General features: G+C 72.3%; 47 protein-coding genes and 2 pseudogenes (1 of these 49 running past the window's edge). 26 read left to right on the plus strand and 23 right to left on the minus strand.

Features of this window, described 5'->3' with window-relative positions:
- The 15 genes and pseudogenes from ABZ471_RS14890 to ABZ471_RS14960 form a co-directional block, all read left to right on the plus strand.
- Positions 1 to 165, plus strand: a pseudogene (locus ABZ471_RS14890) (sulfate adenylyltransferase small subunit); the annotation flags it as partial.
- A 2-nt stretch (positions 166 to 167) separates the two neighbouring features.
- Entirely contained in the window at positions 168 to 1,502 is a 1,335-nt protein-coding gene (locus tag ABZ471_RS14895; protein ID WP_359066326.1) for a GTP-binding protein, read from the plus strand.
- A gap of 222 nt (positions 1,503 to 1,724) precedes the next feature.
- On the plus strand, positions 1,725 to 2,825 hold the full coding sequence (locus tag ABZ471_RS14900) for an aliphatic sulfonate ABC transporter substrate-binding protein (protein WP_359066328.1): 1,101 nt from the start codon (positions 1,725 to 1,727) through the stop codon (positions 2,823 to 2,825).
- Between the two features lie 35 nt (positions 2,826 to 2,860).
- Complete coding sequence (locus ABZ471_RS14905) at positions 2,861 to 3,646, plus strand: ABC transporter ATP-binding protein (protein ID WP_359066330.1); 786 nt, start codon at positions 2,861 to 2,863, stop codon at positions 3,644 to 3,646.
- Positions 3,633 to 4,511, plus strand: a complete 879-nt coding sequence (locus ABZ471_RS14910; RefSeq protein WP_359066332.1) for an ABC transporter permease — start codon at positions 3,633 to 3,635, stop codon at positions 4,509 to 4,511. Before ABZ471_RS14905 ends, ABZ471_RS14910 begins: the two co-directional genes overlap by 14 nt.
- A 5-nt stretch (positions 4,512 to 4,516) precedes the next feature.
- On the plus strand, positions 4,517 to 5,257 hold the full coding sequence (locus ABZ471_RS14915) for a sirohydrochlorin chelatase (protein ID WP_359066334.1): 741 nt from the start codon (positions 4,517 to 4,519) through the stop codon (positions 5,255 to 5,257).
- A gap of 110 nt (positions 5,258 to 5,367) precedes the next feature.
- The gene (locus ABZ471_RS14920; protein ID WP_359066336.1) at positions 5,368 to 5,850 is read left to right on the plus strand and encodes a hypothetical protein; all 483 of its coding nucleotides are present in this window, start codon (positions 5,368 to 5,370) and stop codon (positions 5,848 to 5,850) included.
- 195 nt (positions 5,851 to 6,045) lie between these two features.
- Complete coding sequence (locus tag ABZ471_RS14925) at positions 6,046 to 7,005, plus strand: hypothetical protein (RefSeq protein WP_359066339.1); 960 nt, start codon at positions 6,046 to 6,048, stop codon at positions 7,003 to 7,005.
- Between the two features lie 142 nt (positions 7,006 to 7,147).
- Positions 7,148 to 9,358 (plus strand): hypothetical protein, encoded by a 2,211-nt coding sequence (locus ABZ471_RS14930; RefSeq protein ID WP_359066341.1) that lies wholly within the window; start codon positions 7,148 to 7,150, stop codon positions 9,356 to 9,358.
- A 3-nt stretch (positions 9,359 to 9,361) separates the two neighbouring features.
- On the plus strand, positions 9,362 to 10,603 hold the full coding sequence (locus ABZ471_RS14935; RefSeq protein WP_359066343.1) for a hypothetical protein: 1,242 nt from the start codon (positions 9,362 to 9,364) through the stop codon (positions 10,601 to 10,603).
- On the plus strand, positions 10,600 to 13,158 hold the full coding sequence (locus ABZ471_RS14940; RefSeq protein WP_359066345.1) for a GTPase-associated protein 1-related protein: 2,559 nt from the start codon (positions 10,600 to 10,602) through the stop codon (positions 13,156 to 13,158). Before ABZ471_RS14935 ends, ABZ471_RS14940 begins: the two co-directional genes overlap by 4 nt.
- Positions 13,155 to 14,828 (plus strand): hypothetical protein, encoded by a 1,674-nt coding sequence (locus ABZ471_RS14945; protein ID WP_359066347.1) that lies wholly within the window; start codon positions 13,155 to 13,157, stop codon positions 14,826 to 14,828. Before ABZ471_RS14940 ends, ABZ471_RS14945 begins: the two co-directional genes overlap by 4 nt.
- 185 nt (positions 14,829 to 15,013) lie before the next feature.
- Positions 15,014 to 15,688, plus strand: coding sequence for a tellurium resistance protein (locus ABZ471_RS14950; RefSeq protein ID WP_359066540.1), 675 nt, complete (start codon positions 15,014 to 15,016; stop codon positions 15,686 to 15,688).
- Positions 15,682 to 16,563: a protein phosphatase 2C domain-containing protein gene (locus ABZ471_RS14955; RefSeq protein ID WP_359066348.1), complete on the plus strand. Its 882-nt coding sequence runs from the start codon at positions 15,682 to 15,684 to the stop codon at positions 16,561 to 16,563. Before ABZ471_RS14950 ends, ABZ471_RS14955 begins: the two co-directional genes overlap by 7 nt.
- Positions 16,564 to 17,901: a protein kinase gene (locus tag ABZ471_RS14960; RefSeq protein WP_359066350.1), complete on the plus strand. Its 1,338-nt coding sequence runs from the start codon at positions 16,564 to 16,566 to the stop codon at positions 17,899 to 17,901.
- 36 nt (positions 17,902 to 17,937) lie between these two features.
- On the opposite strand, the gene ABZ471_RS14965 is transcribed toward ABZ471_RS14960, so the two are convergent.
- From ABZ471_RS14965 to ABZ471_RS14985, 5 genes are all read right to left on the minus strand, one after another.
- Positions 17,938 to 18,261: a hypothetical protein gene (locus ABZ471_RS14965; RefSeq protein ID WP_359066352.1), complete on the minus strand. Its 324-nt coding sequence runs from the start codon at positions 18,259 to 18,261 to the stop codon at positions 17,938 to 17,940.
- A 45-nt stretch (positions 18,262 to 18,306) separates the two neighbouring features.
- Positions 18,307 to 19,827, minus strand: a complete 1,521-nt coding sequence (locus ABZ471_RS14970; protein WP_359066354.1) for a hypothetical protein — start codon at positions 19,825 to 19,827, stop codon at positions 18,307 to 18,309.
- Positions 19,828 to 20,133: 306 nt separating this feature from the next.
- Positions 20,134 to 20,775, minus strand: a complete 642-nt coding sequence (locus ABZ471_RS14975; protein WP_359066356.1) for a DsbA family protein — start codon at positions 20,773 to 20,775, stop codon at positions 20,134 to 20,136.
- Positions 20,776 to 20,830: 55 nt separating this feature from the next.
- Positions 20,831 to 21,865 carry a 2-dehydropantoate 2-reductase N-terminal domain-containing protein gene (locus ABZ471_RS14980; protein ID WP_359066358.1) on the minus strand — a complete coding sequence of 345 codons (1,035 nt, stop codon included), beginning with the start codon at positions 21,863 to 21,865 and terminating at the stop codon, positions 20,831 to 20,833.
- A gap of 48 nt (positions 21,866 to 21,913) precedes the next feature.
- Positions 21,914 to 22,465, minus strand: a complete 552-nt coding sequence (locus ABZ471_RS14985; RefSeq protein WP_359066360.1) for a DUF1697 domain-containing protein — start codon at positions 22,463 to 22,465, stop codon at positions 21,914 to 21,916.
- 358 nt (positions 22,466 to 22,823) lie between these two features.
- On the opposite strand from ABZ471_RS14985, the gene ABZ471_RS14990 reads away from it, so the two are divergent.
- A complete protein-coding gene (locus ABZ471_RS14990; RefSeq protein WP_359066362.1) occupies positions 22,824 to 25,070 on the plus strand; it encodes an MMPL family transporter in 2,247 nt (748 codons plus the stop codon).
- Positions 25,071 to 25,180: 110 nt separating this feature from the next.
- On the plus strand, positions 25,181 to 26,128 hold the full coding sequence (locus ABZ471_RS14995) for a DUF6528 family protein (RefSeq protein ID WP_359066364.1): 948 nt from the start codon (positions 25,181 to 25,183) through the stop codon (positions 26,126 to 26,128).
- Between the two features lie 274 nt (positions 26,129 to 26,402).
- Here ABZ471_RS14995 and mgt read toward each other — a convergent pair.
- The 4 genes and pseudogenes from mgt to ABZ471_RS15015 all read right to left on the minus strand — a co-directional run bounded on the left by mgt (position 26,403) and on the right by ABZ471_RS15015 (position 30,702).
- Positions 26,403 to 27,684 (minus strand): annotated as a pseudogene (gene mgt / locus ABZ471_RS15000) (macrolide-inactivating glycosyltransferase).
- Positions 27,681 to 28,964 (minus strand): sugar ABC transporter substrate-binding protein, encoded by a 1,284-nt coding sequence (locus ABZ471_RS15005; RefSeq protein WP_359066365.1) that lies wholly within the window; start codon positions 28,962 to 28,964, stop codon positions 27,681 to 27,683. Before ABZ471_RS15005 ends, mgt begins: the two are co-directional and overlap by 4 nt.
- Positions 28,964 to 29,797, minus strand: coding sequence for a carbohydrate ABC transporter permease (locus ABZ471_RS15010; protein ID WP_359066367.1), 834 nt, complete (start codon positions 29,795 to 29,797; stop codon positions 28,964 to 28,966). Before ABZ471_RS15010 ends, ABZ471_RS15005 begins: the two co-directional genes overlap by 1 nt.
- Positions 29,794 to 30,702 (minus strand): sugar ABC transporter permease, encoded by a 909-nt coding sequence (locus ABZ471_RS15015; protein WP_359066369.1) that lies wholly within the window; start codon positions 30,700 to 30,702, stop codon positions 29,794 to 29,796. Before ABZ471_RS15015 ends, ABZ471_RS15010 begins: the two co-directional genes overlap by 4 nt.
- Before the next feature lie 157 nt (positions 30,703 to 30,859).
- Here ABZ471_RS15015 and ABZ471_RS15020 point away from each other — a divergent pair, with 157 nt between their 5' ends.
- Positions 30,860 to 31,723: an aminoglycoside phosphotransferase family protein gene (locus tag ABZ471_RS15020; protein ID WP_359066371.1), complete on the plus strand. Its 864-nt coding sequence runs from the start codon at positions 30,860 to 30,862 to the stop codon at positions 31,721 to 31,723.
- Positions 31,724 to 31,750: 27 nt separating this feature from the next.
- Here ABZ471_RS15020 and ABZ471_RS15025 read toward each other — a convergent pair whose 3' ends face one another.
- The 4 genes from ABZ471_RS15025 to ABZ471_RS15040 all read right to left on the minus strand — a co-directional run bounded on the left by ABZ471_RS15025 (position 31,751) and on the right by ABZ471_RS15040 (position 36,114).
- Positions 31,751 to 32,473, minus strand: coding sequence for a 3'-5' exonuclease (locus tag ABZ471_RS15025; RefSeq protein WP_359066373.1), 723 nt, complete (start codon positions 32,471 to 32,473; stop codon positions 31,751 to 31,753).
- Positions 32,474 to 32,575: 102 nt separating this feature from the next.
- Positions 32,576 to 33,817 (minus strand): SAV2148 family HEPN domain-containing protein, encoded by a 1,242-nt coding sequence (locus ABZ471_RS15030; RefSeq protein ID WP_359066542.1) that lies wholly within the window; start codon positions 33,815 to 33,817, stop codon positions 32,576 to 32,578.
- 103 nt (positions 33,818 to 33,920) lie between these two features.
- A complete protein-coding gene (locus ABZ471_RS15035; protein ID WP_359066375.1) occupies positions 33,921 to 35,240 on the minus strand; it encodes a copper amine oxidase in 1,320 nt (439 codons plus the stop codon).
- A 61-nt stretch (positions 35,241 to 35,301) separates the two neighbouring features.
- Positions 35,302 to 36,114 carry a Tat pathway signal sequence domain protein gene (locus ABZ471_RS15040; protein WP_359066377.1) on the minus strand — a complete coding sequence of 271 codons (813 nt, stop codon included), beginning with the start codon at positions 36,112 to 36,114 and terminating at the stop codon, positions 35,302 to 35,304.
- A gap of 196 nt (positions 36,115 to 36,310) precedes the next feature.
- Between ABZ471_RS15040 and glgX the strand changes: the two genes are divergently transcribed.
- Both glgX and treY read left to right on the plus strand, forming a co-directional pair.
- Complete coding sequence (glgX, locus tag ABZ471_RS15045; RefSeq protein ID WP_359066379.1) at positions 36,311 to 38,419, plus strand: glycogen debranching protein GlgX; 2,109 nt, start codon at positions 36,311 to 36,313, stop codon at positions 38,417 to 38,419.
- A 138-nt stretch (positions 38,420 to 38,557) separates the two neighbouring features.
- Entirely contained in the window at positions 38,558 to 40,927 is a 2,370-nt protein-coding gene (treY, locus tag ABZ471_RS15050; protein ID WP_359066381.1) for a malto-oligosyltrehalose synthase, read from the plus strand.
- A gap of 23 nt (positions 40,928 to 40,950) precedes the next feature.
- Here the strand turns inward: treY and ABZ471_RS15055 are convergent, their stop codons facing one another.
- Positions 40,951 to 41,139 carry a hypothetical protein gene (locus ABZ471_RS15055; protein ID WP_359066385.1) on the minus strand — a complete coding sequence of 63 codons (189 nt, stop codon included), beginning with the start codon at positions 41,137 to 41,139 and terminating at the stop codon, positions 40,951 to 40,953.
- Between the two features lie 235 nt (positions 41,140 to 41,374).
- Between ABZ471_RS15055 and ABZ471_RS15060 the strand changes: the two genes are divergently transcribed.
- Positions 41,375 to 42,625: a M14 family zinc carboxypeptidase gene (locus tag ABZ471_RS15060; RefSeq protein WP_359066387.1), complete on the plus strand. Its 1,251-nt coding sequence runs from the start codon at positions 41,375 to 41,377 to the stop codon at positions 42,623 to 42,625.
- A gap of 82 nt (positions 42,626 to 42,707) precedes the next feature.
- Here the strand turns inward: ABZ471_RS15060 and ABZ471_RS15065 are convergent, their stop codons facing one another.
- Together ABZ471_RS15065 and ABZ471_RS15070 are read right to left on the minus strand one after the other, a co-directional pair.
- Positions 42,708 to 43,130, minus strand: coding sequence for an SSI family serine proteinase inhibitor (locus tag ABZ471_RS15065; RefSeq protein WP_359066389.1), 423 nt, complete (start codon positions 43,128 to 43,130; stop codon positions 42,708 to 42,710).
- Positions 43,131 to 43,209: 79 nt separating this feature from the next.
- Entirely contained in the window at positions 43,210 to 43,785 is a 576-nt protein-coding gene (locus ABZ471_RS15070) for a DUF1707 and FHA domain-containing protein (RefSeq protein WP_359066391.1), read from the minus strand.
- 174 nt (positions 43,786 to 43,959) lie between these two features.
- Between ABZ471_RS15070 and treZ the strand changes: the two genes are divergently transcribed.
- Positions 43,960 to 45,705 carry a malto-oligosyltrehalose trehalohydrolase gene (gene treZ, locus ABZ471_RS15075; RefSeq protein WP_359066393.1) on the plus strand — a complete coding sequence of 582 codons (1,746 nt, stop codon included), beginning with the start codon at positions 43,960 to 43,962 and terminating at the stop codon, positions 45,703 to 45,705.
- A 54-nt stretch (positions 45,706 to 45,759) separates the two neighbouring features.
- On the opposite strand, the gene ABZ471_RS15080 is transcribed toward treZ, so the two are convergent.
- The 4 genes from ABZ471_RS15080 to ABZ471_RS15095 all read right to left on the minus strand — a co-directional run bounded on the left by ABZ471_RS15080 (position 45,760) and on the right by ABZ471_RS15095 (position 49,690).
- Positions 45,760 to 46,704, minus strand: a complete 945-nt coding sequence (locus ABZ471_RS15080) for an aminoglycoside phosphotransferase family protein (protein ID WP_359066395.1) — start codon at positions 46,702 to 46,704, stop codon at positions 45,760 to 45,762.
- 53 nt (positions 46,705 to 46,757) lie between these two features.
- Positions 46,758 to 47,885, minus strand: a complete 1,128-nt coding sequence (locus ABZ471_RS15085) for an aminopeptidase P family protein (RefSeq protein WP_359066397.1) — start codon at positions 47,883 to 47,885, stop codon at positions 46,758 to 46,760.
- A gap of 140 nt (positions 47,886 to 48,025) precedes the next feature.
- A complete protein-coding gene (locus ABZ471_RS15090; protein WP_359066399.1) occupies positions 48,026 to 48,589 on the minus strand; it encodes a PDZ domain-containing protein in 564 nt (187 codons plus the stop codon).
- Between the two features lie 234 nt (positions 48,590 to 48,823).
- Positions 48,824 to 49,690, minus strand: a complete 867-nt coding sequence (locus ABZ471_RS15095; protein ID WP_359066401.1) for a LysR family transcriptional regulator — start codon at positions 49,688 to 49,690, stop codon at positions 48,824 to 48,826.
- Between the two features lie 92 nt (positions 49,691 to 49,782).
- Between ABZ471_RS15095 and ABZ471_RS15100 the strand changes: the two genes are divergently transcribed.
- Both ABZ471_RS15100 and ABZ471_RS15105 read left to right on the plus strand, forming a co-directional pair.
- Positions 49,783 to 50,514, plus strand: a complete 732-nt coding sequence (locus ABZ471_RS15100; RefSeq protein ID WP_359066403.1) for a hypothetical protein — start codon at positions 49,783 to 49,785, stop codon at positions 50,512 to 50,514.
- A gap of 60 nt (positions 50,515 to 50,574) precedes the next feature.
- Positions 50,575 to 52,092, plus strand: a complete 1,518-nt coding sequence (locus ABZ471_RS15105; RefSeq protein ID WP_359066405.1) for a hypothetical protein — start codon at positions 50,575 to 50,577, stop codon at positions 52,090 to 52,092.
- Here the strand turns inward: ABZ471_RS15105 and cyc2 are convergent.
- Together cyc2 and ABZ471_RS15115 are read right to left on the minus strand one after the other, a co-directional pair.
- Entirely contained in the window at positions 52,085 to 54,247 is a 2,163-nt protein-coding gene (gene cyc2, locus ABZ471_RS15110; RefSeq protein ID WP_359066407.1) for a germacradienol/geosmin synthase Cyc2, read from the minus strand. The genes ABZ471_RS15105 and cyc2 overlap by 8 nt on opposite strands.
- A 120-nt stretch (positions 54,248 to 54,367) precedes the next feature.
- Positions 54,368 to 55,225 carry an LLM class flavin-dependent oxidoreductase gene (locus tag ABZ471_RS15115; RefSeq protein WP_359066409.1) on the minus strand — a complete coding sequence of 286 codons (858 nt, stop codon included), beginning with the start codon at positions 55,223 to 55,225 and terminating at the stop codon, positions 54,368 to 54,370.
- 115 nt (positions 55,226 to 55,340) lie between these two features.
- On the opposite strand from ABZ471_RS15115, the gene ABZ471_RS15120 reads away from it, so the two are divergent.
- Entirely contained in the window at positions 55,341 to 56,123 is a 783-nt protein-coding gene (locus ABZ471_RS15120; RefSeq protein ID WP_359066411.1) for an alpha/beta hydrolase, read from the plus strand.
- Entirely contained in the window at positions 56,120 to 57,382 is a 1,263-nt protein-coding gene (locus tag ABZ471_RS15125; RefSeq protein ID WP_359066413.1) for a cytochrome P450, read from the plus strand. Before ABZ471_RS15120 ends, ABZ471_RS15125 begins: the two co-directional genes overlap by 4 nt.
- Here the strand turns inward: ABZ471_RS15125 and ABZ471_RS15130 are convergent.
- Positions 57,359 to 57,671 carry the final stretch of a damage-control phosphatase ARMT1 family protein gene (locus ABZ471_RS15130; protein WP_359066415.1) on the minus strand. Its footprint extends 887 nt past the window's final position, so only the last 313 of its 1,200 coding nucleotides appear in the window; its start codon lies off the right edge, out of view — the gene reads right to left on this strand; it ends in the stop codon at positions 57,359 to 57,361. The genes ABZ471_RS15125 and ABZ471_RS15130 overlap by 24 nt on opposite strands.

Here is a 57,671-nt window from a genome sequence, read left to right on the forward strand (position 1 = left end):
GGTGACATGTCCTGCACGGGCGCCGTCGACTCCGATGCGACCACGCTGGACGCCGTCATCGCCGAGATCGCCGCCTCACGGCTGACCGAGCGCGGTGCCACCCGCGCCGACGACAAGCTCTCCGAGGCCGCGATGGAAGACCGCAAGCGCGAGGGGTACTTCTAAGCATGAGCACGACCACGACCGGGGAACTCTCGGCCACCACCCTGCTGCGGTTCGCCACCGCCGGCTCCGTCGACGACGGCAAGTCCACCCTCGTCGGCCGGCTGCTGCACGACTCCAAGTCGATCCTCACCGACCAGCTGGAGGCCGTGGAGCGCGCCTCCGCGAGCCGCGGGCAGGAGGGTCCGGACCTCGCGCTGCTCACCGACGGCCTGCGTGCCGAGCGGGAGCAGGGCATCACCATCGACGTGGCGTACCGCTACTTCGCCACGCCCCGCCGCCGTTTCATCCTGGCCGACACACCGGGCCATGTGCAGTACACCCGCAACATGGTCACCGGCGCCTCCACGGCCGAGCTGACGGTGATCCTGGTCGACGCCCGCAACGGCGTGGTCGAGCAGACCCGTCGGCACGCGGCGATCGCCGCGCTGCTGCGCGTGCCGCACGTGGTCCTCGCCGTCAACAAGATGGACCTCGTCGACTACCAGGAGTCCGTCTTCGCGGCGATCGCCGAGGAGTTCACGGCGTACGCGACCGAGCTGGGCGTTCCCGAGGTCACCGCGATCCCGATCTCGGCGCTCGCCGGTGACAACGTGGTGGAGCCGTCCGCGAACATGGACTGGTACGGCGGCCCGACCGTCCTGGAGCACCTGGAGACCGTCCCGGTCAGCCACGACCTGGCGCACTGCCACGCCCGGCTGCCCGTCCAGTACGTGATCCGGCCGCAGACCGCCGAGCACCCGGACTACCGGGGCTACGCGGGCCAGATCGCGGCCGGTACGTTCCGGGTCGGCGACCCGGTCACGATCCTGCCGTCCGGCCGTACGACGACGATCTCCGGCATCGACCTGCTCGGCGAGCCGGTCGACGTGGCCTGGACGACGCAGTCGGTGACCGTCCTGCTCACGGACGACATCGACGTCTCGCGCGGCGACCTGATCGTGCCGACCAAGGACGCGCCGGCCACCACGCAGGACGTGGAGGCGACCGTCTGCCACGTCGCCGACCAGCCGCTGACCGTCGGTCACCGGGTGCTGCTCAAGCACGGCACCCGCACGGTCAAGGCGATCGTCAGGGACATCCCGTCCCGTCTCACGCTCGACGACCTGTCCCTGCACCCGCACCCGGGGCAGCTCGTCGCCAACGACATCGGTCGCGTGAAGATCCGCACCGCCGAGCCGCTGCCGGTCGACTCCTACGCCGACTCGCGCCGCACGGGCTCCTTCATCCTGATCGACCCGAGCGACGGCACCACGCTCACCGCGGGCATGGTCGGCGAGTCGTTCGCGTCCCCGGAGCCGGTCAAGGACGAGTCCGAGGACGACGGGTGGGACTTCTGACATGAACCCGTACGACATCTACTCCACGTTCGCGAAGGAGGGCGGCCGCGTCGGCAGCGGCGCCCTCGGCAGCGGGCAGGGCGGAGTGGCGCGATGTGTGTGCTGACGTACGCGCACCGCTTGCGCGCCCTCACCCCCCACCGCCGTAAACGCAGACCTGCCGACCTCCCGGCCACGACCTGAGAGACCGTGACCGCCGGGCCTCCGAGAGGAACACCTCCCGTGCCTGCTACATCTGCTCTTCGCCGCACCTTCGCGGTCATAGCCGCGCTCCCTCTTCTCACTCTCGCCGCCTGCGGCTACGGCTCCCAGGCCGAAAAGGACGACACGGCCAAGGTCGCCGCCGGGGCCAAGAAGACCGACGGACTCGACACCGTCAGGATCGGGTACTTCGGGAACCTGACCCACGGCACCGCGCTGGTCGGCTTCCAGAAGGGCTTCTTCCAGAAGGAGCTGGGGGCCACCCAGGTCAAGCCGGCGATCTTCAACGCCGGCCCGTCCGAGATCGAGGCCCTCAACTCGGGCTCCATCGACATCGGCTGGATCGGCCCCTCCCCGGCGATCAACGGCTACACCAAGTCCGACGGCAAGAGCCTGAAGATCATCGGCGGTTCGGCGTCCGGCGGCGTGAAGCTGGTCGTCAACCCGGAGAAGATCAAGTCCCTCAAGGACGTCAAGGGCAAGAAGATCGCGACGCCGCAGCTGGGCAACACGCAGGACGTGGCGTTTCTCAACTGGGCCTCCGACCAGGGCTGGAAGGTCGACGCGCAGAGCGGCAAGGGTGACGTCACGGTCGTCCGCACGGACAACAAGATCACCCCGGACGCCTACAAGTCCGGCTCCGTCGACGGTGCCTGGGTGCCGGAGCCGACCGCGTCGAAGCTGGTCGCCGCGGGCGCCAAGGTCCTGCTCGACGAGGCGTCGCTGTGGCCCGACAAGAAGTTCGTGATCACGAACATCATCGTGCGGCAGGGCTTCCTCAAGGAGCACCCGAAGGCCGTCGAGGCGGTCCTGAAGGCTGCGGTCGAGAGCAACAAGTGGATCAACGCCAACCCGGACGAGGCGAAGGCAGCGGCGAACAAGCAGCTGGAGACGGACTCGGGCAAGGCGCTGCCGGCCGCCGTCATCGACCCGGCGTGGAAGTCGATCCAGTTCACCGACGACCCGCTGGCCGCCACCCTCAACACCGAGGCGGAGCACGCGGTCAAGGCCGGTCTGCTCGAGAAGCCGAACCTGAAGGGCATCTACGACCTCACGCTCCTCAACGAGGTCCTCAAGGCCGAGGGCGCGAGCGCGGTCGGCGACGCCGGTCTCGGCAGCTGACGTAGAACCCGACGAGTTCCCAGGAGGTGACGACCATGGCCACGACCACAACGCTTGCCAAGGCCGACGAGTCCGTCGAGTACGCGGCACGCATCGAGCACGTCTCGAAGTCCTTCGCGACACCCGGTGGGCAGCAGCTCGTCCTGGACGACATCAGCATCGATGTCGCTCCGGGCGAGTTCGTCACCCTCCTGGGGGCCTCGGGCTGCGGCAAGTCCACGCTGCTGAACCTGGTGGCGGGGCTCGACCGGCCCACCGCGGGCGCCATCGTGACGGACGGGCGCCCGGCCCTGATGTTCCAGGAGCACGCCCTCTTCCCGTGGCTGACCGCGGGCAAGAACATCGAGCTCGCCCTGAAGCTCAGGGGGGTTCCGAAGACCGAGCGGCGCGACAAGGCCCAGGAACTGCTCGAACTGGTCCGGCTGAAGGGCGCGTACGGCAAGCGCGTCCACGAACTGTCGGGCGGTATGCGCCAGCGCGTGGCGCTGGCCCGGGCGCTCGGCCAGGAGAGCAACCTGCTGCTGATGGACGAGCCGTTCGCGGCCCTCGACGCCATCACACGGGACCTGCTGCACGACGAGCTGACCCGCATCTGGGAGGAGACCGGGCTCTCCGTCCTGTTCGTCACGCACAATGTGCGCGAGGCGGTGCGGCTCGCGCAGCGGGTGGTCCTGCTGTCCTCGCGTCCGGGCCGGATCGCGCGCGAGTGGACGGTCGACATCCCGCAGCCGCGCCGCATCGAGGACGCCCCCGTGGCCGAACTGTCCCTTGAGATCACCGATGTACTGCGTGGGGAGATCCGCCGTCATGGCCAGCACTGAGACGACGCCGGCCCAGGATGCCGGGAGTGTCGAGGCCGGCCTCGACGCGCTGGAGACCACGGCCACCGGCCGTCCGACCCTCCGGCAGACCTTCGTCAACAAGATCCTTCCGCCGATCATCGCGATCGCGGTGGTCCTCGCGGTCTGGTCCCTCCTCTACCCGGTCGTCGACAACCCGACCAAGCTGCCCTCGCTGACGGCCGTGGGGGACGCGTTCAAGGAAGCGTGGCTGAAGGGCGATCTGCTCGGCTACATCTGGACCAGCGTCTCGCGCGGTCTGCTGGGCTTCTTCTTCGCGCTGCTCATCGGCACCCCGCTGGGTCTGCTGGTGGCACGGGTGAAGTTCGTGCGCGCGGCCATCGGCCCGATCCTGTCCGGCCTCCAGTCGCTGCCGTCGGTGGCGTGGGTGCCGCCGGCCGTGATCTGGCTGGGCCTGAACAACTCCATGATGTACGCGGTGATCCTGCTCGGCGCGGTCCCGTCCATCGCCAACGGTCTCGTCTCCGGCGTCGACCAGGTTCCGCCGCTGTTCCTGCGGGCGGGCCGCACGATGGGCGCGACGGGGATCAAGGGCATCTGGCACGTCACGCTGCCGGCGGCGCTGCCCGGCTATGTGGCGGGCATGAAGCAGGGCTGGGCGTTCTCGTGGCGCTCGCTGATGGCCGCGGAGATCATCGCCCAGTTCCCCGACCTGGGCGTGGGCCTCGGCCAGCTGCTGGAGAACGGACGCACCGCCGGCGACATGGCCATGGTGTTCGAGGCCATCCTGCTCATCCTGTTCGTCGGCATCGCGATCGACCTGCTGATCTTCAGCCCGCTGGAGCGGTGGGTGCTGCGCAGCCGCGGCCTGCTGGTGAAGAGCTGAGCCCCGTGCACAACACACCCGTACTCCTCGTCATCGCCCACGGCAGCCGCGACCCGCGGCACGCCGCGACGGTGCACACGCTCGTACGCCGGGTGCGCTCGCTGCGCCCGGACGTACGGGTGGAGACGGGCTTCCTGGACTTCAACGTCCCCTCCGTGCAAGGGGTGTTGGAGTCATTGGCGGCGGAGGGCGTCCGTGACGTCGTGGCACTGCCGCTGCTGTTGACCCGCGCGTTCCACGCGAAGGCCGACATCCCGGCGGTCCTGCGGGACGCGCCGCCACAGCTGCGGATCCGGCAGGCGGAGGTACTGGGCCCGTCCCCGCTGCTGCTGTCCGCGCTGGAACGGCGCTTGTACGAGGCGGGGTTGAGCCCTGCCGACAAGTCCTCGACCGGGGTCGTGCTGGCTTCGGCGGGGTCCACGGACCCGGAGGCGATCGCGGTGATCGCAGCAATCGCGCGGGAGTGGCGGCACACCGGTTGGTGCGCCGTGCGGCCCGCGTTCGCCTCCGCATCCCTTGCGCGCACCGACGACGCCGTACGGGAGCTGCGGGCACTCGGCTGCAGGCGGGTCGCTGTCGCACCCTACGTACTGGCGCCGGGATTCCTGCCGGACCGTATCGCGCGCGGCGCGCAGGGCGCGGACGTCCTCGCGGACGTGCTGGGCGCAGCACCCGAGGTGGCCGCTCTGGTGCTGAGCCGCTTCCGTGCCGCGGCGACGGACGCGCCTTTGCCACAAATCGCCTGACCATTTGTTTCCGCAATGTGAAGTAGCTCAGGAACTCCTCAACTCCGTTGATCTTCCTCCTGTCCGTGGACAAGGATGATGTTGACCAAGAAGCGGGGAAAGGATTCATCTTGAGAATCACGAAGAAGCACGTGGCCGCAGTCATCGCACCGGTGGCGGCCGCGGTCATGCTGGCAGGCGTTTCCGCTCCCGAGGCCCTCGCCGCCTCGCAGTCCACGGCCTGCTCCGCGTCGATCAGCCCCACCTCGGACGCCAAAATCACGGTCAAGACGTACTACGTCAAGAAGACCAGCACGACCTGGCAGCACACCGATCGCTATTACTACCCGACCAGCCACGGCTTCAAGAAGAGCCGCTCCGACTTCTCCATCACCTCCTACCTGCTCGACGGCGGCTCCTCGCGGATCGGTGTGGACAGGAGGAAGAAGGGGGAGGTGCGCTGGGACCTCGTGTCTTTCAGCACCCAGTTCCCCAAGAGCCTGCGGCCCATCACCAAGAAGGGCAGGACCCGCCTCATCGCTGAGGCCTGGTACAACATGGACGGAATCCACGGGTGGCCCGTGGACTGCAAGTCGAAGTCGTTCGCGTTCTGACGGCTGAGGAAAGAGATACGGGTGTGCGGCTCCGGCCGCACACCCGTCATCGTTCGACGGGGAAAACGCATGGGACTGAAAAGGGACTGGGCCGCGCTCGTCGCGGCGGCCGCCTCGGCGACACTGATCGCCGGCTGCTCGGCCTCCGGCACCGACCGCGCCGACGCACCCGCACCTCAGGACAGCCTGGTCCTGGTGGACGGGGACAGCCACGGATACATCACCTTCGACACCGAACGCGAGGTCCTGAGCGGCTATACGCGCGACGGGAAGAAGGTGTGGCAGGAGAACCGATACTTCCCCACCGACGTCCACTGCACCACAGCATGCCCGGATGCCGCCATATCGGCCACCGTGGACATGAACAAGTCGGCGTCCGAAACCCACGTGGTATGGAAACTCGGCGCCGATTCGACAACTCAGTCCTTCCCCGAGAAGTCCCTGGTCGTCCAATGGGCCAGAAACAAGGACACATGGGTGGCCACATCTGAATCCGCCATCATCTGGTCGGACGGCGGCAACAGCCACACGAAATCCTTCGCCAAGGGCATCGGCGACGCCATGGGCAGGGTTTCGGAGGACAACAGCACACTGCTGGTGTCCGTCCAGGAGAACGATGTCGCCTCCTGGAACGCCTTTCGATTCCCCCTGGACGGGGAGCGTCTTTCACCCTCGTCGGCATCCACCGGCCTCCCCGGAAGTGTCGGATGCCTCTCCCCGGAACAGGGAAAGATGTGGACCTTGGGAGACAAGGCGTCCGAGTTCAGCTTGGCGACCGGTAGAAAAATCCGGGAGGTTGCGCACTTCGGAAGCGACTGCGCCAGCTCCGACACCTCGACGATCGTCGGATCGTTCTCCGCGGACTCCGACGAATCCACACAGGAAATCTCCATCACCTCAGGAAGTCGATCGGCTCCCTTCAAGAAGGTCACCGTCAAGAGTGCCGGGGAGATCGGGCTGTTCCGGGACTGCGGTGTTCTCCTCTCGAACGGCAGGCTGACCTCACTCTCCGCGCAGGGGAAGAAGACGGAGACGGGAATCAGCGCCCACAGCATGCTGACCGTTCCGGACGGACACATCTACAGCATCGGCTCGTCGGGCGAGGTCGAGCGGCACACCGTCACGACCGAAGGCCGGAACTGCCGGATCGCCTGATCACGGCGGCCCGGAGCCCGACGGCCGCCCCTCCGGTCGTTGCCGTCCCGACCTGCTCGGTTTCCCCGAAACCCCTTCCTGGTCCCGTCCGGATCTGCTGGGATGGTCCCTCGAAGCACTGTCTCGGGGGAGAACGGATCGCGTGGCCGGTCAGGAGTTCGGGCATCACCTGGGGCTTCCCAGGGCCCTGTCGGGTCTGCCGCTGAGCCCCCTCGTGCCCGGTTACGGTGCCCTCGCCGCGGCCCAGCACACGGCGGGGTTACGTCATCTCGGCGAGGCCCTGGACGCCCAGCCCGTGGGGTTACGGGTCCTGGACGGGCTGTACGTGCCGTCGGGGCCGCGGGGCCGGCGCCGGGTGGACGGCCCGTTCCTGGACGCTCTCGCCCGGGGCGCGGGCCCGGGCGCCCCGCTCGCCGCGCTCCTGGCCGAGCTGCACCGGAGCGATCCGCAGGCCCTGCGCCGGGTCGTCCTGTACCAGTTGATCGGCCTGTTGCAGGACCATCCGGCAGCCCAACGTGCCCGTTTCGCGGCCGAGTTGGGGGTGCACGCCGACGAGATCGCCGGGCTGGTGGCGGCGGCCCGGCGGCGGCCCGTCCTGGACCGGCGCGGGCGCGACGCCGCGGAGTCGCTCGCCGACGCCCGGGAACGACGGCGGCTGCACCGGCTGCGGACCCTGCTCGACCGGCTGCCCACGGACACCGGTGACCCGGCGCTTGCTGCCCTGCGCACGGAGCTGGCCGAGCGGCTGGGCCTCGTCGACGATCTCCTGCGGTCCGCCCGGCGGGCAGCGGAGCACGGTGACCGGGAGGGCGCGAGCGGCGCGTATCTGAAGGCGCTGTGCGAGGCGGCCGACGACCGGCGAGCCCTGCACGGTCTGGTCCGCGTCCACCGGCCCGAGTCCGGCCGCCGCCCCCTGCTGCGCGCCGAACTGCATCCGGACCACGTGGAGTTGACGTGGGAGGACCAGGACGGGATACCGGGCGGAGAGTGGCGGCTGCTGCGGCTCCACCGCACGGAGCAGGGCAGACCCGCCGTACGGAGCGTGCCCGGCGCTGATCCGACGGCAGCAGGGACGGTCCGGGACGAGGACGCCCCGCTCGGCTCCCCCGTGCGGTACGCGGCCCTGCCGTTGCGGGACGGTCGGATCGCCGGGCCGCCGCTGGTGTCGCGGAAGCTGCTGGTCGCTCCGGAGGTCGGGCGCCCGGTGCCGAGCGACGGTCCGGGCCGGATCGACTGCACGTGGCAGCGGCCGGCGGGCGTCGAGGAGGTCACGGTCGGGCACACCGGGCCGGAGGGTGCCGCCGGTCGACTGGACCTTCGTTCCGGCGGATTCACGGCCACAGGTCTGGCAGTCGGCCCGCACTCCTTCCGGATCGTGTGCCGCTACCGGGCGCCCGACGGCGGCCTGGTCAGCTCCGCGGGCCTCCGGGTGACCGGCACCGTTCACCCCTGGCCGGAGCCCGTACGCACCCTCACCGCGCAGGCCGAGAGCGGGGCCGTACGGTTCGCCTGGTCCGGTGGCCGGGGCGCCTCGGTGCGGCTGGTGGTGTGGCCCGGGCGGACGCCCGCGCCGGGCACCGAGCTGCGCACGCAGGACCTGCCGGCCGCGCTGGACTGGCCCGCGCAGGCGGGCGCCCTGCGCCCGCCGCCGGGCACGTACGCCGAGGTCAGCGCCGTCGCCGTCCTCGGTGCACGGGCGCTGGCCGGGCCTGCCGTCGGCGTGGAGGCCGTGCACCCCGTGCCCGGGCTCGCCGCCGACCGGCTTCCGGACGGGCAGGCGCAGGTCACGCTGGACTGGCCCGAGGGCGCCGGGCACCTCGCGGTCACCTGGGCGCCCGTGGACGGCGCGGAGGCCGGCGGGGAGCGGACCCTGACCGCGCACGCCTACCGGCGCGGCGGGCTACGGCTGCCCGTGGGCCCGGGCGCCGTACGGATAGGGGCGGCGACCGTGCCCCGGGTGCGCGGTGCCGTCGTGGTGGTGCCCGACGCGGCCGAGGCACTGCTGCCGCCGGACGCCACCGTCCGGTACCAACTGGTGCGCGCGTCCCGGCGGTTCCTCGGCCGGGGCCGCACCCTGCTGCGGGTCACCCTGGCCACGCCGGGCGCGCTCGGGGACGTGCCGGAGTTCGTGTGCGTCGCGCGCAGCGGTACGCTCCGCCCGCGCAGCGCCGCCGACGGCACGACCGTACTGCGGATACCCGGGCCCGACCTGGCGCGGCACGGGACCGTCGAACAGGAGCTGCCGGCCTCCCCCTGTCCGGTCCCCTACACCCTGCGCGGCTTCCTGCTCGGGGAGCACGCAGCCTCGGTGCGACTCGAAGAACCCTCTCTCGCGAGCCTGGTGGTGCGCTGAGCCATGACGACCGTGATCTGCCCCTACTGCTTCGCCCGCGCGTCGGCGACAAAGCTGCCGTACCGCTGCCTGATGACCCCGAGCGGGGTGCGCGGCGGCGCGCCCTGCGGGCCCGAACGCGACGACGCCTGGGCCGGGTTCATGGGGCCCGGCGTGCCCCCGGCGGCCCGGATGCGCGGGCCCGTCTTCGATCCGCCGCGCCGCGTTCCCGGGCTCGGCGGCGGGGGCAGCAGCGTGCCCTGTCCGAAGTGCGGGGTGCCCACGCCGGTGCGGGTCTGCCGGTCCTGCCACAGCGACCTGCCCAGCGACTACTGCGACCAGGACAGCCGGATCATCGCGCTGGTCGGCGCGAAGGCCTCCGGTAAGAGCACCTATGTGTCCGTGCTGGTCAACGAGTTGAACCACCGGGTCGGCCAGGCCTATCACGCCTCGCTCGCGGCGATGGGCCAGAGCACGCAGACGCGGGACAAGGAGATGGCCGAGGACCTGTACGAGCGGCTGCGGCTGCCGGACGCGACCCGGCCGGCCGCCCTCGGCTTCAACGACCCGCTGCTGTACCGGCTCAGCCTGCCCCGGAAGGGGCTGCTCGGCGGCTCCGGGACCCGGCACACCACGCTGGTCTTCTTCGACGCGGCCGGTGAGGACCTCGCCGGTGCCGAGGCTATGGACCGCTACACCCGCTACCTCAGCGCGGCCGACGGGATCATCCTGCTCGTCGACCCGCTCCAACTGGGTTCCGTGCGCGACCGGTTGCCGGTGCACGAGGGGCCGCCGCTGCCCGTCGTGGAGACGTCGCCGCAGCAGATCGCCGCCGACCTGGCCGCCCAGCTGCGGGCCCACGGCAAGGGCAAGGCGCGGGGGCGCGCGTCCACGCCGCTCGCGGTGGCCGTCACCAAGACGGACATGCTCAGACCCCTGCTGGACCCGCACTCCCCGCTGCTGCGCAACGCCCCGCACAGCGCCGGCGCCTACGAGGGCGAGGACCGGCTGGCCGTGCACGAGGAACTCCGGTCCCTGCTGACGGACTGGGACTCCGGTGCGCTGCTGCGCCAACTGGAGCTGGACTTCGCCGAGTTGTCGCTCTTCGGGCTGTCGGCACTGGGCTCGCCCCCGCCCGCGAACGCCCCGGCGGACGTACCGAAGTCGGGTCCGCAGCCGGTGCGGGTGGAGGATCCGCTGCTGTGGCTGCTGTCCCGGCGCGGGCTGCTGCCCGTGCGCACCGCGGGCAAGGGGGCTGCCCGGTGAGCCTCTCCCAGCTCCACTACACCTCGGCGCCGCCCGGTCCCGACGGGTCGGGCTTCCGGTTCACCGCGGTCAGCCCCGGCGTGCCGCCGACACTGCTGCGGGAGGCGGAGCAGCTCATCGGGTACGACCCTCCGCGCGACCTCCCCGCACGCCCGGACACCGAGCAGCTGAAGAGTTTCCCCAAGGCCTTCAGTTTCAGTGACCTGTCCGACGGGGGCCGGCTGTTGAGTCGTTCGGTGTACACCGGCGCGGACTACAGCGGGCGCTGGGGCAACTTCCATGCTCATGCCCTCCATCTGCCGTCCGGGGTGCGGCTGCCGGACGGGGCGCTGCCCATCACGGCATGGGAGTCACCGCGCTGGGCCGACACCACTCCCCCGGACGGGCGGCCCGAGCCCGTCGACCGGTTCGAGCCGTCGGGCCTGCTGCGCACGGACACCCTGGTGGCCTTCGCCCGCTCCCGTGCGGACCGGCTCGCCGCGTTCTTCGCCGACCTGCGGGCCCTCGCGGAGGAGACGGACACCCGGCAGATCGTGCTGGTCGAGCAGGACAGCGCCGACGTGGCCCAGTGGATCGCCCTCGCCTGCGCCGTCCTGCCGCGCGAGCGGGCGCACCGGCTGACCTTCACCACGTACACCCGCCGGCCGCAGCAGGCCCGTCAGCAGATCGTCGGGGCGCTGCCGTCCTCCGAGCCGGTGGGCCACGACCACCGGTTCCGGGTGCACGACTGCACGGGCCGTGCGGGCGCGGAGCCCGTCGGGGACGCCTGGGCCGAGGTGTGCGCACGGGTCTGGGCGGCCGGGCGGCCCGAGCTGTTCCGCGACAGTTCCGGCGACCTCGGCCCGCTCGCGGTGGCCGCGCTCGTGCACGGCATCGGGCTGCGCGGCGACGGGCGTGCGGCGGCGGCCCGTTGGGTCGCGGACCACGCCTCCACGCTGCCCGAGCAGACACTGGCCGCACTGGTCGGCGCACTGACCGGCGAGGTCACGGCAGGTCCCCCGGGCACACGGGACGGACGCCACAGCCCCACCGGTACCCCTCTGGACGACGAACCGGCCGCGCTGGCCGCCCTGTCGGCACGGCTGGACGGACAGGTGCCCACCGCCGTGTCCGCGCCACTGGCCGCCCGCGTCCTCGCCTCGGCCGTGGTCGACCGGGGCCCCGTGCCGCCGCTCGGCGCGGGCTCGCTGACGCCCGCGCTCCGTGCCGAGCTGGCCCGGGACCTCGCCCCGGCCCTGCGGCAGGGCATCGCCGACCCGACCGAACCCGCGGCCGGCCGGCCTCTGGCCCTGCTGCGCGTCGCCGACCTGCTCGATGTGGACTGCACTCAGGCGCTTCCGAAGTTCGCGGAGCGCATCGCCCGGGACCTGGTGAGCGGACGGGCCGCGGAGCCGGCGGCAGGGGAGCCGTCCGCCGCCGACCGGGCGTTTCCCTCCGCCCTCCTCGACGCCGTCCACGGTCACCCCGCGCTGCGCACCGCCCTGTTCGGTGCGCTGAACGCGCTGGCCGCCGCGAATCCGCCCGGCGTCGCCGCGCGCCTGGCCGGGTCCGGGCTGCCCGTCTCGCTCGACCCCGGTTTCCCCCACCTGCGCATGTGCGTCCAGGCCGGCGAGGCACGGCGGGCCGGCGGCGACCGGCTGCGGCGGTGCCACGAGGTGCTGCGCACCGCCGGGGTCTCGCCGCACGCCGAACCGGCCGTCCTGCTCACCGCCCTCCACCTGGTCTGGACGGACGACCTGCCCACCGGTGAGGAGGCGAGCCTGCTGCTGAACGAGCTGGGCTCGGACGCGCACCGGCTGGCCGGCACCCGGGACCTGCTGGTCGAGGCCGCGCTCGCCGCCCCGGCCGACGATCCCGCCGTACCGGCCCTCGCCACCGACCTGCTGCGCTGCTTCACCACGGAGCTGCGGCCCGCGCACCGGGCGCCGCTGCTCCTGCTCGAGTACACGGACCTGATCGACACCGACCAGGACGTCGAGGGCTGGGCGGACCACGTGCTCCGGCTGCGGGACGGGGCGGCCGAGCCCGCCCCCGATCCGGTGACGCGGCGGGTGTACGACGCCCTCGCGCGGCGGCTGCTGGCCGTACCGGCGCACGGCGAGTCCTACGCACCGCCCCGCGCGCCGGCGCCCGAGAGCGAGCTGTACGCGCTGGCCCGCTCGGGCGATCCGGGGCTGCTGGCGGCGTACGAGCGCGTGGCGCGCGGGGACCGGGTGGGCACCCGGCTGCGCACCGTGCCGTCGTACGTCGCCGCCTGCTTCGGCGACTGGAGCGCGTACCCGCAGACGCATCCGGCCTGGGAGGCGACGCGCACGACCCTGCTGGCCAAGGTGCTGCGGCCCGTCGTACGGGCGCTGCCGGCCGAGGACCTGGGCGCGGTCGAGGAGGCGCTGCGCCGCACCGGCCGGGGCCGCCTGGACGCCTACCTCGCCTGGAACCGCCCCGGCGCCCTGGGCCGGCTCGCGGGCCGGCTGACCGGGCGCGGGCGGCGTGAGGAGCGGCAGGCGACCTGGTACGGCGATGTCCGGCCGCCGGGCGGAGGAGACCGCGGATGAACGTGGGCACGGACGGCGGACCGGTCGGAACCGCGCTTCTGCTGGTGCTGGTCCTGCTCGCCTGGGCCGGTGTGGTGGCCGCGGCGGTGTGCGTGTTCCGTACGCTGTGGGAGTTCCTCGGGCGGGGCGTGCAGGCCGTGTGGCAGCAGCTCGGGCCGTGGCGGGCGGGCAGCACCGATCCGCGCCTCGCGGGGGTCGGCGGCGGCGAGCCCGCGCATCTCGCCTACTGGTGGCGGCAGTCGTGGGCGGACGCGCGGTCCGCCGGGTACGCCGGGCCGGGGGCCGTCTGGTCCGCGTTCACCGACCCGTGGACGGACCGGACCGCACGGAACCTGTTCCACGGGCGCCGTGCCTCGGGTGTGCGCGCCTCGGCGCCGCTGTACCGGTTCCTGCTGGTCGTGTTCGTCGCGCCCGGCACCGCGGCGGGCGCGCTCGTCGGCGCCGTGCTGGCCACGCTGCTCCTCGGCATGGTGCTGGCCCTGTTCGCCCTGCTGCTGGCCGTGGTGTGGGCGGGCTGGGCCGCCGGTGTGCCGGTGCTGCGCGGGGTGGAGCGCGGTCGGCTGCTGCTGCGAGGCATCCGTGTGAAGTGCCCCCACCCCGGCTGTTACGCGCCCGTCCCGCTGGCGCTGCACCGCTGTCCGAACTGCCGGGCGCTGCACGCCGAGTTACGCCCGGGACGGTACGGCGTGCTGTGGCACGTGTGCCGGTGCGGGCACCGGATGCCGGCCTCCCGGCTGCTGGGCCGCGGCAAGCTGACGGCGCTGTGCCCGCGCTGCGAGCAGTTCCTGCCCCGGGCCGCGGGCACCCTGCGCGTGGTCCACACCCCGCTGGTCGGCGGCACCTCGTCGGGCAAGACGATGCTGATGGCGGCCATGGTCGAGGGGCTGCAGGCCTGGGCGCGGCAGGGCGAACTGCGGGTCGAGTACGCCACGGTGGACGACCGGCGCACCCAGACCGGGCTCAACCAGGAGCTGAACCGCACCGGTTGGGCCCACGCCACCACCGGCGGCCAGCCGCGCGCCCTGATGCTCACGGTGGCCCGGGGCCGCAGGCGGAGGCTGCTGTACCTGTACGACCCGATGGGCGAGTCGGTGAGCGACGCCGAACGGGTGCGGGCCCAGCACTACCTGGCGCACGCGGACGGCGTGGTCCTGGTCGCCGACGTGCTCGCCGATCCGAAGGTCCGCGGCCTGCTGGGCCCCGAGGACACCGAGCGCACGGACCGGGCACGGCCCTCGGCGCAGGGCCCGTGGGAGACGTACCAGCGGCTCACCGGGGAGCTTGCGGCGCTCACCGGCCGGCGGTCCCGGATGTCGGTCGCCACCGTGGTCACCAAGCGGGACGTCCTGGACCGGCTGACCTCGCTGCCCGTGCCCGGCGCGCGCATCGACGACTGGCTCGCCGACGTGGGTCTCGGCTCACTGGTCCGCGCTCTGGGCCACGACTTCCGGGCGGCCCGTTACTGGGCGGTCAGCGCCCACGCGGCCACCGGCACCGGGCCGCTGGAGAGCGAGCAGCGCCGGGCCGCCGAGCCGGTGCTGTGGCTGCTCGCGGCCTCGGGGCTGCGCACCGGCCCGCTCACCGGGTCCGGCGGCGGCACCGGCGGCCGGCCGGTCAGACCCCGGCGGCGACCGGACGAGGCCGAGGAAGGGAAGTACAGCCCGGCATGAACCAGGTCACCCCCTCCGTCTCCCGGGCCCGGCGGGCCATGGCGGGCCTGTTCGTCACCGCCCTGGCCCTGGCGGTGGCCGCCGTCGGCTGCGTCGTACGGCTGCTGCTGCCCTGAGCGAACCCCATCCCGAACCGACCTCCACTGGAAAGGAACCACGGCGTGAGCGACATTCCCGGCGGGCCCATGGCCAACCGGCCGGTCCACTTCATCTGGCTGCTCGACTGCTCGTACTCGATGCAGGGCGAGAAGATCGCGAAGCTCAACTACGCGATCAGAGAGGCCGTTCCGGAGATGCGGTCGGTGGCCCACGACAACCCGGCCGCCCAGCTGCTGCTGCGTACGGTCACCTTCTCCACCACCGCCCAGTGGCACCACCAGACCCCGGTCCCGGTCGACGACTTCACCTGGCAGGACGTCCAGGTCGACGGTATGACCAACCTCGGTGAGGCGCTGTATCTGGTGGCGCGGGAACTGCAGACCCCGCCGATGCCCGAGCGGGCGCTGAAGCCGGTGCTGGCGCTGGTCTCGGACGGGGTGCCCACCGACGACTGGAAGGCGGGCCTGAAGGCGATCGACGCCACTCCCTGGGGCCGCAAGGCGGTGCGGGTCGCCATCGCGATCGGCTCCGACGCGGACCGCGGGGTGCTCCAGGAGTTCCTCGGCAACCCCGAGCTCCAGCCGTTGGACGCCAACAGCCCCAAGCAACTGGCCGCCGCCATCCGGTGGGCGTCCACCGCGGCCGTGAAGGCGGCCTCCCAGCCGGTCGCGGGCGACACCTCGGGTACGGCCGTGACCATGGCGAAGCAGCCGTACGCACCGCCGGTCCTGGACGACGACGATGACGACGACGTGTGGTGACGCTCGGGGTGCGACGGTGGGAGACGCTCGCCGACAGCGTCCAGGGCGTCAACAAGCGCCGCAACCAGGACTGGTACGAGTGCCGGGGCACCGGGTCCGACGAGGACCCGCTGATCCTCGCCGTGGCCGACGGTCACGGCTCGGCGGTGCACGCGCGCAGCGAGCTGGGCGCGCGGTTCGCCGTGGACCGGTTCATGGGGCTGGCCGCCCACTTCGGCCGGGCGGCGCACGACTGCCACGAGCCGGGCCGGCTGGCCCGGCTGATGACGTACGCCCGGGACGACTTCCCGCGCGCCCTGGTGCACGAGTGGCGGCGGGCGGCCCTCGGGCACTGGGACCGCAACCGGCCGGTCGTCGAGGAGGCGTCCCGGGAGCCGGGACCCGACGAGAAGCTCCTGCTGTACGGGACGACGCTGATCGGTGCCGTGCTCACGCCGTGGCTGTTCGTGGCCTGGCAGCTGGGCGACGGGGACCTCGCGGTGGTGGAGCACGACGGCACGCTGAGCCGGCCGCTCGCGCCGGCCGAGGAGGACCTGGGCGACGAGACGGAGTCGCTGTGCGGGCACGAGGCATGGCAGTCGATGCGGATGCACTGGGCGCCGGTGTTCGAGGAGGCGCGCACCCCGCGTCTGGTGGTGCTGTCCACGGACGGGCTGTCGAAGAGTTTCGCGTCGGCCGACGGGTACCGCGCGTTCGTCGCGGGCCTGGCCGGGCGGCTCGCCCGGGAGGGCAGCTCGGAGGTGCGGACGGTGCTGCCTCAGTGGCTGGCGCAGGCGTCGAGCTACTCCGGGGACGACACCACACTGGCGGCGGCGCTGCGCTCCGAACGGGGCGGTGGTCCGGATCGGACGGAAGAACGGAAGACGGAGACGTAGATGAGCGGCATGCTCGATGGCGGGACGCGCCTCGCGGCGGAGAACGGTGACGAGGTCGAGATCGTCGACTTCCTCGGCGCGGGCGGCCAGGGCGAGGTGTACCGGGTCCGCACCCCCGACGGGGAGCGGGCGCTGAAGTGGTACTACCCGACCTGCGCGACCGGCGAACAGCAGGGAATCGTCCGGGAGTTGGTCGCCCGGGAGTTCGCCGACGACCGGTTCCTGTGGCCGGAGGCCCATGTGCCCGCACACCATGGGTCGTTCGGCTATCTGATGGGGCTGCGACCGGACCGCTACAAGGGCCTTCCGGCGCTGTTCCGGCGGCAGTTGCGCACCAGTCCGCGGGCGCTGCTGACGGCCTGCCTGTACACGGTGGAGGCCTATCAGGCGCTGCACTCGCGGGGCATCGCCTACCGGGACATCTCCTGGGGCAACATCTTCTTCGACCCGGCCACCGGTGACGTCCTGGTCTGCGACAACGACAACGCGGTGGTGGAGGGGGACGCCAGCGGCATCTCCGGGACCATGGAGTTCATGGCGCCGGAGCTGGTGCGCGGCGATCCGGGCGCACGCCCCGGCACCCAGTCCGACCTGCACTCGCTCGCCGTGCTGCTGTTCATGTTCCTGATGAATCATCACCCGCTCAAGGGAAAGCGTGAGTTGGGGATCCACTGCCTGGACGAGGCGGCCGAGCGCAAGCTGTACGGCAGGAGTCCGCTGTTCCTGTTCGACCCGGCCGACGACTCCAACGCGCCGGACCCGATGGAACACGCGACCGTGCTGGCCACCTGGCCCGCGGCGGCCGAAACGCTGCAGGACCTGTTCCGGCGCTCCTTCACGATCGGGCTGCGTGATCCGGCGGCCCGGGTGCGGGAGACCGAGTGGCGCAACGCGCTGCGGGCGGTGCTGGACTCGGTGGTCGAGTGCGCGTCCTGCGGGCGGCAGAACATGACCGAGCCGGGCGAGAACCCGCCGCCGCGTCTCTGCTGGGGCTGCGGGGCGCAGCTGGTGCTGCCGCCCCGGCTGACGGTGACCACTCCCCCGCCGCGCACCGAGCACCACATCCGGCTGCGCCGTGGCGCCCGGGTGCAGGCCCACCACCTGCTGCCGGAGCCGGCTCGGCACGACTGCTCGGACGCCGCGCTGGTGGCGGAGCTGGTCGAACACCCGAAGAGGCCGGGCCGGTTCGGCATCGCGAACCGGTCGCAGCAGACGTGGACGGGCACCCGCTCCGACGGCACCGTGCAGAAGGTCGAGCCCGGTCAGACCGTGCAGCTCAGGTCGGGTCTGGAACTGGACCTCGGTGACGGGGTACGGGCGGTGGTGCACGCCAGGTGAGCCGTGGGCGGGGCCCCTGTGCGGGGCCCCGCCTGCTCACAGACCCAGTACCTGCATGAGCTGCTGGGTGAAGGCGAGGCTGCCGGTGCCGGCCGCGGCGCCGATGCTGATGGTCTCCAGGGCCGAGCGGATCCGGCCCCGGTTGGGCGGCCCACCGTCCCCCATGGACTCGACGAACGCTCCGCGGATGACCTCCCCGTGCCCCACGAGCACCGGATACTCCGCGCGCAGCGCGGCGATCAGTCCGTCCGCGAGCCGGACGAGGGCCTCCGTGGCGGGCGCATGGGGGTTGATCTCCATACGGCCGTGATCGCCGATGTTGGCGGGACCGTTGATGTTCCCGAAGTTGTAGGTACTCATCGTCCTGTCCTGACTCCTGCTCCCTGAGGGGCGGCGGGGCTGAGATTACGGCGCGGGCGGGCGGGGTCCCGCAGGTCCCTGGCCGCTCTGGGGCCCCGGTCCGCCGTGAGGCCCGGGACCCTGCTGACCGCCCATGGCGATCGTGCCGTTGTTGCCGAAGATGCTGGGACCGCTGACGTTACCGATGTTGTAGGTCTGTGTGCTGATGACCTGTACAGCCTTGTCGTACGAGCTGGTGTCGACATGATGGTCCTCGAGGAACCGTTCCGTGGCGACGAGCACGCCCTGCTGGAGCCGGAACAGGAAGTCCTGCGCGTCGGTCCGTTCGGCGTAGCCCGCCTCGTCCCAGGCGCCCAGGTCCTCGCGCAGGCTGCCCTTGGCGCCGTAGTCGTACAGCACGTGCTGCTTGGCGATCGCCTTGCGCTGCCTGGTCAGCCATCGGTCGTGGTCACGCTGCCAGCGGCTGCGGGCCCTCAACCGGCCCAGGGCGCGGCGCAGTTCCGGACCGGCGTGCGAGGTGGCGTACTTGACGAGGTCCCACCAGCGTTCGCGGGGGGCCACCGGAAGCCGGTCCACCCGGTGGAAACGGCCGTCCAGCGGGGGTATCGCGTAGGCGGCGACCTCCCAGGTCAGGCTGGGCGCCTGCATGATCGCCCGCAGGTACATGGAGACGATCAACCGTCCGCCCTCGCCGATGCGTTCCAGGCACAGATGGGTGCGCATGCCCGCGCCGGGGCTCTGCAGGCCCGCCTGCACCAGCTGCTTGGGTATCTGGGCGTTCGGCCGGCGGGTGCGGTCGGGCACCAGCTCGGGCAGGAAGGGGGCGTTGCTGCCGAGGACGTAGAGCCGGTTCCTGGCTCTGAGTCCCTGGAGGCCGGAGATGCTCTCCATGTGGCGGGCCACGTAGGTGTGCAGGTCGATGGCGTCGAAGGGCAGCAGGGGGAGCTTGCCGCCGCCTTGGTCGTCGGCGGGTCTGCTGATGTCGATGGGTTGCCAGACCACCTCCTTGATCTTGTCGCCGCTGCCGACGAACGGTGTGGTCTGGGCTGCGGCGTCGGCGTACGGCAGGACGTTGGCCCGTTTCAGCTCGTTGAGCAGGGCCTCCGCCTCCGCTTCCACGGGCGGTGCCGTCCGCTCGGGTTTCTCGGCGGAGTGGATCACCTCGCGTGCCGTGTCCCGGCCCACGGACTCCTTGTGGTGGACCAGAGTCCAGGCGGCCGCGTAGGCGCCGAGAGGGCCGAAAATCGCCACCCATCCGAGTGAACCGTGCCCGTTGACCAGAGCCCACCCTCCCGTCAGAACGGCGAGGGGCACGGTCAGCGCGAGGCACGCCAGCCGGCGGTCGAGAGCCGCGCGGCGGCGGGTGGCCACGCGCGCATGCCGGGCGAGGGCCACGAAGTTGATGCCGAGGCTCAGCCCCAGGGCGTCCAGCCGGTCGCCGGTGAGCGCCCGGTCCACGTACAGGGCGAAGTCGTCGTCGAGGTGCACCGAGGCGCACAGGCGCCGTGTCACCGAGTCCTTGCGGTACTGCGGCAGCGTCGGTAATGGTCGCGCCGTCACACTCATCCGTCCCCCTCGGCCGTTCCGCGCGCTTCACCCTAGGGACAAGCTGTGGGGTTTGTCGCGGGTTCGCGCGAGCGGGCGGCCTGCGCCGGGCAGGGGTGCCTACCGCCGCGGTCCGGCGCTCCCCTGTGCCGTCGGACCGCGGTCGGCTCTTGGTACTGCGTCGGTTCCGGCGGATGTGTCACTGGCAAGAGGAGGCCGTCGTACCGAAGGGGTGCAATTCAGCCAACTTGCTTTCGTCGCCCGCAAGTTGCCTGCCGAGTGGCCCTGCTGATATAGGAAGCCGCGCGTGCACGCCACGGCATCGGATCAGTCGAAGCGGAGGCCTCCGGTGCGGGTTCGCTTGAGTTCGAAGAAGTCGGGGTGGCGGGCCAGCACCCGGAAACTGTCGAAGAGTTCCGCCGCCTCGGCGCCGCGCGGAACGGCCCGCAGGACGGGACCGAACCACACCGTGCCGTCGACATGGATCGTGGGCGTGCCCACGTAGACGCCCGACGCGGGCTCGGCGCCCGCCTCGTGGCTGCGGCGGACCGCGTCGTCGTAGGCCGGGTCGTGGGCGGCGGCCGACAGGCCGGCCGGGAGCCCGAGTTCGGCCAGGGACTCGGCCACCACCGTGTCGAAGTCCTTGATCCCGCGCTCGTGGATCCGGGTGCCGAACGCGGTGTACAGGTCGCGCAGCATTTCCTCGCCGTGCCGTTCGGCGGCAGCGACGACGACCCGTACCGGGCCGATCGACCGGTCGACCAAGTCCCGGTACCAGTCCGGGAGTTCGTTCCCGGTGTTGTGCAAATAGAGACTCATGACATGGAAGCGGAGGTCGAGCGGACGCTCACGCTCGACCTCCAGCAGCCATCGGGAGGTGATCCAGGCGAAGGGGCAGGCCGGGTCGAAGAAGAAGTCGACACGGGTCGGGCCGGAGGTCGTCGTACGGCGGTCGTCGCGAGGCGTCATGCCATGGACGCTAGTCCGCCGGTGGCGCAGTCTCCCGATCCAATGGCCCCCTCTTTCACTGGTCCACTTCGGGTCCCGTCGCCGCCACCGTCTCGTCGGCCAGCCGGACCAGCTCCGCGACCGGCAGGGAGCCCGCCGCCCGGTGCTCTCGCGCGAATTGGTTGGCGAGGCGCTGCAGCAGTTCGTTCAGCGGGGTCGGTACGCCGTGCAGGCGGCCGAGGAGGACGATCTCGCCGTTGAGGTGGTCCGCCTCGATGGTGCCGGTGCCACGGGCGAGGGACTGCCAGGAGGAGCCGCCGCCGCGCGGGGCCCCCTCCAGCGGGACCAGGGTGACCTTGTCGCCGCGTGCCTGCTTCTGTTCCTCGGCGCTCGCGCAGGCGATCCCGGCGGCGTCCAGCACGGCCACTCCCTCGGCCCACACGCGCTCGCGCAGGGCCGCCCGGGCCTCCTGCCCGTCGTCCGGCCCGCTCAACGCCTGGAGGGTGTTGCCGAGATTGGTCAGAAGCTTGGCGTACTGCCAGCGGGCCACGTCCGGCACGACCGGTACCTCGAAGCAGGAGGCCTCCAGGTCGGCGGCGATACGCCGGGCGGTGTCGTCGGTGCCGTGCGGGTACCGGCCCAGATGCAGGATGCCGGTGAGCGGGGTGCCGGCGGCGGAGACGACTCCGGGTTCCACGAAGGTCGAGGGGAGCCAGACGCTGACGCCGTACACGTGCCGGAAGCGGCGCAGGGCCAGCCGCTGGCCCTCCACGCCGTTCTGCAGGCAGACCAGCGGCAGCCGTTCGGCCGCGGTCCCGCCGCCCGCCACCGGCGCATCGCCCCAGATCTCCAGGGCGGCCACGGTGTCCTGTGTCTTGACGGCCAGGACGAGGACGTCGTCGGCGCGCAACTCGCCGAGCGGGGACGGCCCGTCGACGGCGGGCAGGCGGTACGTCAGCTCGCCCTCCGGCACCCGCAGCCGCAGTCCCTGCTCGCCGAGCGCCGTCAGATGCCGGCCACGGGCGACGAGTACGACCTCGTGCCCGGCCTGGGCCAGCCGCCCGCCGACGGTGCCGCCGACCGCCCCTGCTCCGATGATGATGTAGCGCATGGGGCACAGCCTCGCACGCCGTCGGGCGGCCTGCGCCGGGTGCTCCCGTCATCCTTCCGGAGCGGTCAACTCCACGAGTTTGAGCACCGTGTTCCAGTTCCGGCTGGTGGCGATCACGCCCTTGGTGATCCGGGGCCGGGACAGGACCTCGGCGAGCTTGGAGCGGCCGAGGCCGTCCGGGGCGTACAGGTACAGGCAGCGGTCGCCGAGCCGGAACTCCTCGGGGAGATGGGCGGCGGGGTCGATCTCCGCGAAGCGTTCCGGGGTGACGGGTGCGGAGAAGTAGGTGATGTGCAGCTGTCTGGCCTCCAGTTCGGCGGCCGGGAACGGGCAGGCCTCGGCCACCGCCCGCAGATAGGCGTGGTCGCGCACGATCACGTCGACCGGGAAACCGAAGTGCGCCTCGATCGCGCGGGCCAGCTCGGCCGCCAGGGACTGCTCGTCGCCGCGGTCCGTGGTGAAGACGGCCTGCCCGCTCTGCAGATGGGTCCGTACGCCGTCGTGGCCGAGGCCGGTCATGAGGGTGCGCAGGTCGGCCATCGGGAGCTTCTTGCTGCCGCCGACGTTGATTCCGCGCAGCAGCGCCGCATAGGTCGTCATCCGGCCACCCTAAAGCGGCCGTCGTGCCCCGTGGGGGCGGGCACGACGGCCGTACCCGTGCGTACGCCGGGCTGCGCGAAACTCTGGCCGATACGGCGGGTGCGGATCAACACCTACACGGAGCTGTGACTTGTTCAACAACCTTTCGTAATCACAAAGTGGATCTCTGTCGGCGGATCGGACATCGCGAACCCGGATAGATGTAAGGGCCGCCCTCCTCCCCAGCGGTGAGACCGGCCCTGCGGACTTCACCGGAAAGCACGACGAGATGTCCTCGTCCGGCCCCTACCGTCGAAGCCGAGCAGGTGAAGACGTGGCGGCAGGGGGCCGTCACCGCACACGAGGGGGACATCCCGTCATGGGGAACACGGACGTGCGCGTGCGGGGCCTGGCCGCCCGTGCAGGCGGCTGGAGCGCCCGGCACCGCTGGGCCGCCGTCGGCATCTGGGTACTTTTCGTCGTCCTGGCCATGGGACTCGGCTCGGCGGCCGGCCGGGTCGACGTGGACGAGAGCGACCAGCTCAAGGGCGAGACGCACACCGCAGCACGGATCATCGACGACGCGGGGATCAAGGAGCCGGCCGGTGAGACGGTCCTGATCCAGGCGAAGGACGGTTCGCTCAAGGCCACGGACGCCGAGTTCAGGGCCGCCGTCGCCGACGTGGTCAAGGCGGTCGAGGGCACCGGCGAGGTCACGGGCGTCCGGTCGCCGTACGACACGCGGACGATCGCGAAGGACGGCCGCAGCGCGCTGGTGCAGTTCGACCTGCGCGGCGACGCGGACACCGCCGCCGACCGGGTCGAGCCGGTGGTCGAGGCCGTCGCGGACGTACAGAAGGACCACGGGTCGCTGCGGGTCGCGGAGATCGGCGCCGCCACCATGAAGAAGCAGTACAAGGACGCCTTCGGCGACGACTTCCGGAAGGCCGAGTACTCCGCCGTCCCGGTCGCCCTCGGCATCCTGCTCATAGCCTTCGGCGCGCTGGTGGCGGCGCTGCTGCCGGTGGGCCTGGCGGTCACCGCGATCATGGCGACGATGGGCCTGATGGGCCTCGTCAGCCATCTGCAGCCGATGAGCGACACCGCGAACTCCGTGATGCTGCTGGTCGGCATGGCGGTCGGCGTCGACTACTGCCTGTTCTACCTGCGCCGGGAACGCGAGGAGCGCGAGGCCGGGCGGGAAGCCGGGGCGGCGCTGCGGATCGCCGCCGCCACCAGCGGCCGCGCGATCATCGTCTCCGGTGTCACCGTCTGCGTGGCGATGGCGGGCATGCTGTTCACCGGACTCCCCGCGTTCGAGGCGATGGGCCTGGCCTCGCTGATGGTCGTGGCGGTCGCCATGGTCGGTTCCGTCACCGTCCTGCCCGCGCTGCTCTCGCTGCTGGGCGAGCGCGTCGAGAAGGGCCGGATCCCGTTCCTGCGGCGGCGCAAGCGCACCGGCGGCACGGAGAGCCGGTTCTGGACCGCCGTCCTGAAGGGCGTGCTCGCCAGGCCCGTGGTCTCCGTCGTCGTCGCGGTGGGCGCCCTGCTGGCCGTCGCTGCGCCGGCGCTGGGCATGAAGACCTCGCAGCTCACACTGGACCAGGAGTTCGGCGACTCGCTGCCGATCGTGCAGACCTACGACCGGGTCAACGCGGCCTTCCCGGGCGGCTCCGAGCCGGCCGAGGTGGTCGTCAGGGCGAGGGACATCAACGCGCCCGAGGTGCAGCGGGCGCTGGCCGACTTCAAGCGGCAGGCGATCGACTCGGGCGCCTCGCGGGGACCGGTCGACATCAAGCTGCACGCGGCGCAGAACGTGGCACTGGTGTCCGTGCCGCTGGTCGGCGGCTCCGACATGGCCAAGGCGAGCGAGAGCCTGGAGAAGCTGCGCGACGAGGTGCGGCCCGCCACGCTCGGCAAGGTCGACGGCGTCGAGGCGCCGGTCACCGGACAGGTCGCGGGCAACCACGACTTCAACGACCAGCTGCTCGGCTCCGTCGTCCCGGTCTTCGCCTTCGTGGTCGTCTTCGCCTTCCTGCTGATGCTGCTCTCGTTCCGCTCGCTGACCGTCGCGATCACGTCGATCGTGCTCAACCTGCTGTCGGTGGGCGCGGCCTACGGCATCCTCGTCGCCGTCTTCCAGCACGGCTGGGGTGCCTCGCTGGTGGGCGCGGAGGGTGTCGGTGCGATCGTCACCTGGCTGCCGCTGTTCCTCTTCGTGATCCTGTTCGGTCTGTCCATGGACTACCACGTGTTCGTGGTCTCCCGGATCCGCGAGGCGCGGATGCGCGGCCGCACGACGAAGGACGCGATCCAGCACGGCGTGGTCACCACGGCCGGTGTCGTGACCAGCGCCGCGGTCATCATGGTCGCCGTGTTCGCGATCTTCGGCACGCTGTCCATGCAGTCCATGAAGCAGATGGGCGTGGGCCTGGCCGCCGCCGTCCTGATCGACGCGACGGTCATCCGCGGGGTGCTGCTGCCGGCCGTGATGGCGCTGCTCGGCGAGCGCAACTGGTATCTGCCGAAGTGGCTGCACCGGATGCCGGACCTCACCCACGACGAGTCGCCGGAGCCGGACGCGGCACCCGCGGTACGTGGTGAGGGCGATCGGCTGACTGTCTGATTCCGCCCGCTGACACAGGGCCCGTTGGTTTCCGGGGGAACCAACGGGCCCTGGTGTCTCCTCTAGCTGTCCGGACCATGTACGTCGTCGAACACGGGGGAGGACATCACATGGACAGGCGGGGACTGCTGAGGGGCGCGCTGGCCGCCCCGGCCGCCGGGCTGCTGGGTGCGGCGCCGGCGAGCGCGGCACCGGCGGCGTTCGACGTGCTCATCGGGGACGTCACTTCCGGGAAGGTCTTTCTCTTCGACCGCAACAAGCCGTTCACGGACGCCCACATCAAGTGGCAGCTGAACCCGGCGGGTTCGGGGCACCCGATGGAACACCGGTTCCGTGACACCGGCGGGGACGGCCAGATCCTGCTCGCGGCCACAGGCACAGCGAACAGCCCCGGCACGGCGAGCATCTACCGGCGCCGCGACAAGAAGCTGCTCTGGTCGGCGAGCATCCCGAACTACCCGCACGCCGTCGAGCGGGCCCGCGGCACCGGCGTCGTCGTGGTCGCCGGGCGCAGCACGGGGGAAGGGGGTACCGCCGGCGGGGGCAGCCTGCACGTCTTCCGGCCCACCGACAGCCACAGCGGCTCGCTGGTGCGGGCCGGTGCCCCGATCCCGTTCTTCCAGGCGCACGGTCTGCTGTGGGACCCGCAACTGGAGCGGCTGTGGGCGGCCGGCGGCTCGGTGCTGACGGCCTACCGGATCGTGACGACGGCGAACTCGGCGAAGCTGATCGAGGACACCGAGCGCCGCCTCACCACGTTCCACCACCCGCACGACCTCCAGCCCGACTTCCAGCACCCGGGCCGGCTCCTGGTCACGGACACCAACGGCGTCTACGCGGTCGACAAGTCCACGATGAAGCCGACCACCCTGCACACGCGCAAGCTCGTCAAGTCGTACGTGCACCACGCCTCCGGCGAGCAGATGTGGACCGCTGCCGTACCGGGCGGCAACGCCTTCGGGACGAAGTACGTCCACTTCGACGTGAGCGGGGTGGCACGGGCCCGGGAGGGCGCGGTCATCTACAAGGCGCGACTCGCCACCGCCACCTACCGCTGACGCGGCCCGGCGGGTTCCGCGTCAGCTGCTGCGGCCTGTCCGGCGGATCAGGCCGGCTTCAGCCAACGGCGCCTCATCAGCGCAGGTGAGCGGGGCCCGGTGCGTCCAGCTTCAAGGCGGAGGGGGCGGCGACGCGATGGGGGTCCCCCCGCGCGAGCGCAGCCGAGCGTGGGGGGGGGAGTCGGCGAGTGACGACAACACGGCTGGGGGTACCCCCTCTGGGGGGGAGGGCGTGCCAGGACCCGCGATTCCGGCATGATCCGCCGGACAGGCCCTACCTCCGGGGCCTCCCGTCCAGTTCCGCCTCGATCAGGTCGGCCGCGCGCCGGGTGCCGCCCTCCTCGGCCATCCCGGCCCGGATCTCCTTCAGTCGGCGGGCCACCTCCGGATCGGCGGTCAGGGCGAGGGCCGCTTCGCGGAGGCGGTCGGCGGTGGCCTCCTCGGTGGGCAGGTGGCGGGCGACGCCGAGGGACTGGAGCATGTCGGCGTTGCCGAACTGGTCGACGGCCTGCGGTACGGCGATCATCGGTGTGGCGGTGGCCAGCCCTTCCTGGCTGCCGCCCGCGCCGGCGTGCGTGACGAACAGGTCGGCCTGCCGCAGCACCGCCAACTGCGGCACCCAGCCGTGCACTTCGACGTTGCCGGGCAGCTCGCCCAGGTCGTCGGGGGACACGTGCCTGCCGACCTGGAGGACCAGGTGCCAGCCGGGCAGGTCCCCGAAGGCGCGCACGCATGCGCGGTAGAAGGCGGGCTGCTTGGTGAAGGCAGAGCCGAGGGAGACCAGAACCACCCGCTCGGCACCGGCGGGCCGCTGCCAGTCACCCTGGTCGGAGCGGTCTCCCTGGCAGGCGCCGACGAAGGTGTGGACGCGCTCGTCGACCCGGTCGGCCTGCGGCTGGAGGGTCCGGGGGATCAGGACCAGGGAGCGAGCAGGACGGCCCACGAACGGGTCCGGATGCTCGGTGATCCCGTTCTCCGCCAGCCAGGCCTCGAAGCGGGCGTAGTACGCCTGACCGCGCGCTGTCTTTCTCGGCTCCGCCCACATCGGCTCCGCGACCTCCTCCTCGTAGCCGACCCAGGCGACGAGATTCGGTGAGAGGGAGATCGCCGGGACGCCCCAGCGGTGGGCGAGGACGCGGGCCGGGTAGGAGGTGATGTCGTGCAGGACGAGGTCGGGTTCGTCGCCGTCGTAGGCCCGGATCAGCTGCGGCAGCGTCTGCATCGCGTCGTCCAGGAAGGGCTCCACGTTGTCCAGCAGCGTGGCACCCCAGGCCTCGGGGTCGGCGTCGGGCCCGGGCAGCGTCGAGGTGTACGGCACGGGGCGGGCCCCGGTCGCGGCCACCTTCTCGGCGAAGACCGACGGGACGGCGTAGGTGACGCGGTGGCCGCGGGCGACGAGTTCGCGGATCACCTCCAGGCTGGGGTTCACATGGCCGTGGGCGGCAATGGAGAACATGGCGATATGAGCAGGACTGGTCATGGGTCCGAGATTAGACAAGACGAGACGTCTCGTTCAATTCATTTTCTGCGGGTGCCCTGCCGACCCCCGCGGTCAGCGCTGGTACCGGGCCAGCACCAGGTTGCCGTCCCGCTCCAGGCGTCTGCGCAGGTGGTCCAGGCCGATCGAGCCGCTGTAGTACTCCTGGAAGGCCGGGGTGGCCACCTTGTCCTTCCACTCCGCGTAGCCGCGCACGGACTGGGCGGGCGCGGGCCGGAGGTGGGCGGCCAGGGCGGTGCCGGCGGCCCAGCCGTTCTTCGCGGTGTGCAGGGCCGGGTCCCGCAGGGCCTGGGTGCCGGTGGGCAGCATCCAGTCACCGAGGGCGAGGCGGACCATGTTCCCCGGCTGCAGAAGGAAGTCGATGAACGCGGCCGCCTCCTTCTTGTGCGGGCAGTCCGCGGCGACGGACAGGGTCTGCGGACTGACACCCTGGGTGAGCCCGTCGGCGCCCGCGGGAGCGGGCAGCACCTCCCACGCGAAGCCCTTCGGGGCCTGCTGCACGATCTGCTGACGGTAGGAGAAGCCCAGCGGGACCATCGCGTAGCGGCCGCCGAAGAAGCCGGGCAGCGTGTCCGAGCCGCCGCTGCCTAGCGTCGAGGCGGGCGCGCTGTGATCGGCGGTGACCTGGTCATGGACGGTCCGGGGTACGACCGCCTCGCCGGCCCCGAACCGCACGGTCACCTTGCCGTCGGCGCCCCGGTGGAAGAGCTGCCCGCCCGCAGAGAGCGAGAGGTTGAGCGTGGCGGAGACGGGCTCCTTCAGCGGCCAGGCGACGCCGTACGTGCCGTCGCCGCTCAGCTGCCGGGTCACCTGCCGGAACTCGGCCCAGCTCCAGGGATGTTCCGGGGTCGGTATACGCACCCCCGCCGTCCGCAGCCGGGCCGAGTCGGCGATCAGCACTCGGGGCTCCTGGAGGAAGGGCACACCGTAGATCCCGTCCCCGAAGGTGACCGTCTCCCAACTGCGCTGCGGGATGTCGGACCTGAGCCGGGCGGGCAGCAGGTCCGTCAGGTCGGCGAGATAGCCGCCGTAGGCGAAGTCGGCGAGGTCGTCGGAGGCGTCGTGGATGACGTCCGGGGCCTCCCCGCCCTCGAAGGAGGTGAGCAACTGGTCGTGGACACTGTCCCAACTGCCCTGGACGTACTCGACCTTGACGTCCGGGTGGGTCGCGTTCCACTCCTTCACCAGCTCCTTGTTGGCGTCGACGGACTCCTGCTGCCAGGCCAGGGACTGGAAGCGCAGGGTGATCGGCCCGCCGTCCCCACCGCGTCCCGAGGAGCAGCCCGCGAGGAGGAGCACGAGGACGACGAGGGCCGTGGTCATTCTCGTCCGGCGCATCAGCTCTTCACCGCCCCGGTGAGCAGGCCGCCCGTGATCCGGCGCTGGACGAGGGCGAAGACGGCCAGCGAGGGCAGCGTGGCGAGGAACGCGGCGGCCGCCAGCGGTCCGAGGTCCGCGACCCCCTCCGCACCGATGAAGCGGGTGAGGACGACCGGGAGGGTCTGCCTGCCCGGGCTCTTGAGCAGCACCAGGGCGAAGAAGAACTCGTTCCACGCGGTGACGAACGCGAACAGCGCCGTCGCCGCGATCCCCGGCGCGAGCAGCGGCGCCGTCACCGACACCAGGGTTCTGAGCCGCCCGGCCCCGTCGACGGCCGCCGCCTCCTCCAGCTCGGCGGGCACGGCCCGGACGTAGCCGACGAGCATCCACAGCGCGAACGGCAGCGCCCACACCACGTACACCAGCACCAGGCCGGGCAGCGAGTCGATGAGCCGCAGCCGCTTCAGCACCAGGAACAGCGGGATGATCACCAGCACGAACGGGAACGCCTGGCTGACCACCACCCATCCGGTCGCCGCGCGGGACAGCGGGGAACGGCGGCGTGCCATGACGTACGCCATCGGTGTCGCGATCAGTACGGCGACGACGGCGGCGCCGGCCGCCACGAGCAGGGAGTTGAGGGCGGCGTGCAGCAGCGGCTGCTCGTCGAAGGCCTGCCGGAAGTTGGCCAGGGTCGGGTGGCGCGGGATCCAGGTGGGATGCAGACTGCCGAGCTCGCGCGGCGACTTGAACGCGGTGGACAGCAGCCACAGGAGCGGGAAGGCCAGGAAGACGAGGTAGGCGAGCAGGGCGGCGTACTGGCCGGCGCGGGCCGCGGGGCGGGTCCTCATGCGTCCTCACCGCCGCGCAGCCGGCCGGCCAGGAACACCGCGAGCAGGATCGAGATCACCGCGACCATCACGCATCCCATCGCCGCCGCGTAGCCGAACTGGCCGTAGCGGAAGGCCTCTTCGTAGGCGAACAGCATGGGCAGCCGGGTTTTGCCGCCGGGCCCGCCGTTCGTGAGCACGTACACCAGGGCGAAGGAGTTGAAGTTCCAGATCAGGTTGAGGGCGGTGATCGCCAGGGCCACCGGTCCGAGGGCGGGCCAGGTGACCGTGCGGAACCGGCGCCAGGCGCCTGCGCCGTCCACGGCCGCCGCCTCGTGGAGTTCGCGCGGGGTGTTCTGCAGTCCGGCGAGCAGGGCGACGGTCGTCTGCGGCATGCCCGCCCAGACGCCGACGACGATGACGGCGGGCAGCGCGGTGGCCAGGCCGCTCAGCCAGTCCCGGCCCTCCCCCAGGCCCAGGTCGCGCAGGGTCTCGTTGAGGACACCGGCGTCCGGGTTGTAGACCAGGCGCCACATGATGCCGACGACGACCTCGGGCATGGCCCACGGGACGATCGCGAGGGCGCGGGCGAGCCAGCGCAGCCGTAACTCCTGGTTGAGCAGCAGGGCGAGGCCGAGGGCCAGCAGGAACTGGGGGACGGTCACGCCGACCGCCCACACCAGCCCGATCCGGAACGACTCCCAGAACAGCGTGTCGTGCAGCAGGTCCCGGAAGTTGAGACCGCCGATCCACTGCGTGGCCGCGGTCCGGCCGGACTGCGAGTCGGTGAACGCCAGCAGGATGCCGTACAGCAGCGGGCCCACGCTGAGCAGAAGGATCGGGATCAGGGCGGGCAGGACCAGGAACCAGGCGCCGTGACCGGAAACGCGTCCGGCCTGCCGTCTCGCTTCGGCCACTGATGTCACGGAATCAGCCCCTTTGCCAGATCAGATTGGCGTGTCCATGTTCGTGAAGGCGGGGAACCGCGTCAAGGGACCGCGCACAGGGTCCGACCTGTGCGAATGCGAGACTGGCCGAAGACCGGACACGCACGGCACGGGACGAACGGCACGGAGGCGGACGATGGACGAGGCACGGGCGCGGGACGTACTGGCCGCGGCGCAGGTGCTGCCGGGTTTGGCGTCAGACGCACGGCTCCTCGCCCTCGGCGAGAACGCGGTGTTCGCCGCCGGCGACCTGGTGGTCAAGGTGGGCCGCGACGCCGAACTGCTGGAGCGCGCCCGGCGCGAGCTGGACATCGCCGGCTGGCTTCAGGAGGCCGGCGTCCGCGCCGTACGGGCGGCCGAGCCGAAGCCGCTGCTGGTCGAGGGCCACCCGGTGACGGTGTGGCACCGGCTGCCCGAGCCGGTACGGCCTGCCGAGCCCCGGGATCTCGCCCAGTTGCTGCGGATCGTGCACGCACTGCCCTCTCCCCCTTTCACGCTGCCGCCCCGCGAGCTGCTGGGCGGTGTGGAGCGCTGGCTGCGGCTGGCGGGCACGGCGATCGACCCCGAGGACGCGGATTACCTGCGGGCGCGCCGGGACGACTTCGCCACGGCCGCGGCCGCGCTGACGCCCCGTCTGACGCCGGGTCCGATCCACGGGGACGCGCTGCCCCGCAATGTGCACGTCGGCCCCGACGGCCCGGTCCTGGTCGACCTGGAGACCTTCTCCACCGACCTGCGCGAGCACGACCTGGTGGTCATGGCCCTCTCCCGCGACCGCTACGGCCTGCCCGCCGAGGCGTACGGCTCCTTCACCGAGGCCTACGGATGGGACGTACGGGAGTGGGAGGGCTGCGGCGTGCTGCGCGGCGCCCGGGAGACGGCCAGCTGCACCTGGGTGGCCCAGCACGCGCCGGGCAACCCGCAGGCGCTGGCCGAGTTCCGCCGCCGGGTGGCGTCCCTGCGGGACGGGGACGAGACGGTGCGGTGGTATCCGTTCTGAACCGGTGAGAGCGGGTTCAGAGCGGGTTCAGACCTTCTCGTCCACCGGCTCCCGCAGCGGCCAAGTGCCGTCCACCACCGCGTCCGCATCCCCCTTGCCACGCAGGAAGCGCTGGAAGTCCGCCGCCCACTCGGCATACCACTCGATCTGCCGGTGGTGCAGTTCGGCCGGGCCGAGGGACGCGATCTTCGGGTGGCGGGCGGCTATCGCGGAGGCGAGGCGGGCCGCGGCGAGGGCGTCGGCCGAGGCGTTGTGGGCCGCGTCGAGGACTATGCCGTACTCGGCGCAGACCGCTTCCAGGTTCCGCTTGCCGCGGCGGTAGCGGTCGACCCAGCGGTCGATCGTGTAGGGGTCGACGACGGGCGCCGGGGCGCGGCCGCCGAGCCGGTCGGCGAGGGACGGCAGGCCGTACCGGCGCAGTTCGGCGGAGAGCAGGGTGAGGTCGAAGGCCGCGTTGTAGGCGACGACCGGGACACCCGTCTTCCAGTAGGAGACCAGGACGTCCGCGATGGCGTCGGCGACCCGGTCGGCCGGGCGGCCCTCGGCCGCCGCGCGTTCGTTGCTGATCCCGTGCACGGCCACCGCGTCCGCCGGGATCTCCACGCCCGGATCCGCCAGCCATTCCCGGTGTCCGACGGGCTCACCTGCCCTGACCTCTATCACCGCGCCGGTGACGATGCGTGCCTCGCGCGGATCGGTCCCGGTCGTCTCCAGGTCGAAGCCGATCAGCAGCTCCCGGTGCCAGCCCATGGGCGGCCCCCCTTCTTGGTGGTGCTTTCCCCCAGTGGCTTCCACCCTCGCACGTGGCACTGACAATCCGAGGACCGCGTTCCGCTTGCCGGGGCGGACGGTTCAGGACACCGGGCGCGAATCCGCCCAGGCCTGCTCGAATTCCTCACGGTATGTCGGGAAGAGTCCGCCCTCGAGCACATCGTCCGACTTGACCAGCCGGCTGCCGTTGCGCAGCACCAGAACCGGCGACTCCATTCCGCGCGCCCCGCGCAGATAGGACTGCACCACCGCGATGCCGTCGGCGCCGTCGCCGTCCACGAGGTAGGCGGTGAAGCGGGGCGTCTCGTCGTAGACCTGGATCTCGAAGGCGCCGGGGTCGCGCAGCCGGGACCGCACCCGGCGCATGTGCAGGATGTTCATCTCGACCGACCGGCTCAGTTCGCCCCGTTTCATCCCGAGTTCGCGCTCACGGCGCTTGACCGCGCTGGAGGCCGGGTTGAGGAAGAGCAGCCGCACCCGGCAGCCGGACTCCGCGAGCCGGACCAGCCGCCGTCCGGAGAAGTTCTGCACGAGCAGGTTGAGGCCGATGCCGATGGCGTCGAGGCGGCGGGCACCGCCGAAGATGTCCTCGGCCGGGAACTGGCGCATGAGACGCACCCGGTCGGGGTGGACGGCGACGACGTCCGCGTACCGGTCGCCGACCAGGTCCTCGACCGCGTCGACGGGCAGCCGGCGCGCGGAGGGCACGTCGCCGCCCGCACCGAGCATCTCCAGCAGCCGGGCCGAGGCCCGCTCTGCCTGGTTCAGCACGGCCTCGGACAGGGCCCGGTTGCGGGAGACGACGTTGCGGGTCACCTCCAGCTCGTCCAGGGCGAGTTCGAGGTCGCGGCGCTCGTCGAAGTACGGTTCGAAGCACGGCCAGTGCTGCACCATCAGCTCGCGCAGCTGAGGCAGGGTGAGGAAGCTGAGCACGTTGTCGTCGGCCGGGTCGAGCAGGTAGCCCTTGCGGCGGCTGACCTCCCGGACGGCCACCGCCCGCTGCACCCATTCCTGTCCGGCCGGCCCGGCCGCGGCCACCACCCACTCGTCGCCGTGGACGGGTTCGTAGATGGGGCGCAGCACAGCGGCCACGACCGCGCGCAGCCGCTGCTCCACGAGGTTCAGCCAGATGTAGGCCCGGCCCGCCCGCTGGGCGCGGGTGCGCACCTCGAGCCAGGCGTCGGCGTCCCAGTCCAGTTCCGGCCCGATGGACCCCGTGGCGTCCATCGGGCGGGCCAGGGACACCGCGCCGGGCGGGACGTCTGTGGAGTTTCCCTCGTGACCCTCGTCACCAGGGGGCAGCTCCAGCCCTCCCGAGCCCACCCGTGCACCGCCTTCCGCCACCCCGGGCCTTCCCCGTCTCAACGATCAAGGAAGGGTACTCCGGGAGCGGTCGGCGATGCAGCCGGATGGACAGGTCGGTTTCTCAACTACGCGGCCGCCAGTGACCGTTCTGCCACGCCAGCTCGTCGGGAGTGAGCGGATTCATAGCCGTGACGTCCCTCGGGGCGATGGCGAAGCCCTGCCAGTGGATCGGCATGGGCTGCTGGTCCTCGTCCCGGGCGATGTGGTGGAAGCCGACGTTCATCCAGACCAGCGGGTGAGTGAGGGTCTGGCCGTTGACCCACTTGTCGACGGACTTGCCCGCCCCGGCCGGGCAGGCACCCGGGTTGTTGCTGGCGAACTGCTCGCACTTGTTGTACTCGGTGAAGTACACGTCGTGCTGGGTGAAGCTGCGGCCCGGGTACTTCGTGGTGGGGCCGGGGACGATCTCGTACGAACGCGCGTGCCCGTCCTTGTTCTTGCCGGTCGCGCTGACCACCCGCCACCAGCGGTAGGTCTTGTAGTCGCCCGCGAGTTCCTTGGTGACCTTGGTGCGGGTGGTCTTGTTGGTGGGCGCCTGCTGGCCGCGGGCGGGGGCGGTGACGGCCGAGTCGTACTGCTCGATCTTCGTCTTGGAGGAGCCGTCGAGGCCGAAGTCCAGCCGCCAGAAGACGTTGTGGCTGTGGCTGGTGGCGTAGGCCTTGGCGCCCTTGCCGATGGGCCAGCCGCGCCCGTCGCCGGCGTCGTAGTCGTCGTAGGAGAGGCTGCCGGTGGCGCCGACGTTCATGTTGACGGTGCCGTCGTCCTGGAAGCGCCACTCGGTCATGTACTCGTACCAGCCGACCCGGTTGACCGTGTAGACGAGCAGGTCCTTGCCCTGCGCCTGGAAGACCTTGTTGGCGGTGTCGCCCTGCATGCGGTAGGCGTGGCCGCGCGAACGCGTGGTCGTGCACAGGCCCTTGACGTCCGGGTGCTGCGGGTCCCAGGAGTCCGGGACGCGGACGGTCTTGATGGTGCCGCCGGGGCACTCGCCGGGGGCCAGGTTCACCAGGCCCTGGGCGAAGCCGAAGCCGGTCAGGTCGTCGTACTCGACGCTGCCGTCGTCGTAGGGGACGTCGATCTGGCCGAGGCGGGCGCTGTTGAGGACCTTGATCGGCTGGGTCTCGCCCTTGGGCTGGTAGGAGATGTTCTCCAGGACGAGGCCGGCCTTGCTGTCGTAGCGCCAGCACATCCGCCAGGTGGTGCCGCTGGAGAGCTTCTGTTCGATCTTGTAGGCGGCGCTGCAGTCGGCGGCCGCGACGGGGGCGGCCTTCGGCTGGGCGACGGCCGGTCCGGCGCCGGCCGTCGCACCGGCGGCCAGTGCGGCCACGGTGACGCCGACGGCCGCCCGCGCGCGGGCACGGCTGATTCGGTTGACGGGCATGACGAAGTGGCTCCCTTGCAGGACGAGCAAGTAGGAAAAGCGAACGGAGGGCTGGCGCCGCTCAGCGGCGTTCGAGCTTGGCGACCTTGCCGGCGCTCAGGTCGACGACCAGCCACCGGGCGTCGATCCAGGGGCCGTTCTTGACCTTCGGGAACAGCCGCACGCAGCGGTGTTCGCCGCACTTGTCGAGTACGGCGGGCTGGCCACCCGGAGTGGCTCGGTAGACGGCGCCGTTGAGCAGTAGCTGGTCCGCAGAGGTCAGCTCGCGGCCGGTGGCGTCCTTGTAGTCCGCCTTGAGTCCCGCGCCCAGCGGGTCGGCGATCAGCCGCTCGGCCGCCTCGGCGTTCTCGGCACGGCTCAGCGGCGGCTGGACGCCCTGCTGGGTGCCGGTCCACTCGACCTTGCCGGTCTGCAGGTTGACCGTCCTGGTGACGAGCGTGTCGGTCTTGTAGTCGTAGAAGGTCACGTCGGCCCGGCGCGGCGCGTTCGGGTCGTCCAGTTCGTTCGCCTCGGGGTCGGCGAGGTCGACGCTCAGGCGCTGCGGGCCGCGGTCGCCGTCGACGTTCTCGCCCGCGGTGAGCATCTGCCTGCTCAGGGCGAGCTTCTCGACGCGCTGGATCTCGTCGTCCGTCAGCGGGTCGCGGCCCGTGCCCTTCTTCCCCTGGGCCGGCGCCTGTTCCACTACGCCCGGCCGGACCGCGTCCGGCCCCTGCCCCGTCTGCTGCGCGGCCTGTGTGCCGCCGCCCTGTCCTCCCGATTCGTCCGCCCCTGCCGTGCCCGGCAGGGTGATTCCCACCATCACGGCGGTCCCGGCCACCGCCAGGGCCGCACCGGCCACCACCTTGCCCAGATGGCGGTGCACTATCTCGCGCACATCTACCCCCTACTCCCCCAACATCCCCGGGAGTACGTGTTGCCCCACTGGTTCGGCACACGGCGGGCAGTCACGTCGTCGTGTGCACTGGTCGGCCGGTAAGAGGGGCGTAAGTCACAGGAGGTTCCCTCACTTTCGGGCAGACTCGAAGCCAACGCGGCCCCGGCGGGGCGGCACACCTGGAAGAGTCGTGTCCATGCAGGTCTGGCCTGGAGAGGCGTATCCGCTCGGCGCCACCTATGACGGCGCCGGAACCAACTTCGCGGTCTTCACGGAGGCCGCGGACCGAGTAGAGCTGTGTCTGCTGCACGACGACGGCTCGGAGACGGCGGTGGAACTGCGCGAGAGCGACGCGTTCGTGCGGCACGCGTACCTGCCGGGTGTCATGCCGGGGCAGCGGTACGGGTTCCGGGTGCACGGCCCCGACGCCCCCGAGCGCGGGCTGCGCTGCAATTCGGCGAAGCTGCTGCTCGACCCGTACGCCAAGGCGGTCAGCGGGTCCGTCCGGTGGGGCGAGGAGGTGTACGGCTACCACTTCGACGCCCCGGAGCAGCGCAACGACCTGGACTCGGCGCCGCACACCATGTCCTCGGTGGTGATCAACCCGTACTTCGACTGGGGCGACGACCGGCCCCCGCGCACCGAGTACCACCACACGGTGATCTACGAGGCCCACGTGAAGGGCCTCACCATGCGTCACCCCGGACTGCCGGAGGAACTGCGCGGCACGTACGCGGCGCTCGCACACCCCGCGATCATCGAGCACCTGACCAAGCTGGGCGTGACGGCGCTGGAACTGATGCCCGTACACCAGTTCGTGAACGACCACCGGCTGGTCGACATCGGGCTGAACAACTACTGGGGCTACAACACCATCGGCTTCTTCGCCCCGCACAACGCGTACGCCTCCTGGGGCGACCGCGGCCAGCAGGTCCTGGAGTTCAAGTCGGCGGTCCGGGCGCTGCACGAGGCCGGGATCGAGGTGATCCTGGACGTCGTCTACAACCACACCGCCGAGGGCAACCACCTGGGGCCGACGCTGTCCTTCAAGGGCCTCGACAACCCGTCGTACTACCGTCTGGCGGACGATCCCCGCTACTACACGGACACCACGGGCACCGGGAACTCCCTGCTCATGCGGTCCCCGCACGTCCTCCAGCTGATCATGGACTCGCTGCGGTACTGGGTGACCGAGATGCACGTCGACGGCTTCCGCTTCGACCTCGCGGCGACCCTCGCCCGGCAGTTCCACGAGGTGGACCGGCTGTCGTCCTTCTTCGACCTGGTGCAGCAGGACCCGGTGGTCTCCCAGGTGAAGCTGATCGCCGAGCCGTGGGACGTGGGCGAGGGCGGCTACCAGGTGGGCAACTTCCCGCCGCTGTGGACCGAGTGGAACGGCAAGTACCGCGACACCGTCCGGGACCTGTGGCGGGGCGAGCCGAGGGCACTCGCCGAGTTCGCCTCCCGGCTGACCGGCTCCTCGGACCTCTACCAGGACGACGGCCGCCGCCCGCTCGCCTCCATCAACTTCGTGACCTGCCACGACGGCTTCACGCTGCACGACCTCGTCTCGTACGACCAGAAGCACAACCAGGCCAACGGCGAGGACAACCGGGACGGCGAGAGCCACAACCGGTCCTGGAACTGCGGTGCCGAGGGCGAGACCGACGACCCGGACGTGCTCGGGCTGCGCGCCCGCCAGATGCGCAACTTCGTCGCCACGCTGATGCTGTCCCAGGGCGTGCCGATGATCAGTCACGGCGACGAGTTCGCCCGCACCCAGCGCGGCAACAACAACGCCTACTGCCAGGACAGCGACGTGTCCTGGGTGGACTGGCCCGAGGACGGCGGCGAGCTGCTGGAGTTCGTCCGCGCGATGGTCTGGCTGCGCCGGGACCATCCGGTCTTCCGACGGCGGCGTTTCTTCCACGGGCGGCCGGTGGAGGGCACCCACGACGACCTGTCCGACATCGCCTGGTTCACGCCCGAGGGCGGCGAGATGGCCCAGCGGGACTGGGACTCGGCACGGGCGTCCGCGCTGACGGTGTTCCTGAACGGCAACGCGATCTCGGAGCCCGGTCCGCGCGGGGAGCGGATCGCCGACGACTCCTTCCTGCTGATGTTCAACGCCTCGCCCGGCCCGCTGGACTTCGTCGTGCCCGTAGACCACGGCCGGCAGTGGCAGGTGATCGTCGACACGGCCGACCCGGACGGGGTGCCTTCGGGGACGGGCGCGAAGGTCGCGGCCGGTGACCGCATCACCCTGCCGGACCGGAGCCTCACGGTGCTGCAGCGGCCCGCCTAGGGCCTCTCCGCCCTGTCAGGCCGGCTTCAGCCGACGCCACCTCATCGGCGCGGGTGAGCGGGGCCTGGTGGGTCCAGCTCCGACGCGGAGGAGGGAGTGGATGACACGAATGCCGGCGGGCTGGGTACGTAGGTTTCCATGACCTCTGCGCGACCCGTACCGGGGGTGCCCACGGCCACCTACCGGCTGCAGCTCCAGCCCGCGTTCCCGTTCGCCGCCGCCGGGGCGGCCGTACCGTACCTGGCGTCGCTCGGCGTCTCGCACCTGCACCTGTCGCCCGTCCTCGAGGCCGTCCCGGGCTCCTCGCACGGCTACGACGTCGTGGACCACGCGCGCGTGCGCGAGGAGCTGGGCGGCGAGGAGGGGCTGCGCGCGCTGGCGCACACCGCGCGGGAGCACGGGATGGGCCTGGTGGCGGACATCGTGCCGAACCACATGGCCATGGCACCCCGGCACAACCGCGCCCTGTGGGAGGTGCTGCGCGAGGGACCCGGGTCGCCGTACGCGCGGTGGTTCGACATCGACTGGGAGGCGCAGGGCGGGCGGGTGCTGCTGCCCGTGCTCGGCGGTCCGATCGGCTCGGAACTGGACCACCTCGTGGTCGACGGAGACGTCCTGCGCTACCACGACCACGCCTTCCCGCTCCGCGCGGGCACCGAGGAACTGCCGCTGCCCCGGCTGCTGGACACGCAGTGGTACCGCCCGGTGTGGTGGCGGATGGCCCGCACCGAGCTGAACTACCGGCGCTTCTTCAGCATCTCGGAGCTGATCGGGGTGCGGGTGGAGGACCCGGAGGTGTTCGAGGCCACCCACGCCAAGATCCTCCAGTTGCTGGCGGAGGGCGTGGTCGACGGGCTGCGGATCGACCATCCCGACGGGCTCGCGGACCCGGACGGCTACCTGGAGCGGCTGCACGGGGCGACCGGCGGCCGCTGGACGGTCGTGGAGAAGATCCTCACCGACGGCGAGCACCTGCCGGCCTCCTGGCCCGTCGCGGGCACCACGGGCTACGACGCCCTGCGCCACGTCGACGGCCTGTTCACGGACCGGACGGGCGCGTACGAACTCCTCGGCCGGTACCGGGCGTTCGCGGCGCCGCAGACGGACCGGGGTGGCAACTGGGACGCCACGACACGGCGGGCCGCCTACAAGGTGGTCACGCACGAGCTGGCCGCCGAGACCGACCGGCTCACCCGGGTGACCGCACGGCTGTGCGCCGCCTCCCCGGACCTCTCGCTGCGCGACCGGGCGCCCTGGGCGCTGCGCACGGCCCTGGAGGAGCTGCTGGTCCGGCTGCGCGTGTACCGGCCGTACGCCTCCGGTGACGCGTCCGCCGTCGTCACCGAGGCCGACGCCGAGGAGGCGCGGCTGGCCTTCGTGGTGCCCGAGGAGGCCGAGGCGGTCGACATCGTGCGCCGGCTGCTCGTCGAGGCGCCCGGCGACGCGTCGGTACCGGACCGGGCCGAGCGGGCCGAGTTCCGCGCCCGGTTCGCGCAGACCGCGTCGGCGCTGCGGGCCAAGGCCGTGGAGGACACGGCGTTCTACCGCTATGTGCCGCTGCTGTCGGCGGCAGAGGTGGGCCGCGATCCCGGCGCACCCGGCGTGTCCCCGGAGGACTTCCACGCGTACTGCGCGCGCGTGCAGCGCGACTGGCCGGCCACCGGCACGGTCGTGTCCACCCATGACACCAAGCGCAGCGCCGACGTGCGCGCGGCGCTGGCCGTGCTCAGCGAATGCCCGGACCGGTGGGCGGAGTTGCTCGGCGAGGTGACCCTGCCCGAGGAGGGCGTGCCGGACGGGCAGCTGGCCTGGGCGGCCTGGCAGACGGTGTTCGGGCTGGGTCCGGCCGAGGAGGGCCGGGTCCGGACGGCTCTGCTGAAGCATGTGCGCGAGGCGGGCATGTACACCAGCTGGACGGAGCAGGAGCCGCCGTACGAGGAGGCGGTGGCGGCCTTCGTCGCGGCCGGGCCGTGCGGGCCGCCGGGGGAACGTGTGGCCGCCTTCCGCAAAGCCCTGGAGCCGCACGTCCGGGTGAACGTCCTGGGCACCGCGCTGGTCCATCTGACGATGCCGGGGGTGCCGGACCTGTACCAGGGCACGGAGGGCGAGTACCGGGCGCTGGTGGACCCGGACAACCGGCGGCCCGTGCCGTTTCCCGCGGAGTCGCCCGGCGAGAAGGACGCGCTGACGGCGGCGGCGCTGCGGCTGCGCGCGCGACGCCCCGCCGTCTTCGGCGTGGCGGCGACGTACGGCCCGCTCACCGCGGACGGACCGGCCGCGGAGCACTGTCTGGCGTTCGCGCGCTCCGGTGAGGTGGTGACGGCGGTGACCCGGCTGTCGCTGCGGCTCGCGGAGTCCGGCGGCTGGCGGGAGACACGGCTGGAACTGCCGCCGGGCCGGTGGGCGGACGTGCTGGCGCCGGGGCGGGAGTTCACGGGGCACGCGCGCGTGGCGGACCTTTTCGAGCGGCTGCCGGTGGCGCTGCTGGAGCGGGTCGCCGAGGACTGAGGGGCCGGTGGGCCGGCGTCCGCTCAGCCGGCCTGCGCGGCAGGCACGTCGCAGTCCTCGTACGCCCGGACGGCGGCGGCCGCTCCCGCGGAGGGCCAGGTGGCGCGCAGGAGATCCACGAGGGCTTCGGCACCTCCGGCGGGCGGTACGCGCGCGTGGACGGTCGGGGCACGCCGCCAGGCCCGGTCGGGTGAGGACGAGGCAGTCGGCACGCTGCCGCTGTCCGCCGTCGCCAGGAGGACGGTGCACGGGCAGGGCGACAGGGTGAAGGCCGTCGCGGCCCCGGCGGGCCGCGGCCCGCGCCAGCGGTGAGCCCCCCGGATCACGGCAGCTCGGCCCGGCTCGCGAATGCGTCCGGGCGCCCCCTGGAGCCTCCCGGCCATCTGCTTGACAGTTCACCCACGCCGTGCGGCACTGGGAGAGCGAAGCCGGGCGGACTAATCGGGGGTGAGTCTCCTGCCGGAGCTGCGCTACCCCAGCGTTCCCGAACTGATCGCCTCCGCACGGACATTGGCCGCTCAGGAGCCCGGCCTGTGCTCGCTCAGACAGGTGGGCGTCTCGCGAGCCGGCCGGCCCCTGCACCTGCTGTCGGTGGGACACGCCCGCCGGGCCGTGCTGGTCGTCGCAGGCGCTCACGCCAACGAACCGACGGGCGGCTCCACCCTCCGGGTGCTGGCCGAACGGGTCCTGGCCGAGCGGGAGTTGCGGGCCGGCACCTCCTGGCACTTCCTGCTGTGCGCGGACCCGGACGGCGCCAGCCTGCATGTGACCCCGGCGCCGCGCAGCCTGCTCGACTACCACCACGGCTTCTACCGGCCGACGGGCGCGGAGCAGCCGGAGTGGTCCCCTGCGGTGCTGCCACCGGACCGGCTGCCGCCCGAGACCCTGGCCCTGACCGGGGTGATCGACGAACTGCGCCCCTACCTCCAGGTGACCCTGCACGGCACCGATCTGGGGGGCAGCTGGGTGCAGCTGACGAAGGACGTTCCGGGCCTGGCCGAACCGTTCGCCAAGTCCGCGGCGGAGCTGCACATTCCGGTCGAGACGGGCGCCTCGGACGCCGCGGGCTGGCCGGCCTCGGGGCCCGGGGTGCATGTGATGCCCGGCCCGGAGACGGGCGTCGCGTACCCGAGCCTGCCGGACGACGCACGGCACAGCACCTGGTACCACGCGCACCGCTACGGCGGTCTGACGGCGGTGGTGGAGGTGCCGATGTGGGCCAGCGACCTGGTGGACGACCCGGCGCAGCACCCGGCACCGGCCGCGGCGATGCGGCGCCTGGCGCAGCGGCTGCTGCGGGACTCGCTGGAGGTGGAGGGGGTGCTCGCCGAGGCGCTGCCCCGGCTGGAGGGCGCGGACGGGCCGCTGCTGCGGGCCGCGCAGTGGGCGCTGGAGCTGATCCCGGGCCTCGCACAGGACTGGATCCACACGCCGCCGGCCGGTACGACGATGGCGTACGTCGGCAGTGTGGACGCCTTCGGACGGCGGCTGCCGCTGCGGGCGGCGGCGATGCTGCTGCGGGTGCTGCGGGAGACGGACGACCGGGCGGCGCCCCGGCTGGAGCAGCTCGTCACCTCCTGGTGCGAGGCCTTCGCGGAGCGTTTCAGAGCCCGCTGGGTGCCGCTGGAGAACCAGGTGGAGCACCAGTCCCGGACGGTGCTGGTGGCCGCCCAGCAGGCCCGGGAACGGGCGGCGTGAGGCCTCCACGCCGCCTGCGCCGTGCCTCCTGCGCCGCCCGTGCCATGCCTCCCGCGCCGCCCGTGCCTCCCGGTAGCCGGGCTCAGCGGTCCAGGGCGAACACCGCTCCCGTCCGCGCGCCCATCACGCACTTGCTGGAGTAGGTCTCCTGGTAGTCGACCGGCCGTCCGTTCCACCGCCCGTGCGCGTGGACGGTCACGGGGGCGAAGATCATCGAGCAGAAGACCTTCCTCTGCGGGATGCGTGCGATGTCGCCGTCGGCGGCCTCGAGTTCGGCACAGGCCTCGGCCGCGCGCGCGTACCCCAGGGGCACCGGGTCGCACAGCAGCAGCGTGCCGTGCTGGTCACTGGGCTGGGTCTCGCCGGGGGTGACGGTGAGGTACAGCCAGTTACCGGGAAGGGGAAACGCGTCGCGGGGTGCCGCCTGGGCAGGGCCCGCGGCGAGGAGACCGACGGAAGCCAGCAGGGCGCCGGCGGCCGCTGCCGCTCGGGTGATGTACGTCATTCCCGATCCATCGGCACGGCGGCCCACGTTCCTCAGCCCGACTCACCCGAACGGGACCGTACGGTCCCACGATGGTGCGTCAGTTCGAATGCGGAACGTTGTCCCGGTGCGCCGCGAGCCGGAAGGCGATCCGTCCGAAAGCGACTTGGTCGCCCTCGTGGACCACCACGGCGCCCACCACACGGCGGCCGTTGACCGTGGTGCCGTTGGTGGAGCCGAGGTCCCTGAGGACCCACATGCCGCCCTGGCGGCGGAGTTCGGCGTGCACGCGGGAGACCGTCTCGTGGTTCAGGCGCAGCCCGTTCGCGGGGTCGCGGCCGATGCGCAGCGGATGGCCGCCCGCCGCGTGCGGCAGCAGCAGCTTGGGCAGTCGCTCGGCCTGCCAGGCCCGGCGCAGCCGCACGGTGAAGCCGGATACCGCCTCGACGGTGCCGAGGACCGCGCGGGAGAAACGGTTCTCGCGGGGCAGGTCGGCGGTGAGGACGGCGAGTTCGTCGGCGCGACGCGCGGCCAGGGCAAGTTCCATGCGGCGCACGAACGTGTCGTGCGACAGACGGCCCATGGCGACGCCGTCGCGCAGCACCTGCAGCGCCTTGTCGCGCTCCGCGTCGGACAACCGCGCGGGGTACGTGGGGAACTCGAAGGACGACGTCACGCTGGTGATTGTCGGGCAGTGAACCCCTGGTGTCCAGAAACGGGGGAAACGGTGGCCACGCGCGCGTACGTCCACGACACCTGCCGGGAAAGGCCGTATTCGAAGGCGCATTGATCGCTTTCGCGGCACGATGGACGGGCTACATCACGGTGAGCAGACGAAGGGGAACCGTCCGTGCAGTTCGAGGTGTGGGCACCGCAGACAGAACGTGTGACGCTCCATTGCGACGGCGCCACGCGCCCGTTGGAGCGCGATCCGGACCGCGCCGGATGGTGGACGGGGGAGGCGCGGGCGCGGGACGGCTCGCGATACGGGTTCGCGCTGGACGACGGTCCGGTGCTGCCGGACCCGCGCTCGCGCCGCCAGCCGGACGGCCCGGACGGCCCGAGCGCGGTCGTCGACCACGAGCGGTACGCGTGGCGTGCCGCGTGGGCGGGGCGCGAGCTGCCGGGCACGGTGCTCTACGAGCTGCACGTGGGCACGTACACCCGCGAGGGAACCCTGGACGCGGCCGCCGCGCGCCTGGAGCACCTGGTGGAACTGGGCGTAACCCACGTGGAGTTGATGCCGTTGTGCCCGTTCCCGGGGCGGCACGGGTGGGGGTACGAGGGGGTCTCGTTGTGGGCCGTGCACGAGCCGTACGGCGGCCCCGAGGCATTGAAGCGGTTCGTGGACCGGGCCCACGAACTCGGCCTGGGCGTCGTCCTGGATGTCGTGCACAACCACCTGGGCCCGTCGGGCAACCATCTTCCGCAGTTCGGGCCGTACTTCACGGACACGCACCACACGCCGTGGGGTGCCGCGGTGAACCTGGACGCGCCCGGTTCGGACGAGGTGCGCGCGTATCTGGTGGGCAGCGCGCTGGCGTGGCTGCGGGACTACCGGATCGACGGGCTGCGCCTGGACGCGGTGCACGCACTGCACGACACGCGCGCGTGTCACTTCCTGGAGGAGCTGTCGGCGGCCGTCGACAGCCTGGCCGGCGAGCTGGACCGGCCGCTGTTCCTGATCGCCGAGTCCGACCTGAACAACCCGCGGATCATCACCCCGCGCGCGGAGAACGGCCTCGGGCTGCACGCGCAGTGGAACGACGACTTCCACCACGCCGTGCACACCGCGCTGACCGGCGAGTCCCAGGGCTACTACGCCGACTTCGCGCGCGCTCCCCTCGCCGGGCTCGCCAAGACGCTCACCGGCGGGTACTTCCACGACGGCACGTACTCGGCCTTCCGGGGCCGTGGTCACGGCCGTCCGCTGGACCGGGCGCGCGTGGCCGGGCACCGGTTGCTGGGCTACAGCCAGACCCACGACCAGGTCGGCAACCGCGCGCAGGGGGACCGGCTCTCGGCGCTGCTCTCCCCCGGCCTGCTGGCCTGCGCGGCCACGCTCACGCTGACCGCGCCGTTCACGCCGATGCTGTTCATGGGCGAGGAGTGGGCGGCCGGCACGCCCTGGCAGTTCTTCACCGACCACACGGATCCCGAGCTGGCCGACGCGGTACGGCGGGGCAGGCGGCGGGAGTTCGCCGAGCACGGCTGGGCCGAGGAGGACGTACCGGACCCGCAGGACCCGGCGACCAGGGAGCGGTCCTGCCTCGACTGGTCGGAGCCGGAACGCGAGCCCCACGCGCGCGTGCTGGACTGGTACCGGCGACTGATCGCGCTGCGCCGGGAGCAGCCGGACCTCACCGATCCCGACCTGGCCGACACGAAGGTGGCGTACGACGAGGAGGCGCACTGGCTGGCGTTCCGGCGCGGGGACGTCCGGGTGGCGGTGAACCTGGGCAAGGAGCCGGCGGCGATCCCGCTGGGCACCGGCCGGGTGCAGGTCCTGGCCGCGTGGGATCCGGTCGAGGCCCCGGGCCCGGACGGACTGCTCCAGCTGCCCGGGGAGTCGTGCGTGGTGCTGATCCAGCCCTGAGCCGTGCCCGGCCCGCGATCCGGCATGATCCGCCGGACGTGCCCTAAGGCTGCCCTAAGGCTCCTTCTCGTCGTCCTTGAACTCGGTCACCCGCTCCAGCAGGATCGGCTCCCAGACGCGCCTCAGCTGGGTCCGCAGCAGGGGCAGGGAGCCGGCGGCGCGGCCTTCGAGGTGGTCGGTGAGGCGGATGACGGTGTCGCAGCGGGCGAGCCACAGGCCGCGCAGGCAGGGCCGGGCGCCGTAGCCGGCGAGGGTGGCCGCGCGGACGGCGGCCGGGGAGCCGACCGCGACGGCGAGCCCGGCGATGTCCTCGGCGGGGTCGCCGAGGGCCGCGGCGGTCCAGTCCAGGATGCCGCGGACCCGCCCGTCGGCGCTGACCACCACGTGCTCGCCGGTGAGGCCGTGGTGGGTGAGGACGGCTGTGCCGGGCTGTGCGGCGAGCTGGGCGGCGCCGGGCGGGGTGAGCTGGTGCAGCCGGTCGGCGTCGAACTCGTCGGCGGCGGCGAGCCGTTCGGCCGCGTGCACGGCCATGCGGCGCAGCGCCTCCAGGGAGCGCGGGGCGGTGCGCGGCACACCGAGCGTCTCGGCCTGCCGCGGGGGCACTGCGCGCAGTCCGCTGAGCAGCCCGGCCAGGTCGGCCTCGCCGACGGCGGAGACGTCGTGCTCGTCGGCGGTGCCGCCGGGCAGTTTGCTGTCGAGGGTGTAGGCGAGGCCGGGTGCCCAGTCGCCGTGCGCGACGCTGGTCGGGACGGCGACGGGGATGTGCGGGCGGACCAGGTCGCGCAGGCGCAGTTCCCGGCGGCGGCGGACGGAGGCGGCGTGGTCGGGGGCGAGGCGCAGCACATGGCGGGTGCCGATCCACCAGGTGTGCTCGCGGCCCCCGGCCACGGGCCGGACTTCGAGCCCGCCGGCGCCGTTCGCGGTCTCCTTGCTCTCCTTGAGCAGCGAACGGACCAGTCTGCGGACCGTGTCCGCGGTGGGTGTCGGTGCCTGGGTCATGGGTCGCGCCGTAGCCGTTCCGGGATGTCGTCGAGGGTGTGTCTCCTGGTCTCTCAGTCCACTATGACCATCTCACGGGTGGTGTTGTTGAGGCGGCGGCCGCCGTCCTCGGTCACCGTGACGATGTCCTCGATGCGCACTCCGAAGCGGCCGGGCAGGTAGATGCCGGGCTCCACGGAGAAGCACATCCCGGGCACGAGGGGCTGTACCTCGCCCTCGATCATGTACGGCGGCTCGTGCGTGGTGACGCCGATGCCGTGGCCGGTGCGGTGGATGAAGTACTCGCCGTACCCGGCGTCGGTGATCACCGCGCGGGCGGCGCGGTCGACCTCCTGGCAGGCGACGCCCGGCCGGACGGCCCGGAAGCCGGCCTCCTGGGCGGCGCGCACGATGTCGTGGACCGTGCGCTCCTCCCCGGTCGGCTCGCCGACGTGGACCGTGCGGGTGGTGTCGGAGCCGTAGCCGTCCTTGAGGCCGCCGAAGTCGAGGACGACCATGTCGCCGTCCCGGATGACGCGGTCGCCGACCTCGTGGTGCGGGTTCGCGCCGTTGGGGCCCGAACCGACGATGGTGAAGTCGACCTGGGAGTGCCCGAAGCGGCGCAGCAGGTCGGCGAGGTCGTGGCCGACGTCGGACTCGCGGCGGCCGGCGAAGGGAACCTTGCGGATCTCCTCGAACGTTGCGTCTGCAGCCGCTCCGGCGGCTGCCAGGAGTTCCAGTTCGGCCGCGTCCTTGACGGCGCGCAGCATGGGCAGGGCGTCGGTGAGGGCGGCGTAGGAGGTGCCGGGCAGGGTGCGCTGGAGGCCCAGCAGGTGCATCGCCCAGGTGTTGTCGCTGATGCCGAACCGGCCGCTCTTGTCGAGGAGCGCGGCCGTGACGCCGTAGGGATCCTTGCCGTCGGTCCAGTCGCGCAGGGTGAACGCGGACGCCGCGGCCGCATGCTCGGCGTCCGGGGCCTCCAGGGTGGGGACGACGAGCACGGGATCGTGCCCCGGGGTGAGGACGAGCAGGGTGAGCCGTTCGGTGACCGCGGTGGGCGTGTAGCCGGTCAGCCACACCATGTCCGGTCCCGGTGCCACGAGCAGCCCCGCGAGTCCGGCGTCGGCGGCGGTGTGCGCGGCACGCTCCATACGGGCCCTGTAGTCGTCGGCGGTGAAGGGCGCGGGCGTACTACCGGTCATCCGGGCCTCCGAGCGCGGTCGAGATGGGGGCGAAGCGGTCTCGGGCAGCATCCTGCCCGGCCGGGCAGGGCGGCGCGAGCCGATCGCGGGGTCACGCGCGCGCGGTCCGCGGACAGGGGGCTCGGCATGGGGCCATCTTGTCAGGTCACCACTCCCGGAACGACCGTCAGCTGCTGGTAGCCGCCGCTGGGGTGGCGCACCGTGAGGACCACCGCGGTTCCGGGGCGGGCGTGGGCGACGACTCGGGCCAGGTCGGCGGCCGAGTCGACACGAGCGCCGCCGAACTGCAGCAGGACGTCGCCGCGGACCAGGCCCGCCGTGTAGCCGGGGCCGGGCACATGGACGCCCACCACGAGTGCGCCGGCCTTCTCGGCGTCTACGGCCTCCACGCCCAGGGTCGCGCCGGTCCGGGCCTCGGCGGGGCTCGGGGACGCGGGCGGGGCGGGCGCGGCCGAGGGACTGTGCGGCGGGGTCCGGCTCTGCAACTCGGCGAGTCTGCTCATGCCGATCACCGTGGCGCCGACCGTGCCGATTCCGATGCCGGAGAGCACCAGGAAGGTGCCGGTGAACAGTGCGAACAGCAGGGTCCTGGTCCGCCGGCCGCGTCGGCGCGCGGCGTGCGGGCGCCGGCCCGGGCCGGAAGTGCCGCTCTCCCGCCGTTTCTGACCGGGCATCGGCTTGGGACGCAACGCAGTCTGTTCCATGGTTCGCTCGCCTCCGCCTGGTCCTCTACCCGTGGCACCGGTCCGCGACGTGACACGAACGGGTGAGACTGGCCGGAGCGTGGCCGAGGGTGGTGATGGCCGTCGAGGCGAGCACCCCAAGGCCCCTGCCGAACCGGTACGGCAGGCGGTCACGCCCCGGCCACCACTCACCGGACCGGCACGGCCGTCACGCGGCACCCACCCGCCACCGGACCGACCCCCTCGACACGACCGTCACGCGCCGTAGACCAGTCGCCGGACCAGCTCGGCTGCGGCTCCCCTCGGTGCGCCGCCGTGCACCAGTTCCGTGCGGTGGACGACGCGCGGTGCGGTGAGCGGGACCGCGACCGTGCCCGGGACGCCGGTGGCCGTCGGGCGGGGCAGCAGGGTGAGGCCGTGGCCGGCGGCGGTGAGGGCGGTGAGGGCGCGCAGGTCGGTGCCCTCGTAGCGGAGGGCGGGACGGAAGGCGCCACCGCCGTTGGCGGCGCGCAGATGGGCGAGCGGGAGGGCCGCGTCGGGTGCGTCGAGCCAGCGGGCGTCCGCCAGGTCGCCGAGGCGCAGGCCGGTGCGGCCGGCGAGGGGGTGGCCGGTGGGCAGCAGGACGCTGACGGGCTCCTCGGCTACGCCGTGCGTGGTCAGCGGCGCCACGTCGGGCAGCCGCAGCGGATCGCTGGGGGCGGCGACCCCGTCGACCAGGCCGAGGTCGGCGGTGCCGGTGGCGACGGCGGCCGGGATCGCGTCCCGCGTGAGGACGCGCAGGGTCACGCCGGCGGCCGGGAGCGCGGCGAGGACGGCAGGGCCGAGGGCGGTCGGTGCGGCGGCGAGGGTCAGGCCGTGCGCGGGCGCTGCGGCCATGCGAACGACGTCGGCGCGGGCCGCGTCCAGGCGCAGCAGCAGCGGGCCCGCGTGCTCCAGGAGGCGTTCGCCCGCCGCGGTGGGTGTGACGGGCCGCCGGGTGAGCAGGGGCGCTCCGAGGTCCTGTTCGAGGGCGGCGATGTGCTGGGACACCGCTGACTGGGTGTAGCCCAGCTCGCGCGCGGCCTCGGAGAAGGAGGCGCGGCGCGCCACGGTGACGTACGTGCGCAGCAGGTGCGGGTCCATGCGGAACAGGATCCCACTCCATCAGCAACCCTTATCGACCGTGCAGAAATCATCGTTGGACGTGAACCACGGGTCCGCCCAGGATGAACGGCATGACGAACACCGCAGCTCACACCGCCACACTGGCCCTCGTCGGGGATCGCTCCCCCAACGTCGTCTCGCACACCCGCATCCCGCTCCTGCTGGACGCCCTCGCCGAACGCGACCGGCTGGTCCTGGACGCCTACTGGATTCCGTCCGAGGACGCGGAGGCCGAGGGTGCGGTGCGGGGCTTCGACGCCGTGTGGGTGCTGCCGGGGAGCCCGTACCGCAGTGAGGCGGGCATCCTCGCGGCCGTCCGCACCGCGCGCGGGGAGGGCATTCCGTTCCTGGGCACGTGCGGCGGCTTCCAGCACGCGCTCCTGGAGTTCGCCCGCAGCGTGTGCGGACTGACCCGGGCGGCGCACGCCGAGAACGACCCCGGCGCCGAGGACCCGCTCATCGAACCGCTGGCCTGTTCGCTGGTGGGTCACGAGGCCGCGGTGGCCATCGAGCCGGGCTCGCTGGCCGAGTCGGTGATCGGCTCGGCGCGCACGGTCGAACGGTACTTCTGCGCGTACGGTCCCTCCCGCCATCTCGACACGCTCCGCGGACACGGCCTGCGGTTCTCCGGGCACGACGAGGCCGGGCAGGTGCGGGTGGCCGAACTGCCGGGTCACCCCTTCTTCCTGGCCACGCTGTTCCAGCCGGAGCTGTCCGGGGACGGCTCGCGTCCGCACCCCGTCGTACGGGCGCTGGCGCGGGCGGCGGTCGAACACGCCGCGAGGGTGCGCCAGTCGGCCTGAACCGACCGCCACCGCACCGCCGGCGCCTCGCTGTCAGTGGCGGCTGTTACGTTCGGTGACATGACCGATCACGCCCTGCGGCTGCTCAGGCAGCACCGGCATCTCGCCGTGCTGGCCGCGTTCCCTTTCGACTTCGACCTGGACCGCGCCGCCGGCGGCCACGTCGAACCGGTCCGCCTGGCCTCCGGCGGACCGCTGGAGGTGGTCGCGGGCGACGACACCGGCGGCACGTACTTCCTGTGCGCCGACGGCTCGATGCTGTACGCCGACTCGGAGGGCTCCGCGGGGATCATCGGGACGAGCGCGGACGAGGCGCTGGAGATCGTGATCGGCCTGCCCGGCTGGCACGACTACGTGGGCCTGTCGCCGGCGGACGGCACGGAGGCGATCCTCGCGCAGGTGGCCGAGACCGAGGAGGAGATCCGCGAGTCCTACGGCATCGACGCCGAGCGTGCCGAACTGCGCGCCGCACTGGGCTTTCCCGAGCGGTCCCCGGTCGAGCTGATCGGCATGCTGCACGCGGCACTCCTGCGCACCGAGCCCGACCACGTGCTGCTCAACGCCGAGGAGGGCATGGCCTACCACCTGCTCGACGAGCACCCTCGCCCGCCGTTGTGGGAGCCGGCCCTGGAGCGCGGCCGGGCCGATCTCGCCCGGCTGCGCGCCGGAGACCCGACCGTGGCCGACGATCCGGTACGGCGCCGACTGGTGCTGCGGGCGGCCCAGTTCGACCGCTCGGACGCCGACCTGTCGCTGCTCCGGCAGCTGCTGCGCCGTGAGGCGGAGTCGTCGATGACCGACGAACTGCGGCTGGCCGCCGTCCTGGTGGGCCTGCACGGAGACCCGGCGGATCTGCCGCTGCTGCACGAGGTGCGCGACACGGACTTCGACACATGGTGCGGCCTGGGCGGAATACCGGAACGGGACGCGGACGGTCCGGCGTTGCACCACTGGGCCGAGGAGCTGGACGCCTCGCTGTTCGGCACGGACCCGGCCGACGAACCGCTGTCGACGTGGACGGACCTGGCCGCGGCCCAGGGGCTCACCGAACTCGCCCGGGTCACCCTGATCCGCCGGCTGGACGCCGTCACCATGGACCAGAGCCTGCTGCGGCGGCCCGGCGCCCCCGCCGGACTCGATCCGTCCCCGCTGTACTCCCTGGCCTTCGACTTCGAGCACCTGGGCGATCCCGAGCAGGCACTGCGCGCCCGGCGCCTGTACACCGCGCTGCAGGAGACGGCCCGGGACCGGGTATCGGCCCGGCGGGACCAGGCCCGCCTGGAGCGCGAGACGGGTCGGCTGCTCCCGGCCGCGCGGAGCCTGGCCGCCCTCCGCGCCACGCTGGACGCTCCGGGCGACGACTCCCTCGCGCACTGGCGCGGGGTGAACCTCGGCCGGTTCATCGCCCAGGAACACTACGCACTGGCCCGCGCCCTGGCCGACGCGGACCTCACCGAGGAAGCCCGCGCCGTCCTGGCGGGCGGTGACGCGATACGCGGCGAACTGCGCGGAGCGGCCGTGAAGGGACTGGACGAACTCGCCGCGGAGGTGGCCGAGCGGATCGCGGACGTCAGCTGACCAGCTGCACGGGGGCCGGGGCCCGGTCTGGCAGGAAGCCGTGGGCGCGGCGGGCGAGGTAGGGGGCCTTGTAACGCTCGACCTCCCGGTGCCAGTGCAGGATTCCCGCGAGCCAGTTCTGCAGGTCGGCCACGTAGTTCCCCATGCCCTCGCGCGCCTCGGCCGACAGGCCGAAGTCGTCGTACAGCACCGGCAGTTCGTGGCTGATGATGTGCTCGAACTGCTGCATGCGCTGGGTCATCAGGTCGTGGACGACGCCGAGCGCGGCCGGATAGTCGCAGCCGAAGAAGTTCTGCACGACGAGGACCCCGTTGTGCATCTCCCCCTCGTACTCGATCTCCTTCTGGTACGAGAAGACGTCGTTCGTCAGGCACGCGTAGTCCACGGCGGCGTTCTCCAGCGCCTGGACGGGGCCGCTGCGGTAGACCTCCGGCGGGACGGCGGGTCCCTGACCCATGCGGCACAGGCTGAGGGTGAGGTCGGAGCCGAAGGTGGCGCGGCGCATCTCCAGGTAGTCGACCGGATCGGGGACACGGTTCTGGAGCTGGTTGGACAGCTCCCACACCCAGCTCTCGGTCATCTTGTCGACCGAGTCGCGCAGGGTGCGGCGCTGGTCGGAGGTCATGCCGGCGGTGGTGCGTGCCCACAGGTCGATCAGGCCGCGTTCCATGCCGTTGACGGGGACGACGGGTGCCGACTCGCCGTCGACGGGCATGCAGGCCGACAGGCGGGCGGTGCTCAGCCGGGCGGCGGCCAGGTCGCGGCGGCCTCCGAAGACCAGCGGGTAGTAGTCGTCGCCGTAGGTGCCCCAGGCGAGCCAGTGGGCACTGAGGTCGAGGGCCTCCGGTGTGGCGTCCGGGTCGAGTCCGGCCGAGCACAGCGGGAGATCGCAGGCGGCCAGCTTGTCCTCGTCCCAGACGCCCTCCTCCAGCATGCCCATGCGGTGCATCCACGCCGTCAGACGGGGGCGGCAGGCCTCCAGATGCGGGCTCAGCTCGACCTCGTAGGGCATGTGGAAGTCGGGCAGCAACGACGGGCCGACCTTCTGGAAGGGCACGTGCGCGTACGCCCTCAGGCGTTCCGCGGCGGCCGAGGCGAGCAGCGCGCCGACGTCGGCGGCGGAGGTGCCGGGACCGGTCAGCTTCTGCCAGGGCGCGGCGGTGGCGGCACCCTTGTTCATGTAGCGGCTGGAGCGCAGGTGCCACTCGTGGCCGCCGGACTGCCAGTCCTGAAGTCCCTTGGTGTAGGCGGCCACCGCGGCGGCCTCGTCGGGCCTGAGCCCCTTCTCCAGGGCGACGGCGGGCACTTCGGTGAGCGCGGTGTGCTCGAACTGGTGCAGGCGCGAGGTGAGGATGTCGTTGACGGTCTCGGCGGCCTCCTGGGTGGTGCAGCCGAAGAAGGTCTCCAGCACGAGCACGCCGTTGCTGTTCTCGCCCTCCTCCTCAACCTCCCGCTGGTAGGAGAAGAGGTCGTTGCGCAGGTGGACCGCGTCGGAGAACGTCTCCATGAGCACCCTGAGCGGGCGGGTCCCGGCGACGGCGGCGGGCACCTCGGCGGTCGCGTACTCCACGAGCCCCGACGACCAGGGGGCCCCGCCCACCTTGCGGCGCATCTCGATGTACTCGACCGGGTTGGCGATCCGCCCCTCGTTGATGTTGGACAGCTCCCACATGGACTCGTTGAGCAGATGCTCGGTGGCGACGGAGAAGCGCCGGCGCCAGTCGACGGACATCGACGGAACCGTGCGTCTCCACAGGTCGGCGAGGCCCGCCTCCACCGGGTTCTCCGGTTCGGGCATCGGCGTCGCGGGGTCCAGCGGCATGAAGAGAGGCAGGCGGTCCAGATGGGCCTTTCCTGCGGCGCGGTCCTGGGTCCGCTTGTACATGTCCAGGAAGTGGTCGTCGAAGAAGAACACCCACACGTACCAGTCGGTGATCAGCGAGAGGGCCGGTCCGTCGCAGTCGGGGTGGGTGTAGGCGCACAGAAGCCCGTAGTCGTGAGCCTCCAGGTCGGCCTGCTCCCAGACACCGGAGCCCTCCAGCATGCCCATCTCGCGCGCCCACACCGTCGAGTGGGCGCGCGCCTCGTCGACATGCGGGTTGAGCCGCGCGGGATACGACATGTAGAAGTGCGGGAGTTCGAACGGCTGCGTCATGCCGGAGGCCCTACCCGGCGCCCTGGAGGGCCATCCACCCCGAGGGACATGATCACACCATCGCGTGAACAGGCGGCGAAACAGCGAACTTCCTCGGGTTTCTGTGGCGTTGACCTTCGCTCACGACGGGTGCCGCAGGACCTCCTCGGCGGTCCAGGCCAGCGCGTCCGGGAGCGCCTCCGCGGCGACCGGCAGCCAGAGGGAGACCGCCGACAGGCCCGCCTCCGCCAAGCGCCCCAGCTCGTCCCGTACGCTCTCGGCGGTCGCGTCCGGGCCGCCCAGGGGGCCTTGGGGGACGTCCACGGCGGGCGGGAAGCCCGGCGGCAGCAGGAACCGGACCGTGGTCAGGGCCAGGGTGGCCGGATCCCGGTCGTTCCCCTCGGCGAGTTCCGCCACTCTCCTGCGCACCTGGGAGAGTTGTGCGGCGTCGACTCCCGGGCCGTGCCAGGCGTCACCGTGCCGCAGGGCCCGGCGCAGGACCGCGTCGCCCTGTCCGGCGATCCAGACGGGCGGACCGCCCTCGGTGCGGGGCAGCACGGCGAGCCGCATCTTCTCGTCGTCGCCGCGCCACAACCTCCGTACAAGGGTGAGCTGTTCGTCCGCACGGCGGCCCCGCCCGGCGAACGGGGCGCCGACGGCCGCGAACTCCGCCGTGTCCCAGCCGGTGCCGACGCCCATGGTGAACCGGCCGTGGGACAGCCGGTCGAGCGTGGCGGTCTGGTGGGCGAGGACGACGGGGTCGTACAGCGGCAGGATCAGAACACCGGTCACCAGGCCGATGCGGCGGGTCGCGCCCGCCACCGCGGACAGCAGGACCAGCGGGTCCAGGCTCACGCCGAGACCGCCGGCGAGCAGGTGCCCGCCGGCGACGACGTGGTCGAAGCCCAGTTCCTCGGCCCTGCGGGCCGTCTCCAGGGCGCCGTCGAGCTGGTCATCCGACCGGGGCCACAGTCTGTGCGGTGCCACTCCGATGCGCACGCCCTCGCCTTCCCTCCGCCCGTCCCGTCCGGTGCGCGGTACAGCATCCGGACGCCCGCCGGTATGCCCCGTCCGTACTCTTGCCGAGCCTTCGGGCGGGGGCCACGGTAGGCGCATGACCTCCTTTGTACTGCCCCACGAGGTGCACGGCGACGGCGCCCACAAGGTGTTCGCCGTGCACGGCTGGTTCGCCGACCGGTCGGCCTACGCGGCCGTCCTGCCGGATCTCGACCGCACCGCCTTCACCTACGCGCTGGTCGATCTGCGCGGCTACGGCGGGGCCCGGGACGCCGTGGGCTCCTATACGACGACCGAGGCGGCCGTGGACCTGGTGGAGTTGGCGGACCGGCTGGGCTGGGAGCGGTTCTCGGTGATCGGGCACTCCATGGGCGGCACGGTGGCGCAGCGGCTGATGGCGGTCGCCCCGCACCGGCTGCGCCGCATCGTGGGCGTCTCCCCCGTGCCCGCCTCGGGGCTGCCGCTGCCGGGCGAGCAGGGCGTGCTGTTCGCGGACGCGGCGCACAAGGCGGAGAACCGGCGCGCGATCATCGACTTCACCACCGGGAGCCGCCGTCCCGCCGCCTGGCTCGACCGGATGGTGGAGCGCTCGCTGGAGCGCAGCGACGCGAAGGCGTTCCGGGCCTGGCTGGACTCGTGGGCCGGCGAGGACTTCCGCACCGACGTCGAGGGCTGCGAGGTGCCCGCGCTGGCGGTGGCCGGCGAACTCGATCCGGCCCTGTCGCCGGCGCTGATGCGGGAGACGTGGATGTCCTGGTATCCGCGTGCCGAACTCGTGCCGCTGACCGACGCCGGCCACTACGCCATGGACGAGACCCCGCTGGAGCTGGTCCGCGCGGTGGAGGACTTTCTGCGGGCGGACGAGGGCGAGCCGGCGTGACCGTACGCGAGGCCCCGCCGGTGCCCGACGTCTTCGACCCGCGCCGGTACGCGGCCGGGGTGCCGTACGCCGCCTACCGCGTCCTGCGCGACCACCATCCTGTGGCCTGGCAGGACGAGCCGGAGGTGCTGGGCTGGCCGGCCGGCACGGGGTTCTGGGCGGTGACCCGGCACGCCGACGTGGTCCGGGTGCTGAAGGACTCGGCGACGTACTCCTCGTACCTCGGCGCGACCCAGATCCGCGACCCCGACCCGGACGACCTGCCGTTCATCCGGCGCATGATGCTCAACCAGGATCCGCCGCAGCACGGTCGGCTGCGGCGGCTGGTGAGCCGTGCGTTCACTCCGGGGCGCATCGACCGGTTCACGGCGCTCGCCCGGGAGCGCGCCCGCACCCTGCTCGACCGGGCGCGGGAGGAAGCCCGGTCGGGTGACGGCACGGTCGACCTGGTCGCGGCCGTCACCGACGAGTACGCCCTGCTCAACCTGGCGGATCTGCTGGGGGTTCCGGAGAGCGACCGGCGGCTGCTGCTGCACTGGACGCAGCGGGTCATCGGCTACCAGGATCCGGACGAGGCCGGCGCCCCGGTGCTGGACGCTGCGGGCAAGCCGGTCAACCCGCGTTCGCCGGCGATGCTGCGGGACATGTTCGCCTACGCCAGACAGTTGACTGTATACAAACGACGGTGTCCTGCCGACGACATCATGACGACACTCGCCTCCGACGCGGAACTCGCCGACGCCGAACTGGAGATGTTCTTCTTCCTGCTCACCGTCGCCGGCAACGACACCGTGCGCAGCGCGGCTCCCGGCGGGCTGCTGGCCCTGGCGGAGCATCCGGAGGCGTACGAGCTGCTGCGTGCCGGGAAGGTCGGAATACAGTCTGCAGTAGACGAGTTGCTGCGCTGGCATCCGCCCGTGCTCAGCTTCCGCCGGACCGCCGCCCGGGACACCGAACTGGCGGGCCGCAGGATCCGGGCGGGCGACAAGGTCGTGGTGTTCCACGCCTCGGCCAACCGGGACGAGCGGGCCTTCGCCGAGCCCGGCCGACTGGATCTCGCCCGCACGCCCAACCCGCACGTGTCCTTCGGGGACGGCCCGCATGTGTGCCTGGGCGCCCACTTCGCACGCCTGCAACTGCGGCTGCTCTACGAGGAGGTGCTGCGCGCGCTGCCCGGGCCGCGTCCCGCGGGGCCGGCCGGGCGGCTCGTGTCCAACTTCATCAACGGTGTCAAATCACTGCCGCTGACCGTCGTTTGAGGCCTTCACCTGGATCAGCGCGTGCGTGCCGCCGGTGCGCCAGCGCTGTGCCTCCGCCTCGACCAGCGCGGCCTCGGTGGCCGCGGTCAGGCCGGTGATCACGTCGGACTTGAGGGTGCGCAGGGCGGCGACCGATCCGGGGAAGTAGGCGGTGACCTCCTGGAAGGGCGTGGTGGGCGGCCACCTCCGATCGCCCACCAGGCGGCGGTAGTTGAGGTCGCCCTTGACGAGGGTCAGCGTCGCCGAGGCGAACTCGTCGCGCAGGTCGTCCGGTAGGTCGGCGTACGGC

Source organism: Streptomyces sp. NPDC005728 (assembly GCF_040630895.1).
Classification (GTDB): domain Bacteria; phylum Actinomycetota; class Actinomycetes; order Streptomycetales; family Streptomycetaceae; genus Streptomyces.

What these genes read in the sequence shown, in the direction of transcription:
- treY (WP_359066381.1), top strand. Translation starts at nt 38,558, where the DNA reads ATGACCTCTGCGCGACCCGTACCGGGGGTGCCCACGGCCACCTACCGG.
- ABZ471_RS15090 (WP_359066399.1), bottom strand. Translation starts at nt 48,589, where the DNA reads ATGGAACAGACTGCGTTGCGTCCCAAGCCGATGCCCGGTCAGAAACGG.
- ABZ471_RS15085 (WP_359066397.1), bottom strand. Translation starts at nt 47,885, where the DNA reads ATGACCGGTAGTACGCCCGCGCCCTTCACCGCCGACGACTACAGGGCC.
- ABZ471_RS15035 (WP_359066375.1), bottom strand. Translation starts at nt 35,240, where the DNA reads ATGCCCGTCAACCGAATCAGCCGTGCCCGCGCGCGGGCGGCCGTCGGC.
- ABZ471_RS14910 (WP_359066332.1), top strand. Translation starts at nt 3,633, where the DNA reads ATGGCCAGCACTGAGACGACGCCGGCCCAGGATGCCGGGAGTGTCGAG.
- ABZ471_RS15080 (WP_359066395.1), bottom strand. Translation starts at nt 46,704, where the DNA reads ATGACCCAGGCACCGACACCCACCGCGGACACGGTCCGCAGACTGGTC.
- ABZ471_RS15120 (WP_359066411.1), top strand. Translation starts at nt 55,341, where the DNA reads ATGACCTCCTTTGTACTGCCCCACGAGGTGCACGGCGACGGCGCCCAC.
- ABZ471_RS14975 (WP_359066356.1), bottom strand. Translation starts at nt 20,775, where the DNA reads ATGACGCCTCGCGACGACCGCCGTACGACGACCTCCGGCCCGACCCGT.
- ABZ471_RS14935 (WP_359066343.1), top strand. Translation starts at nt 9,362, where the DNA reads ATGACGACCGTGATCTGCCCCTACTGCTTCGCCCGCGCGTCGGCGACA.
- glgX (WP_359066379.1), top strand. Translation starts at nt 36,311, where the DNA reads ATGCAGGTCTGGCCTGGAGAGGCGTATCCGCTCGGCGCCACCTATGAC.
- ABZ471_RS14895 (WP_359066326.1), top strand. Translation starts at nt 168, where the DNA reads ATGAGCACGACCACGACCGGGGAACTCTCGGCCACCACCCTGCTGCGG.
- ABZ471_RS15095 (WP_359066401.1), bottom strand. Translation starts at nt 49,690, where the DNA reads ATGGACCCGCACCTGCTGCGCACGTACGTCACCGTGGCGCGCCGCGCC.
- ABZ471_RS14905 (WP_359066330.1), top strand. Translation starts at nt 2,861, where the DNA reads ATGGCCACGACCACAACGCTTGCCAAGGCCGACGAGTCCGTCGAGTAC.
- ABZ471_RS15010 (WP_359066367.1), bottom strand. Translation starts at nt 29,797, where the DNA reads ATGAGGACCCGCCCCGCGGCCCGCGCCGGCCAGTACGCCGCCCTGCTC.
- ABZ471_RS14950 (WP_359066540.1), top strand. Translation starts at nt 15,014, where the DNA reads ATGGCCAACCGGCCGGTCCACTTCATCTGGCTGCTCGACTGCTCGTAC.
- ABZ471_RS14960 (WP_359066350.1), top strand. Translation starts at nt 16,564, where the DNA reads ATGAGCGGCATGCTCGATGGCGGGACGCGCCTCGCGGCGGAGAACGGT.
- ABZ471_RS15100 (WP_359066403.1), top strand. Translation starts at nt 49,783, where the DNA reads ATGACGAACACCGCAGCTCACACCGCCACACTGGCCCTCGTCGGGGAT.
- ABZ471_RS14945 (WP_359066347.1), top strand. Translation starts at nt 13,155, where the DNA reads ATGAACGTGGGCACGGACGGCGGACCGGTCGGAACCGCGCTTCTGCTG.
- ABZ471_RS14990 (WP_359066362.1), top strand. Translation starts at nt 22,824, where the DNA reads ATGGGGAACACGGACGTGCGCGTGCGGGGCCTGGCCGCCCGTGCAGGC.
- ABZ471_RS15005 (WP_359066365.1), bottom strand. Translation starts at nt 28,964, where the DNA reads ATGCGCCGGACGAGAATGACCACGGCCCTCGTCGTCCTCGTGCTCCTC.
- ABZ471_RS14980 (WP_359066358.1), bottom strand. Translation starts at nt 21,865, where the DNA reads ATGCGCTACATCATCATCGGAGCAGGGGCGGTCGGCGGCACCGTCGGC.
- ABZ471_RS15065 (WP_359066389.1), bottom strand. Translation starts at nt 43,130, where the DNA reads ATGACGTACATCACCCGAGCGGCAGCGGCCGCCGGCGCCCTGCTGGCT.
- ABZ471_RS14970 (WP_359066354.1), bottom strand. Translation starts at nt 19,827, where the DNA reads ATGAGTGTGACGGCGCGACCATTACCGACGCTGCCGCAGTACCGCAAG.
- ABZ471_RS15020 (WP_359066371.1), top strand. Translation starts at nt 30,860, where the DNA reads ATGGACGAGGCACGGGCGCGGGACGTACTGGCCGCGGCGCAGGTGCTG.
- ABZ471_RS14965 (WP_359066352.1), bottom strand. Translation starts at nt 18,261, where the DNA reads ATGAGTACCTACAACTTCGGGAACATCAACGGTCCCGCCAACATCGGC.
- ABZ471_RS15105 (WP_359066405.1), top strand. Translation starts at nt 50,575, where the DNA reads ATGACCGATCACGCCCTGCGGCTGCTCAGGCAGCACCGGCATCTCGCC.
- cyc2 (WP_359066407.1), bottom strand. Translation starts at nt 54,247, where the DNA reads ATGACGCAGCCGTTCGAACTCCCGCACTTCTACATGTCGTATCCCGCG.
- ABZ471_RS14985 (WP_359066360.1), bottom strand. Translation starts at nt 22,465, where the DNA reads ATGACGACCTATGCGGCGCTGCTGCGCGGAATCAACGTCGGCGGCAGC.
- ABZ471_RS15025 (WP_359066373.1), bottom strand. Translation starts at nt 32,473, where the DNA reads ATGGGCTGGCACCGGGAGCTGCTGATCGGCTTCGACCTGGAGACGACC.
- ABZ471_RS14995 (WP_359066364.1), top strand. Translation starts at nt 25,181, where the DNA reads ATGGACAGGCGGGGACTGCTGAGGGGCGCGCTGGCCGCCCCGGCCGCC.